The 57385-nt window shown below is 63.7% G+C and carries 50 protein-coding genes, 2 tRNA genes and 1 pseudogene; 30 read left to right on the top strand and 23 right to left on the bottom strand.

Features of this window, described 5'->3' with window-relative positions; translation table 11 throughout:
- The first annotated feature begins 82 nt into the window (after positions 1-82).
- Positions 83-529, top strand: a complete 447-nt coding sequence (locus C7451_RS14825; RefSeq protein WP_110299747.1) for a hypothetical protein — start codon at positions 83-85, stop codon at positions 527-529.
- A gap of 56 nt (positions 530-585) precedes the next feature.
- Here C7451_RS14825 and C7451_RS14820 read toward each other — a convergent pair whose 3' ends face one another.
- The gene (locus C7451_RS14820; protein ID WP_146215384.1) at positions 586-1821 is read right to left on the bottom strand and encodes a hypothetical protein; all 1236 of its coding nucleotides are present in this window, start codon (positions 1819-1821) and stop codon (positions 586-588) included.
- Between the two features lie 520 nt (positions 1822-2341).
- Here C7451_RS14820 and C7451_RS14815 point away from each other — a divergent pair.
- On the top strand, positions 2342-3988 hold the full coding sequence (locus C7451_RS14815) for a PAS domain-containing protein (protein WP_167398568.1): 1647 nt from the start codon (positions 2342-2344) through the stop codon (positions 3986-3988).
- Positions 3989-4055: 67 nt separating this feature from the next.
- Here C7451_RS14815 and C7451_RS14810 read toward each other — a convergent pair whose 3' ends face one another.
- The 5 genes from C7451_RS14810 to C7451_RS14790 form a co-directional block, all read right to left on the bottom strand.
- Entirely contained in the window at positions 4056-6572 is a 2517-nt protein-coding gene (locus tag C7451_RS14810) for a TonB-dependent receptor domain-containing protein (protein ID WP_110299744.1), read from the bottom strand.
- 539 nt (positions 6573-7111) lie between these two features.
- Positions 7112-9124: an RNA polymerase sigma factor RpoD gene (rpoD, locus tag C7451_RS14805; protein ID WP_208625226.1), complete on the bottom strand. Its 2013-nt coding sequence runs from the start codon at positions 9122-9124 to the stop codon at positions 7112-7114.
- Between the two features lie 166 nt (positions 9125-9290).
- Positions 9291-11159, bottom strand: a complete 1869-nt coding sequence (gene dnaG, locus C7451_RS14800; protein WP_110299743.1) for a DNA primase — start codon at positions 11157-11159, stop codon at positions 9291-9293.
- 163 nt (positions 11160-11322) lie between these two features.
- Positions 11323-11679: a GIY-YIG nuclease family protein gene (locus C7451_RS14795; protein WP_110299742.1), complete on the bottom strand. Its 357-nt coding sequence runs from the start codon at positions 11677-11679 to the stop codon at positions 11323-11325.
- 103 nt (positions 11680-11782) lie between these two features.
- Positions 11783-12241, bottom strand: coding sequence for a GatB/YqeY domain-containing protein (locus C7451_RS14790; RefSeq protein ID WP_110299741.1), 459 nt, complete (start codon positions 12239-12241; stop codon positions 11783-11785).
- A gap of 224 nt (positions 12242-12465) precedes the next feature.
- Between C7451_RS14790 and carA the strand changes: the two genes are divergently transcribed.
- Entirely contained in the window at positions 12466-13656 is a 1191-nt protein-coding gene (gene carA / locus C7451_RS14785; RefSeq protein ID WP_110299740.1) for a glutamine-hydrolyzing carbamoyl-phosphate synthase small subunit, read from the top strand.
- Positions 13653-14024, top strand: a complete 372-nt coding sequence (locus C7451_RS14780) for a ribonuclease E inhibitor RraB (RefSeq protein ID WP_110299739.1) — start codon at positions 13653-13655, stop codon at positions 14022-14024. The genes carA and C7451_RS14780 overlap by 4 nt, the downstream gene beginning before the upstream one ends.
- A gap of 8 nt (positions 14025-14032) precedes the next feature.
- Here the strand turns inward: C7451_RS14780 and C7451_RS14775 are convergent, their stop codons facing one another.
- Positions 14033-14437 (bottom strand): PIN domain-containing protein, encoded by a 405-nt coding sequence (locus C7451_RS14775; protein ID WP_110299738.1) that lies wholly within the window; start codon positions 14435-14437, stop codon positions 14033-14035.
- Positions 14434-14760 (bottom strand): FitA-like ribbon-helix-helix domain-containing protein, encoded by a 327-nt coding sequence (locus C7451_RS14770; protein ID WP_110299737.1) that lies wholly within the window; start codon positions 14758-14760, stop codon positions 14434-14436. The genes C7451_RS14775 and C7451_RS14770 overlap by 4 nt, the downstream gene beginning before the upstream one ends.
- Before the next feature lie 60 nt (positions 14761-14820).
- On the opposite strand from C7451_RS14770, the gene carB reads away from it, so the two are divergent.
- The 3 genes from carB (at position 14821) to C7451_RS14755 (ending at position 19438) form a co-directional block, all read left to right on the top strand.
- Positions 14821-18174, top strand: coding sequence for a carbamoyl-phosphate synthase large subunit (gene carB / locus C7451_RS14765; RefSeq protein ID WP_110299736.1), 3354 nt, complete (start codon positions 14821-14823; stop codon positions 18172-18174).
- Positions 18175-18280: 106 nt separating this feature from the next.
- Positions 18281-18757, top strand: coding sequence for a transcription elongation factor GreA (gene greA / locus C7451_RS14760; RefSeq protein ID WP_023836660.1), 477 nt, complete (start codon positions 18281-18283; stop codon positions 18755-18757).
- Between the two features lie 3 nt (positions 18758-18760).
- The gene (locus tag C7451_RS14755) at positions 18761-19438 is read left to right on the top strand and encodes a rhomboid family intramembrane serine protease (RefSeq protein WP_110299735.1); all 678 of its coding nucleotides are present in this window, start codon (positions 18761-18763) and stop codon (positions 19436-19438) included.
- A 12-nt stretch (positions 19439-19450) separates the two neighbouring features.
- Here C7451_RS14755 and C7451_RS14750 read toward each other — a convergent pair whose 3' ends face one another.
- The 4 genes from C7451_RS14750 to C7451_RS20015 all read right to left on the bottom strand — a co-directional run bounded on the left by C7451_RS14750 (position 19451) and on the right by C7451_RS20015 (position 21296).
- Complete coding sequence (locus tag C7451_RS14750) at positions 19451-19675, bottom strand: DUF4170 domain-containing protein (RefSeq protein WP_060979067.1); 225 nt, start codon at positions 19673-19675, stop codon at positions 19451-19453.
- 147 nt (positions 19676-19822) lie between these two features.
- Positions 19823-20194: a hypothetical protein gene (locus C7451_RS14745; RefSeq protein ID WP_110299734.1), complete on the bottom strand. Its 372-nt coding sequence runs from the start codon at positions 20192-20194 to the stop codon at positions 19823-19825.
- Positions 20191-20628 (bottom strand): phage holin family protein, encoded by a 438-nt coding sequence (locus C7451_RS14740; protein ID WP_208625225.1) that lies wholly within the window; start codon positions 20626-20628, stop codon positions 20191-20193. Before C7451_RS14740 ends, C7451_RS14745 begins: the two co-directional genes overlap by 4 nt.
- Positions 20629-20654: 26 nt before the next feature.
- Entirely contained in the window at positions 20655-21296 is a 642-nt protein-coding gene (locus C7451_RS20015) for a hypothetical protein (RefSeq protein WP_167398567.1), read from the bottom strand.
- Positions 21297-21523: 227 nt separating this feature from the next.
- Between C7451_RS20015 and eno the strand changes: the two genes are divergently transcribed.
- The 4 genes from eno to C7451_RS14715 all read left to right on the top strand — a co-directional run bounded on the left by eno (position 21524) and on the right by C7451_RS14715 (position 26091).
- A complete protein-coding gene (gene eno / locus C7451_RS14730) occupies positions 21524-22798 on the top strand; it encodes a phosphopyruvate hydratase (RefSeq protein WP_110299733.1) in 1275 nt (424 codons plus the stop codon).
- Positions 22799-23168: 370 nt separating this feature from the next.
- Complete coding sequence (locus C7451_RS14725; RefSeq protein WP_110299732.1) at positions 23169-23480, top strand: FtsB family cell division protein; 312 nt, start codon at positions 23169-23171, stop codon at positions 23478-23480.
- 215 nt (positions 23481-23695) lie between these two features.
- Complete coding sequence (gene pdhA, locus C7451_RS14720) at positions 23696-24718, top strand: pyruvate dehydrogenase (acetyl-transferring) E1 component subunit alpha (protein ID WP_244181944.1); 1023 nt, start codon at positions 23696-23698, stop codon at positions 24716-24718.
- The gene (locus tag C7451_RS14715; RefSeq protein ID WP_110299730.1) at positions 24718-26091 is read left to right on the top strand and encodes a pyruvate dehydrogenase complex E1 component subunit beta; all 1374 of its coding nucleotides are present in this window, start codon (positions 24718-24720) and stop codon (positions 26089-26091) included. The genes pdhA and C7451_RS14715 overlap by 1 nt, the downstream gene beginning before the upstream one ends.
- 39 nt (positions 26092-26130) lie before the next feature.
- Here the strand turns inward: C7451_RS14715 and C7451_RS14710 are convergent, their stop codons facing one another.
- From C7451_RS14710 to C7451_RS14700, 3 genes are read right to left on the bottom strand one after another with little or no spacing between them, the layout of a single operon-like run.
- Complete coding sequence (locus C7451_RS14710; protein ID WP_146215383.1) at positions 26131-26970, bottom strand: TadE/TadG family type IV pilus assembly protein; 840 nt, start codon at positions 26968-26970, stop codon at positions 26131-26133.
- Positions 26967-27566: a TadE/TadG family type IV pilus assembly protein gene (locus C7451_RS14705; RefSeq protein WP_110299728.1), complete on the bottom strand. Its 600-nt coding sequence runs from the start codon at positions 27564-27566 to the stop codon at positions 26967-26969. Before C7451_RS14705 ends, C7451_RS14710 begins: the two co-directional genes overlap by 4 nt.
- Positions 27563-29374, bottom strand: a complete 1812-nt coding sequence (locus C7451_RS14700; RefSeq protein WP_167398566.1) for a pilus assembly protein TadG-related protein — start codon at positions 29372-29374, stop codon at positions 27563-27565. The genes C7451_RS14705 and C7451_RS14700 overlap by 4 nt, the downstream gene beginning before the upstream one ends.
- Between C7451_RS14700 and C7451_RS14695 the strand changes: the two genes are divergently transcribed.
- Both C7451_RS14695 and C7451_RS14690 read left to right on the top strand, forming a co-directional pair.
- A complete protein-coding gene (locus tag C7451_RS14695) occupies positions 29364-30278 on the top strand; it encodes a hypothetical protein (RefSeq protein ID WP_208625224.1) in 915 nt (304 codons plus the stop codon). The two genes, C7451_RS14700 and C7451_RS14695, sit on opposite strands and share 11 nt — an antisense overlap.
- 25 nt (positions 30279-30303) lie before the next feature.
- Complete coding sequence (locus tag C7451_RS14690) at positions 30304-30756, top strand: EF-hand domain-containing protein (protein ID WP_110299725.1); 453 nt, start codon at positions 30304-30306, stop codon at positions 30754-30756.
- Here the strand turns inward: C7451_RS14690 and trmFO are convergent, their stop codons facing one another.
- A complete protein-coding gene (trmFO, locus tag C7451_RS14685; RefSeq protein ID WP_110299724.1) occupies positions 30757-32127 on the bottom strand; it encodes a methylenetetrahydrofolate--tRNA-(uracil(54)-C(5))-methyltransferase (FADH(2)-oxidizing) TrmFO in 1371 nt (456 codons plus the stop codon).
- Between the two features lie 94 nt (positions 32128-32221).
- Between trmFO and C7451_RS14680 the strand changes: the two genes are divergently transcribed.
- From C7451_RS14680 to C7451_RS14670, 3 genes are read left to right on the top strand one after another with little or no spacing between them, the layout of a single operon-like run.
- Positions 32222-32893 carry a lysoplasmalogenase gene (locus C7451_RS14680; RefSeq protein ID WP_110299807.1) on the top strand — a complete coding sequence of 224 codons (672 nt, stop codon included), beginning with the start codon at positions 32222-32224 and terminating at the stop codon, positions 32891-32893.
- A 31-nt stretch (positions 32894-32924) separates the two neighbouring features.
- Positions 32925-33152 (top strand): AbrB/MazE/SpoVT family DNA-binding domain-containing protein, encoded by a 228-nt coding sequence (locus tag C7451_RS14675; RefSeq protein WP_110299723.1) that lies wholly within the window; start codon positions 32925-32927, stop codon positions 33150-33152.
- A 1-nt stretch (position 33153) separates the two neighbouring features.
- A complete protein-coding gene (locus C7451_RS14670; protein WP_110299722.1) occupies positions 33154-33543 on the top strand; it encodes a type II toxin-antitoxin system death-on-curing family toxin in 390 nt (129 codons plus the stop codon).
- Positions 33544-33546: 3 nt separating this feature from the next.
- On the opposite strand, the gene gyrA is transcribed toward C7451_RS14670, so the two are convergent.
- From gyrA to C7451_RS14655, 3 genes are all read right to left on the bottom strand, one after another.
- Positions 33547-36234, bottom strand: coding sequence for a DNA gyrase subunit A (gyrA, locus tag C7451_RS14665; protein WP_110299721.1), 2688 nt, complete (start codon positions 36232-36234; stop codon positions 33547-33549).
- A gap of 139 nt (positions 36235-36373) precedes the next feature.
- Positions 36374-37069, bottom strand: a complete 696-nt coding sequence (locus tag C7451_RS14660; protein WP_208625223.1) for an SDR family NAD(P)-dependent oxidoreductase — start codon at positions 37067-37069, stop codon at positions 36374-36376.
- Entirely contained in the window at positions 37066-37824 is a 759-nt protein-coding gene (locus C7451_RS14655) for a YaaA family protein (RefSeq protein ID WP_110299806.1), read from the bottom strand. The genes C7451_RS14660 and C7451_RS14655 overlap by 4 nt, the downstream gene beginning before the upstream one ends.
- A 232-nt stretch (positions 37825-38056) precedes the next feature.
- Here C7451_RS14655 and C7451_RS14650 point away from each other — a divergent pair, with 232 nt between their 5' ends.
- Positions 38057-39394 carry a hypothetical protein gene (locus C7451_RS14650; protein WP_110299719.1) on the top strand — a complete coding sequence of 446 codons (1338 nt, stop codon included), beginning with the start codon at positions 38057-38059 and terminating at the stop codon, positions 39392-39394.
- Between the two features lie 75 nt (positions 39395-39469).
- On the opposite strand, the gene C7451_RS14645 is transcribed toward C7451_RS14650, so the two are convergent.
- Positions 39470-39937: an Lrp/AsnC family transcriptional regulator gene (locus C7451_RS14645; protein ID WP_110299718.1), complete on the bottom strand. Its 468-nt coding sequence runs from the start codon at positions 39935-39937 to the stop codon at positions 39470-39472.
- A 292-nt stretch (positions 39938-40229) separates the two neighbouring features.
- Here C7451_RS14645 and C7451_RS14640 point away from each other — a divergent pair, with 292 nt between their 5' ends.
- The 5 genes from C7451_RS14640 (at position 40230) to C7451_RS14620 (ending at position 44443) form a co-directional block, all read left to right on the top strand.
- Positions 40230-42128, top strand: a complete 1899-nt coding sequence (locus C7451_RS14640; RefSeq protein ID WP_110299717.1) for a sensor histidine kinase — start codon at positions 40230-40232, stop codon at positions 42126-42128.
- Between the two features lie 75 nt (positions 42129-42203).
- Entirely contained in the window at positions 42204-43193 is a 990-nt protein-coding gene (locus C7451_RS14635) for a polysaccharide deacetylase family protein (RefSeq protein WP_110299716.1), read from the top strand.
- 96 nt (positions 43194-43289) lie between these two features.
- Positions 43290-43366, top strand: a tRNA-Ile gene (locus C7451_RS14630).
- A 50-nt stretch (positions 43367-43416) separates the two neighbouring features.
- Positions 43417-43493, top strand: a tRNA-Pro gene (locus C7451_RS14625).
- Between the two features lie 239 nt (positions 43494-43732).
- Positions 43733-44443: a hypothetical protein gene (locus C7451_RS14620; RefSeq protein ID WP_110299715.1), complete on the top strand. Its 711-nt coding sequence runs from the start codon at positions 43733-43735 to the stop codon at positions 44441-44443.
- A 77-nt stretch (positions 44444-44520) separates the two neighbouring features.
- Here the strand turns inward: C7451_RS14620 and C7451_RS14615 are convergent.
- Positions 44521-45003, bottom strand: a pseudogene (locus tag C7451_RS14615) (recombinase family protein); the annotation flags it as partial.
- 73 nt (positions 45004-45076) lie between these two features.
- Here C7451_RS14615 and C7451_RS14610 point away from each other — a divergent pair.
- Genes C7451_RS14610 through C7451_RS14580 form a run of 7 tightly spaced genes read left to right on the top strand, consistent with a single transcriptional unit; the run spans position 45077 to position 53782 of the window.
- Positions 45077-45826 carry a cytochrome b/b6 domain-containing protein gene (locus tag C7451_RS14610; RefSeq protein ID WP_110299805.1) on the top strand — a complete coding sequence of 250 codons (750 nt, stop codon included), beginning with the start codon at positions 45077-45079 and terminating at the stop codon, positions 45824-45826.
- A gap of 15 nt (positions 45827-45841) precedes the next feature.
- Entirely contained in the window at positions 45842-46513 is a 672-nt protein-coding gene (locus tag C7451_RS14605; protein WP_110299713.1) for a response regulator transcription factor, read from the top strand.
- A 20-nt stretch (positions 46514-46533) separates the two neighbouring features.
- Positions 46534-47529, top strand: coding sequence for a sensor histidine kinase (locus tag C7451_RS14600; RefSeq protein WP_244181935.1), 996 nt, complete (start codon positions 46534-46536; stop codon positions 47527-47529).
- 47 nt (positions 47530-47576) lie between these two features.
- Positions 47577-48701, top strand: coding sequence for an efflux RND transporter periplasmic adaptor subunit (locus C7451_RS14595; protein ID WP_110299711.1), 1125 nt, complete (start codon positions 47577-47579; stop codon positions 48699-48701).
- 4 nt (positions 48702-48705) lie between these two features.
- Positions 48706-51816 carry an efflux RND transporter permease subunit gene (locus C7451_RS14590; RefSeq protein WP_110299710.1) on the top strand — a complete coding sequence of 1037 codons (3111 nt, stop codon included), beginning with the start codon at positions 48706-48708 and terminating at the stop codon, positions 51814-51816.
- Positions 51813-53045 carry a TolC family protein gene (locus C7451_RS14585; protein WP_244181933.1) on the top strand — a complete coding sequence of 411 codons (1233 nt, stop codon included), beginning with the start codon at positions 51813-51815 and terminating at the stop codon, positions 53043-53045. Before C7451_RS14590 ends, C7451_RS14585 begins: the two co-directional genes overlap by 4 nt.
- A gap of 35 nt (positions 53046-53080) precedes the next feature.
- Entirely contained in the window at positions 53081-53782 is a 702-nt protein-coding gene (locus C7451_RS14580) for a VIT1/CCC1 transporter family protein (protein WP_110299709.1), read from the top strand.
- Positions 53783-54185: 403 nt separating this feature from the next.
- Here C7451_RS14580 and C7451_RS14575 read toward each other — a convergent pair whose 3' ends face one another.
- Positions 54186-55076, bottom strand: coding sequence for a cobalamin B12-binding domain-containing protein (locus C7451_RS14575; protein ID WP_110299708.1), 891 nt, complete (start codon positions 55074-55076; stop codon positions 54186-54188).
- Positions 55077-55326: 250 nt separating this feature from the next.
- On the opposite strand from C7451_RS14575, the gene C7451_RS14570 reads away from it, so the two are divergent.
- Entirely contained in the window at positions 55327-55770 is a 444-nt protein-coding gene (locus tag C7451_RS14570; protein WP_146215381.1) for a hypothetical protein, read from the top strand.
- A gap of 154 nt (positions 55771-55924) precedes the next feature.
- Here C7451_RS14570 and C7451_RS14565 read toward each other — a convergent pair whose 3' ends face one another.
- Complete coding sequence (locus C7451_RS14565; RefSeq protein ID WP_110299706.1) at positions 55925-57079, bottom strand: aminotransferase; 1155 nt, start codon at positions 57077-57079, stop codon at positions 55925-55927.
- Positions 57080-57385: the final 306 nt, after the last annotated feature.

The following is a 57385-nucleotide window of genomic DNA, read 5'->3' as shown; positions in this document are numbered from 1 at the left end:
TGCGCGACTGGGGCCGACAAGCCCCAAATGTTGATAGGTTTGCGGTTACTATTTTTTCACAGACTCGCGCTAATCCGCCGTTATGGGGGCAATCTTCACAGTTCAGGCCGATCCGGTAACCAACCTCGTTCGGCATTATCTGGCCGGCTTTTTCGAGGCGGCCGATGTGGAGCGCTATGTTGCGGCCCGCGATGCGGCCCATGAACAGCTGACCTGCGGCCCGCACGCGCATGTCACCCTGGTGGATGTTCGCGACATGAAGATCCAGCCGCAGGAGATCGTGCAGGCCTTTGGCTCGGTATTGGCCAATCCCCGCTATCGCTCGCGCAAGCTCGCCTTCGTGTTTTCCCTCTCGCTCGCGCGCAAGCAGCTTGTCCGGGCAAGCGAAGGGCGTAGCGCACGGTTCTTCACCGATATAGACGAGGCCGAGGCGTGGCTTCTGGCCATGGACGACGAACTGACGCCGACCCGCATGGCCGCAAAGGCCGCGCATACCCCCGAAAAGACGCTGCGCCGCAGGTTCGGCTAGGCCAACCCGCCGCGCGGCCGCCAGATGCGGCTGACGCGATCGTGACGGGATAGCGCTCAGTTTCCGGCATCGAGATAGGCTCGGGCTTCGCTGTGCGCAGTGGGATTATCGTCTGCATCTTCCGGCAGTTCCAGCGCACGCCGATACAGCCGCCTTGCCTCCTCGCGGTCCGATGCCGCACCGGCCGCCAGGGCCTCGGCGCGCTCAAGATGATTGCTTGCGGCTGAAGCGCACAGTTCGGCGCTGGGTCGAAGCAGTTTGAGGCAGGCCTGATCGAACGTCTCGACCAGCTGGGCCAGCTCGGTTGCATTCAGCCGGGCCGCAGGTTCGTACAGTCGCCAGCAATGCTCCTGCATGCCGCCAAGGCACGCCTTGATGTCCGCAAGGAACAGCAGGCCGGTGTCGATCGTCCGGATCGGGGGATGCTCCCGCATCGCCTCGGCCAACTCGGCGCAGCGGGCAAATCGGGTGCCGCAAGCCTTGTCGAGATAGGCTATCTGACGGTCCCAGCCCTCGGCGCTGGAGTCTTCGCGCCGGACCAGACTTGCCGCAAGCGAGCAGCCCGCGCCCGCACCCGCACTGCAGGCGCTGTCCGCCAGCGCCGCAATGCGCGCGCTGTCCTTCGGTTGCGGACGGCCATCAAGCCATAGTGCCAGTTGCGCGCAGGCGCCCGGGCGCTGCTGCCTGCATTCGGCGTCCAGTGCCGGATCGATGGCAGCGGCAAACCGCATGGCGAGCGCCGGATCATGAACCGGCGATACGGAAGGTTCGGTGAGCGCCGCGCCAGCGACGCAGGATGCGCCATGCCTAAGGTCGAAACAGGCCTTGGCAAGGAGAGTCACCGCCCGAGGCTTGTCGATCATTGTCGCATTGGTCGCCAGCATGTCCGCCAGATTATGGCAGCCGATGGCCAGGTTCTTCTCGCAAGCGGCGGAAAAAAGGGTGTTCGCTCTGGCCCAGCGGTCCGCTGCAAGCTTCAGGTCCCGGCGCGCGCCGCTGCGTGCAGCGGCAATCTCCGCCTCACCAAGGCAGCCCATGCCAAGCCCCGCCCTGCATGCCCGGGCAAAGGCGGCCGCCGCCCTGTCGATATCCATCGGCTGCCACGCTGCATGGCGTGCCGCCATTCCCGCCACAAGACACGCTTGATCCGACCCGGAAGCACAGGCCTGGTCGGCGGTTCGCAGGTCCTCGAGGGCAACCACCGTGCCATCGGGCATCGTCAGCTGGGCCCCAGCCGGACCTGCGAGCAGAACGGCAAGAGCGGCGCCGAAAAACCATCTGAAAATGTTCATCATTCCTCCGTCGGACTGAGTTCCAAAGGCGGCAATCCCAGCGCGGCGTCAAGATGCCCGCGTTGAAGAATGCACATCGTCCGAGAAGCGAGATCAGCCAATCCATCGACCATTTCTGCAAGCCTGCACGGCTGACAGCAAGACAAGGTTTGACGAGGGTGTTTGCAGGTCAGTCCCCGCGCGCTTTGCAACCGGGTACATGCCGAAGGACGGCTGGCGCAGCCGCTAAGGCATGAAGGGACTCGCAGTTCCGCAAGGCTGGTTGCGTCAGTTGATCCGGGCCCTCGCGCGCATGCGCTGAACATCAGACGACCGGTCAATCCCCAAATCGGTGGGGTCAGTTAACATATAGCAATAAATCAGGGCCGGTCTGGCGAGGATTGTCTGCGATTTCTGCAAACGAGACGCATATTTCATTGGACGTCAAGCAAGCTGGACGGATAAACCGGCTGAGGCGTGAGCAGCGCTGCCGTTTTCAAAGTTGCGGCCGTTTGGCGATTGAATGCAGCGGGAGCATCTCATGGGCGATATCCAGCCATTGCGTATCGAGGACGCGACCAGCGCTGCGGAGCTGGATGCGCTGTATGCCCGTGCGCCGCTGGGCCTGGGTCTCGTCGATCGGGAGCTCCGGTTCGTCCGGGTGAACCCGGCGCTGGCCGACATGAACGGCGTTCCGCCCGAAGCGCATGTCGGCAGGAAGGTGTGGGACCTGGTGCCCGATCTGCGCGCGACCGCCGAACCCATCCTGCTCAGGGTGATCGAGAGCGGGGAACCGCTGCGCGATGTTGCGATTACCGGCACGACACTGGCCTATCCCGGCCAGATCCGCGAGTGGCGCGAGCAATTCTATCCCATCTTTGCCGACACTGGCGAGGTTACCGGTATCGGCATCATCTGCGAGGATGTGACCGAGCAACGGAGGCAGGATCGCGAACTGCGCGAAAGCGAGGACCAGCTGCGCCGCGTGCTCGACCAGCTGTTCGCCTTTGTGGGTGTGCTCACGCTTGACGGGCATGTGGATTATGCCAACCGCGCCCCGCTGGAGGCTGCCGGGCTGGCGCTTGCCGACGTGGTTGGCAGGCCGTTCTGGGACGCGCCATGGTGGTCTTATGACACGGCAGTGCAGGATCGGCTCAAAGCGGCGGTCGCGTCGGCGGGGACCGGGCAGGTGGTGCGCTACGACGTGCCCGTGCAACTCGGCGACGCGCTGGTGACGATCGATTTCCAGCTCGCTCCGCTGCGCGATGCCACCGGCCAGATTGCAGGGCTGATCCCTTCGGGCACGGTGATCGAGGAACGGGTTCAGGCAGAACGGGCGCTGCGCGCACTCGCTGATGATCTGGAGATGACGGTGGCCCGGCGCACCGCTGCGCTGCACGAGGCGAACGCCCAGCTGACCGACGAGATCGCCCGCCGCGAGGCGACGCAGGACGCCCTCATACGCAGCCAGAAGATGGAGGCGATGGGGCGGCTGGTCGCTGGCGTTGCTCATGATTTCAACAATATCCTCGCCGCCGTGCTGAGCGGCTTGGCACTGATCGGACGCCGGATCGACGATCCCGATGCGCTCAAGCTGGTCGACATGAGCACCAATGCGGCCATGCGCGGCACCGGGCTGGTCAAGCAGCTTCTGGCCTTTGCCAGGCAGCAGCGGCTCGATCCGGAACGGATCGATGTTGCGACCTTTCTCGCCGAACTGGAGCCGCTGCTGCACGTTTCCGCAGGCTCGGGCATCAGCGTGACGATCGAAAATGACGGTCAGTGCGGGGCAATCATGGCCGATGCCGCGCAGCTCCAGTCTGCCCTGCTCAATCTTGTCATCAATGCGCGCGATGCCATGCCCGATGGCGGGTCGATCTGCATCGTCGCGCGCATGATCCGTGTGCCTGGGGATGTGGTGGGATGCGAACTGGCCGATGGCGATTATGCCGCGATCAGCGTGATCGACAATGGCAGCGGGATGACGCCCGAAGTGCTTGCACGCGTTGCCGAACCCTTTTTCACCACCAAGCAGCCCGGCAAGGGCACTGGCCTTGGCGTGTCGATGGTGCATGGCTTCACCCACCAGTCGGGCGGCGGCCTTGCGATCGAGAGCGAGCCGGGCAAGGGCACCGCGATGACCCTGTTTCTGCCGCGATTGGCAGAAGGGCAGGGCATCGTCCAGTAATGCAATCAGGCGCCGCCGGCGATGCCGACAGCGCCTGAGCGCACCAGGCTAGCCCCCCAGCCGGGCGTCAGAAGTCGAAGCGCAGCGAGGCGGAGACCGTCCGTCCGTTGATTGCCCGGGCAAAGCCGATGCCATTGGCCGGAACGCTGGCCTGGTTCACCTCGAAAATGCCCAGCGTGTTGAACACGTTATTCGCATTGATCTGCAGGCTGCCGCCATTGAACAGCTTGACATGGCCGAACAGGTCGACCGTGGTGAAGCCGGGCATGACCAGCAGGTTCGAATCCTGCGAGAAGCTCTTGGTCACACCGACGATGCTGGCACCGATGACGGCCCGGCCAAGATCGACCGAAGGTGTGGCAAAGAAGGTCCAGTCGGGCTGGTGGCGCGGTTCCTTGCCGGTCAGTGTCGGATCGAGCAGGTCGCGGGTAATCTTTGCCTTGGTATAGGTTGCGCCGATCATCAGGCTGAACGGACCCTTGTGGACGCCGCCCTCCATCTCGACACCAGTCGCACGATAGCGGCGGTCGGTGCGGTTGGCCGCGCCGTTGATCACATTATGGTCGGCCGCCGTGACACGGAACGCCGTGGCGTTGAACGTCAGGCCGTCCTTGCGGAACTTGAAGCCGCCTTCGAGCTGCTTCACATTGTCCTGCTCGTCCGTCCGGCTGCGGATCGAGCCATCGGCATTGTTGATCAGCGGGGTGAACAGCACCTTGTCGGCATTGGCGCGGGCGCCCTTGCTATAGCGTGCGAACAGCGAGAACGGTTCTGCCGCGCGATAGTTGATCCCTGCCGAATAGCTGAGATAGCCGTAATTGTAGTTGACGGGTGCAGACCGGTCGAACGGAAGGAAGGCGACCCGCCGCTCTGCCGGGTTGATCACGCCATCGCTGTTGATGTCCTGCGTGATCAGGCCGACACTGCCATTGTTGAGATCTGCGCCGACCAGCGAACCGCGCACCTGGCCGGTATCGTAGCGCAGGCTTCCGCCGATCGCGATCTTGCCGAACTGGTAGTTGACCGATCCGTAAGGCGCGAAGACCTTGTAGTTCACGTCGAACGCGCGGCGGAACAGGCTGGTCGCGCGGGCAAAGGCGAAATAGCCATTGAGCGTCTGCGGCTGACCTGCCGCGTTGAAGATGTCGACCTGGGCAGTGCCATTGTTGCCATTGGCATCGATGTTCATCGCGGTGTGAAGCCAGGTGGTGTTGAGGTCCTGGGTTGCCAGATAGGCACCGACCGTGGTGGTCAGCTTGCCGTCGGGCAGTTCCCACACCTTCGAGGCGCGGATGTCGTTGGTGAAATTGTCGAGTGAGCGCGCACGCACGAACGAGAAGAAGTAGAGCGACAGCAGGCCGTTGCCGTTGATCATGGCATTGGGATCAATCAGCTGGCCTGCCAGCGGTCCATTGGCATAGCGCGCAAACGCGCCGACCCCGCCTTGGCCAGCCGCAAACGCCGACACGGTATTGGCGGTGTTGGGAAAGCCGCGGCTGAAATCGCCGCCATTGGCGGCATAGCGCATGCGTTCGGTGATCGTCCAGCCGGCCACTTCGAACTGGGCCTCAATCCCGATCGACTTGGATTCGGCGCTCTGGCCGGTGGCGACCGGGAAGGCGGCAGGCTGGTTGTTCTGGTCCAGCGTGATCACCGGGCCAAGGAAGGAGGACAGGATGGTGTCGTCGCGCAGGTCGAAGCCCGGGAAGCTACGGATGCGCGGATTGGCGTTGGTACCGGTAATGTTGGCGAAATAGGGTGCGAAGGTCGGCGAGCGGTCATCGAGATACTTGAGATACAGGCGGACATAGCCGTTCTCGAACTCGCGGGTGATGTTGAACTTGACCTGGCCGCCCTTCCAGCCGTCGAACCCGTTGTTGCGCGGGCCTTCGCCCTGGCGATAGAAGCCGCCGATATGGAAGCGGGTGTTCTCGCCCAGTCGGCCGCCATAGGTGAAATCGACGCGCTTTGTGTCGAAGTCGATCCCGGTGGTCAATTGAACGGAGCCGCCTTCGACATCGCCGGTGCGCGACAGGATGTTGATCAGCCCGCCCGGCGAATTCGACGCGAAGGTCGAGGCCGAGCCGCCGCGGATCGTCTCGATGGCGTTTACGGTCAGGTCGTTGCGCAGATAGACATCGGCGCCCACGTTGAACAGGTCGGCGAACTCCAGCAGCGGCAGGCCGTCTTCCTGGATCTGCATGTACTTGGAGCCACCGGCGGCAAGCGGAAGGCCGCGCACGGTATAGTTGTTGTTGCCTTCGCCGATGCTGGTGGCGACGCGCAGGCCCGCCATGGTGCGCAATACCTCGCCGATCGGACGCGGGCCGAGCAGCGTGATATCGTCTCCGCGCAGCGCACTCGTCGAGGTGGCACTGTCAAGCCGGTCGCGACCCTTGGCGACGCCGGTGGAGAACATCTCCTGCGGGGGCTTGGCGGCCGTGCCGGAATCCTGCTGCCCGGCATCGGCCTCGACCGCCTCGGCTGTCGCGCTGTCTGATGCGGCTGCGGATTCCGTGGCGGCCCATGCGGGTGCGGCCAATGCGAAATAGGATGTAACCAGCAGCAATGCTGTCTTGGACATGATGTGTTTCCCCTGCTCGAACCAGCGCCCTCACGCTGGCAACCCATTGCGGGGCTGCTCCCAAGCCCCGATAATCGAACGGCTATGGGGAGTTGGTAAATTTTGTGTTGACTTCAAATTTGAGGAGTTTCCATTCAAGGCTTTGGAATCATTGTAATTTTTGGCAAGGAGATTTACGACATAAATTGAAATTATGACGTCATAGGCGCGCCGGATGGGCCCTCTTGCGCCTCGAGACCCCCGAAAAAAGGGGTAAGCGCCATGCTGATTCGGAAGCGATATCGTGATTCGCATTAGGTTCGCGCGGGAGGCTGGTCGCGGACGCACAGGGCGAATGACAGGGACCATCCCGCCTTGAATGCCGCAGAGGGACCGGAGCGATGCCAGGCCTTACCGTGGGGAGACGTCACGGTTCCGATTTGCGATGGCGGCTTGCCCATGATGAGCAAGCCCCAGGGCAGGTTGGGTTGCTGGCCGACAGCCCGGTACGCGCGCAGCCTGGCCGCGCGCGATCTGGTTCAATCCGGCGGTGACGCCAATTACTGATCGAGGAAAGAGCGCATCTTGCGGCTGCGCGAGGGATGCTTGAGCTTGCGCAACGCCTTGGCCTCGATCTGGCGGATGCGTTCGCGGGTCACCGAGAATTGCTGGCCGACTTCTTCGAGCGTATGGTCGGTGTTCATGCCGATGCCGAAGCGCATGCGCAGCACGCGTTCCTCGCGCGGGGTGAGCGATGCCAGAACCCGCGTCACGGTTTCCTTGAGGTTCGCCTGGATCGCGGCGTCCACCGGGATGATCGCGTTCTTGTCCTCGATGAAATCGCCCAGGTGCGAATCCTCCTCGTCGCCGATCGGCGTTTCGAGGCTGATCGGTTCCTTGGCGATCTTCATCACCTTGCGAACCTTTTCGAGCGGCATCGAAAGACGCTCGGCCATTTCTTCCGGGGTCGGTTCGCGGCCCTGCTCGTGGAGGAACTGGCGGCTGGTGCGCACCAGCTTGTTGATCGTCTCGATCATGTGCACCGGAATGCGGATGGTGCGCGCCTGATCGGCGATCGAACGCGTGATTGCCTGACGAATCCACCAGGTCGCATAGGTCGAGAACTTGTAGCCGCGGCGATACTCGAACTTGTCGACCGCCTTCATCAGGCCGATATTGCCTTCCTGGATCAGGTCAAGGAATTGCAGGCCGCGATTGGTGTACTTCTTGGCGATGGAAATCACGAGGCGCAGGTTCGCCTCGACCATTTCCTTCTTCGCGATGCGCGCCTCGCGTTCGCCCTTCTGCACCATGTTGACGATGCGGCGGAACTCGCCCAGCGACATGCCGGTGGCAGCCGCAATGTCCGAAATCTCGGCGCGGATACGATCGACCGCACTCGCTTCGTTGGCGGCGAAATTGGCCCATTTCTTGTCGATACCGGCCATGGATTCGAGCCAGGCTTCGTCCATCTCGTGCCCGACATAGCGGTCGAGGAAATCCTTGCGCGGCACCTTGTGACGCTCGGCCAGGCGCAGCATCTGGCCGCCCAGGGCGGTCAGGCGGCGGTTGAACGAGTAGAGCTGGTCGACCAGATACTCGATCTTGTTGGCATGGAACTGCACCGACTCGACCTCGGCGGTCAGGTCCTCGCGCAGCTTCTGATAGGTCTTTTCCTTCGTAGCGGGGAAATCGTCGCCGATGCTGAGCGCATTGAGCCGCTCGCCCTGGATCTTCTCGAACTTGCGGAAAAGCGCGGTGATCTGCGCGAACTTCTCGAGCGCGGCAGGCTTGAGCTGCGCCTCCATCTGCGCGAGGCTGAGCGTGTTGTCTTCCTCGTCATCCTCTTCGGGACGGCGCGTGCGACGCTCGGTCAGATCGTCCTCTTCGTCCTCCGAATCGGTGACTTCCTCGACCTCGTCCTCGTCCTTGAAGCTGGGACCAGCGGTCTTTTCGCTGATCTCGCCATCATCGTCGCTGTCTTCGGACAGGCTTTCGGGCGCGGGATCCTTGGACAGCATCGCATCGAGATCGAGGATCTCGCGCAGCTGCATCTCGCCGTCGTTGAGCGCGGTCGACCATTCGATGATCGCGTGGAAGGTGATCGGGCTTTCGCACAGGCCCAGGATCATCGTGTCGCGGCCAGCCTCGATGCGCTTGGCAATGGCAATCTCGCCCTCGCGGCTGAGCAGCTCGACGGCGCCCATTTCGCGCAGGTACATGCGCACCGGGTCATCGGTGCGGTCCATCGTCTCCTTCTTCTTTTCGGGAGAGATGTTGAGCTGTTCCGAACCGTCATCGACCGCGTCGCTGTCGTCGACCGGTTGCTCTTCGGCACCTTCTTCGTCATTCTCGACGATGTTGACACCCATTTCGGAAATCGCGGACATGACGTCCTCGATCTGCTCGGACGACATCTGGTCCTGCGGCAGCGCCTCGTTCAGCTCGTCATAGGTGATGTAACCGCGCTTCTTGGCGCGCGCGAGCAGCTTCTTGACCGAGGCTTCGTTGAGGTCGATCAGCGGCGCATCGGTGCTGTCGGCCTTGCTGTCTTTCGGTGCCTTGCTTGCCAATTCCGTAATTCCTGTCACCTGTCTCACCCGGGCCCACGTCCCGGCACGGGTGAATTATACTGTCTTATCAGGCCCTGAGCGGCCGTTTCAAATATTTCGCGTCAGCCTGCGTGCCGATCTGGCGCGGTGGTGGCGATGGGCGGCAACGCCAGGGGTTCCCGCTGAATCAGCCTCGCTCCGTCAATTCGATCAGGCGCTGGTCAAACGCTTCCTTTCTTGCCCTTAGCTGCTGCTGCTCCAAAAACAAACTGTCTTGCATGTCATTTTCGAATCGGCGCGTAACGTCCTGCAACGCCGCTTCCAGCCTCGGGCGCGTGATCATAACCTCGATGGCCTCTGCAAAGTCTTCCGCAATCCGGGCCTCTCGCAATGGATCGACTGGTTCGAGCGTCGACGTGCAGAAGGAAAATGGCGGATTTCCGCCGGATTTCAGCCTGCCTACAGCGTCTGCCAGTCCCTTGGATTGCAATATGGTCATCAGCGATGACGGATCAAGAGCGTGCGGCGCGTTGTGATGGGCGGCATCAAGCAGCGCATCGAGCAGATCGGCCCAGCGGTCCGCGAGGGTCACGAACTCGCTCAGTGCCTCGCTGTGCTTCAGGATCAATGCGGGGCGCAGGGTCAGCCCGGTGATAACGCCGCGCACGATCAGGTCGCTCATCGGCTGGCGGCTGAAGGCGCGCAATTCCTCGCTCGGCGGCACGGGCTCGTCGCGCCGCTGCCAGGTCTTGCCCGATCCGCGCTGAGGTGCGGCGCGGGCAGGGGAGGTGGCCCGGGCGCCGAAGAACAGGTCGGAAAAGCGCTGGCCGATTTCCCGGCGGTACAGCGCCTTGATGTCGCCATCGGCAATCGTGTCGGCATGCGCATTGAGGCGCGCCTTCAGCCCCGCGCGGTCTTCCGGGCTGGTCAGCGGCTGCGCAGCCAGTTCGTGCGACCAGAGATGATCGAGCAGCCCTGCGGCCTGTTCGAGACAGGTGGCGAAGGCTTGCGGACCCGAGGCACGCACCAGATCGTCCGGATCCTGCCCGCCGGGCAGCGAGACGAAGCCGAGCGACTGGCCAGGCTTGAGCAGGGGGAGGGCGCGCGAGGCAGCGCGCATCGCGGCCTTCTGCCCGGCATTGTCCCCGTCGAAGCAGAGCAGCGGGCGATCGACCATCTTCCACAGCCGCTCGATCTGATGCTCGGTGAGCGCCGTGCCCAGCGGCGCGACGCATTCGCCGAACCCCGCCTGGGCGAGTGCGATCACGTCCATATAGCCTTCGACCACGACCACGCGGCCCGACTGGCGCGATGCGGGGGCGGCGAGGTGCAGGTTGTAGAGCGTGCGCCCCTTGTCGAACAGCGGCGTATCGGGAGAGTTCAGATATTTGGGCTCGCCTTGCCCGAGGATCCGCCCGCCAAATGCGATGACGCGACCGCGCGGATCGCGGATCGGGATCATGATGCGCCCGCGGAAACGGTCGTAAGGTGCCTTGTCGTCGACCTTGATCAGCAGCCCCGCCTCGATCAGCAAATCCTCGTCGAGATGGCCGAGCGCAGACTTGATCCCGGTGCGGCTGTCGGGGGCAAAGCCGATGCCGAAGCGCTGAATCGTCTCGGCCGACAGCCCCCGGTTCCTGAGATAGGCGCGCGCCTCTTCGCCCGCCGCGCTTCCAAGCTGCGCAACGAACCAGTCCTGCGCCGCCTGGCAGACATCGTGCAGCGACGCCTTCGCTTCCGCCTGACGCGCTGCGCGCGGATCGGGCGCGGGCACGCTCATCCCCGCCTCGGCGGCCAGCTCCTTCACCGCGTCCATGAAGCCCAGGCCCTGATGATCGGTCATGAACCGAATCGCATCGCCATGCGCCCCGCAACCGAAACAATGGTAGAAGCCCTTGTCGTCGTTGATCGTGAAGCTGGGCGTCTTCTCGTTATGGAAGGGGCAGCACGCCTTGTATTCTCGGCCTGCGCGCTGCACCTTCACATGCCGCCCGATCAGCGTGGACAGCGTGATCCGCGATCGCAGTTCGTCCAGCCATTGCGGGGAGAGGGTCATGCGGCTTCGTACCCTGAAGATATGGCGGGACCATGTCTGCCTGATCTGAGAGCTACCACGGGATGTTTTCGTCTCGGATACGTCCCTCGACTTCGCTCGGGACAAACGGGGAGGGGTGCCTGGTTCTTGGGTGGGGCTGGTTCAAGATTGCTGCGGGCTAGCGTCATAAAGGTTCGGCCCCCCCGGCTTCGATTGAATTCTCCCCACCTCCGTTTGTCCCGAGCGAAGTCGAGGGACGTTCGTGGGGCGGTCGAGCGAAGTGACTGACCATTTGCCAATCCCCATTGATTAGCCCAATTTTTTTTGCCCTTGACCAAGACTTGACCTGCTTCTCCACCTCGATCGCGTCTCCCCGCGTCTGGTAGTATTCGCTCCACACCAGTTCCACTGGTCGCCTGCGAGAGGTGAAATCGCAAAATCCGCCGTACTGGTGCTCGCCTAGCCGCCGCTCCAGATCATCTATCTGGCCAGTGTAACACTTTCCGTCGGCGCATTTGAGGATATAGACCCAGAAAGCCATGTTCTGCCTCGTGAACGGTTGCGCTTACGTCCCTCGACTTCGCTCGGGACAAACGGATGTGGGGTACCTGGGGTGGGCTTGGGTTACCCAAGGTACGGGTAATTCAACCGCCCGCCAAAGCCTCCTTTACCCAGGCGCTGGCCTTGCTCATGTCGAGTTCGCTGCCGTGGCGCGCCTTCACCTCGGCCATGACGCGCCCCATGTCCTTGAGGCTGGCAGCGCCCGTATCGGCGACCACCTTGGCGATGGCGGCCTTGGCAGCGGCCTCGTCCATCTGCGCGGGCAGGAACTCCTCGATCACCGCAACTTCCGCCGCTTCCTGCGCGGCGAGCTCGGCGCGGCCGCCCTGTTCGTACATGGCGATCGATTCGCGGCGCTGCTTGATCATCTTCTGCAGCACTTCGGTGACCATCGCATCGTCATCGGCAGGCGCGGCCTGGGTGCGCAGCTCGATATCGCGGTCCTTGATCTTGGCCAGGATCAGGCGGACCGCGGCGGTGCGCTCCTTGTCGCCCGCCTTCATGGCAGAAACCTGCGCAGCTTTCAGCGAATCGCGAATCATGCGCGCGAACCTTTCTTTCCCGTGGATTTTGGAACAAGCTTCCAGCCTAGCCGGATAAAAATGTTTTTCATAGATTGACCGTGCAAGCCCCGCGCGCCTAGTGACCCGCCAATTTGGCCGCTGACCGGCAGGGCGCGTCTCAGGGCTTTGGCCCCGCATCATCCTGCCATATCCTGCGGCCCGGCACATTCGCGACTCATACCGCAACGCAAGGAACACGATCCATGGCGCACGCCACCACCTCCGCTCAACCCCAAGGCGCGACCGGCCTGCTGCTGCTGGCCGATGGCACCGCGATCTGGGGCAGGGGCTTTGGTGCCGCAGGGGCCAAGGCGGGCGAGGTGTGCTTCAACACCTCGATCACCGGCTATCAGGAAATCCTGACCGACCCGAGCTATGCCGGGCAGATCATCACCTTCACCTTCCCGCATATCGGCAATGTCGGCGCGAATCCCGAGGATGTCGAGGCCGATGTCCCCCAGGCGCTGGGCTGTATCGTGCGCGAGGATGTGACCAACCCCAGCAGCTTCCGCTCCGCCCAGCATTTCAGCGAGTGGCTGGGCGCGAACGGCCAGATCGGCCTGTCGGGCATCGATACCCGCGCGCTGACCCGCCGCATCCGTGAAGCCGGCGCCCCCAATGCGGTGATCGCCCACGCGCCCGATGGCGTGTTCGACATGCCCGCGCTGCTCGCACTGGCACAGGGCTGGCCGGGGCTCGAGGGCATGGACCTGGCGATCGAGGTCACCGGTGCCGATACGCGCGGCTGGCAGGGCGGCAAATGGACACTTGGGGCTGGCTATGCCCAAATGGGCGAAGGTGAGCGCCCGCATGTCGTCGCGATCGATTATGGCGCGAAGCACAATATCTTCCGCTCGCTGGTCGAGGCCGGTGCGAAGGTGACCGTGGTCCCCGCCAAGACCTCGCTCGAAGAGATTCTGGCGCTGGAGCCGGCGGGCGTCTTCCTGTCGAACGGCCCGGGCGATCCCGCCGCGACCGGCGCCTATGCCGTTCCGGTCATCCGGGGCCTGCTCGAGCGTGACGTGCCGATCTTCGGCATCTGCCTCGGCCATCAGCTGCTCGGCCTGGCTGCCGGCGCACGCACGACCAAGATGCACCAGGGCCATCGCGGCGCGAACCATCCGGTGAAAAGGCTGGAAACGGGCCCAGGATTTGGGAGGGTCGAGATCACCAGCATGAACCATGGCTTTGCGGTCGACGCCGCGACGCTGCCCGCCAATGTGGTCGAGACGCACGTGTCGCTGTTCGACGGCAGCAATTGCGGCATCGCCTTCACCGACAGGAACGCTTTCGGCGTGCAATACCATCCCGAAGCCTCGCCGGGCCCGCAGGACAGCTTCTACCTGTTCGAGAAGTTCGTGAGCGGCCTCAAGGCTCCGGCGGCCGCCGCGTGACCCTCAAACTCCCCCCCGTCGATCCTGCCCGCATGGAGCAGGAATGGGCTGCCGATCAGGATGTGCTGCGCAATCTGGCCGCCAATGGCGATCAGGCCAGCATCCGCCGTTCGGTGGACGTGAGCTTTCGCGGGTCGGAGGACAATCTGGAGCGTCTGTCCGAAGCGGCGGAAGAGCTGGGGCTGACCGAGCTCGGCCATGAGGACGATGCCGAGGGCGGCGACCCCTGGCTGTTCCTTGAGCGGGTGCAGGCGGTGGACGAGAAATCTATCCGTGCGCTCACCGAGCTTTGCCTGCAGATCGAGCAGCTGTTCGACCTCGAATATGACGGCTGGGGCTGCGAAGCGCAGACCGGCACGGTGCATTGATGGTCCGGTCAATCCTGCCAGGGATTGATCAGGCGGACGCCGGTCCAGGCGAAATCCGCCGTGTTGCGCGTGGCGACGGCTATGTTGCGGACGATGGCCTGCGCGGCGATCTGTGCATCGAGCGTGTTACCGCCCAGGGTGCGCTGGGCAGCAAGCTGGCCGAAGACATGCGCGTCATGGCGATCGAACGCGACGATGCGGTCCGCATAATCGGTTTCCAGCTGCGCCAGCCAGCGTTCCAGACGCGGCCGGAACGATCGGGCGCCGGGCTTTTCGAAGCCCGCCCGGATTTCGGCAATGACGAGCACGGACAGCAACAGGCGTTCATCATTTTCGGCGAGCCAGGCGATGACGCCCGGCTCGCCATTGCGGGATACCATCTCGCTCCAGACGTTGGTATCGACCAGAATCACTCAAAGTCTTTCGGATCGAACTCGAAATTGGTCAGCGGCTCCGGCTTGCGGGGCTCAGGTGCCCATTCGATGCCGCGGCCCAGCTCGATCAGCCGTTCGATCCGCGCGCGGCTTTCGGCCTTGGCTTCGGGCGTCTGTTCGGGCGGGAAGCCTTTGAACGGCACAGATGCATCGGCGACCGTCGGAGCGGCAGGCGCCATGCCCGCCGCCTCGATCACCAGCTGGCGCAGATGTTCTTCCATCGATCGGCCATGCGCGGCAGCGACCTGGCGGAAGCGCAGCTTGGCCTCATCGGGCAGGTTACGGACAGTCAGGCTGGCCATGACGGCCTCCTCGCAATGATTTCAATGCAATCAATGTATACAAAGAGAGCACGATAAACAATGCCCAAGCGCAGCGACATAGACAGCATCCTGATCATCGGCGCAGGTCCGATCATCATCGGCCAGGCGTGCGAGTTCGATTATTCGGGCACGCAGGCGTGCAAGGCGCTCAAGGAGGAGGGCTATCGCATCGTCCTTGTCAACTCCAACCCCGCCACGATCATGACCGATCCCGACATGGCCGACGCAACCTATGTCGAGCCGATCACCCCCGAGATCGTCGCCAAGATCATCGCCAAGGAGCGCGCCGAGCGTCCGAACGAGAAGCTGGTGGTGCTGCCGACCATGGGCGGGCAGACCGCGCTCAACACCGCGCTGGCGCTCGATGCCAATGGCACGCTTGAAAAATATGATGTCGAGCTGATCGGTGCGAAGGCCGAGGCCATCGACAAGGCCGAGGACCGGCAGAAGTTCCGCGAGGCGATGGACAAGATCGGGCTGGAATCCGCACGCTCCGGGATTGCGCATACCGTCGAGGAAGCGCTTGCCGTGCTCGAACGCACGGGTCTGCCCTCGATCATCCGGCCCAGCTTCACCATGGGCGGCACCGGCGGCGGCATCGCGTATAACCGCGACGAGTTCGTCCAGATCGTCACCGGCGGGCTCGATGCCTCGCCGACCACCGAGGTGCTGATCGAGGAATCACTGCTCGGCTGGAAAGAGTATGAGATGGAGGTCGTTCGCGACCGCAACGACAATGCCATCATCATCTGCTCGATCGAGAATGTCGATCCGATGGGCGTGCACACCGGCGATTCGATCACCGTCGCGCCCGCACTGACGCTGACCGACAAGGAATATCAGATCATGCGCTCGGCCAGCATCGCGGTGCTGCGCGAGATCGGGGTCGAGACGGGCGGGTCGAACGTGCAGTTCGCGGTCAATCCCAAGGACGGCCGCCTGATCGTCATCGAGATGAACCCGCGCGTGTCGCGCTCGTCGGCGCTGGCCTCCAAGGCGACGGGCTTCCCGATCGCCAAGGTCGCAGCCAAACTGGCGGTCGGCTATACGCTCGACGAGATCACCAGCGACATTACCGGCGCGACGCCTGCGAGCTTCGAGCCGACGATTGACTATGTCGTCACCAAGATCCCGCGCTTCGCCTTTGAAAAGTTCAAGGGATCGAGCCCGCTGCTCGGCACCGCGATGAAATCGGTGGGCGAAGTCATGGCGATCGGCCGCAACTTCCAGGAATCGGTACAGAAGGCGCTGCGCGGGCTGGAGACCGGCCTGTCGGGCTTCAACTTTGTCGATCACCTCGTCGGCGCGCCGCACGAGGATATTGTCGCCGAACTCAGCCAGGCAACCCCCGACCGGCTGCTGATCGCGGCGCAGGCGCTGCGCGAGGGCATGACGGTCGAGCAGATTCATGCCGTCGCCAAGTTCGATCCCTGGTTCCTCGAGCAGATCAAGCAGATTGTCGACGCCGAAGCCGAGGTGCTCGCCGATGGCCTGCCGCGCGATGCGGCTGGGATGCGGCGCCTCAAGTCCATGGGCTTTTCCGACAAGCGCCTCGCCTATCTCGCGCTCAAGTCTGCGCATCTGCGCCCCGGCATGGGCCAGGCAATTGCGCGCGGCTCGGGCATGGTTCGCGACGCCGTGGTGGCGATGACCGGCGGAGTCACCGAGCAGGAGGTGCGCGCGCTGCGCCACAAGCTGGGCGTGCGTCCGGTGTTCAAGCGCATCGATACCTGCGCCGCCGAATTCGCGGCGAAGACGCCGTACATGTATTCGACCTATGAGGCGCCGACCTTCGGCGAGCCCGAGTGCGAGAGCCAGCCGACGACACGGCGCAAGGTCGTGATCCTGGGTGGCGGCCCCAACCGCATCGGCCAGGGCATCGAGTTCGATTATTGCTGCTGCCATGCGTGCTTCGCGCTCGGTGACGCAGGGTTCGAGACGATCATGGTCAATTGCAATCCCGAAACCGTCTCGACCGACTATGACACCTCGGACCGGCTCTATTTCGAGCCGCTGACCGCCGAGGACGTGCTCGAGCTGCTGGATGTCGAGCGTTCGACCGGCGAGCTGGTCGGCGTGATCGTGCAGTTCGGCGGGCAGACCCCGCTCAAGCTGGCCCAGGCGCTGGAGGATGCGGGCATTCCGATCCTCGGCACCTCGCCCGATGCGATCGACCTGGCCGAAGACCGCGAGCGCTTTGCCCAGCTGGTCGACAAGTTGGGCCTGAAACAGCCCGCCAACGGCATCGCGCGCAGCCGGGAGGAGGCGATCGCGGTCGCCAACCGCATCGGCTATCCGGTGCTGATCCGCCCGTCCTATGTGCTGGGCGGCCGCGCGATGGAGATCGTCGACGGCCAGGCGCAGCTCGAAAGCTATATCGCCACCGCAGTGCAGGTCTCGGGGGACAGCCCCGTTCTGATCGATCAGTATCTGCGCGATGCGATCGAGGTCGATGTCGATGCGATCTGCGATGGCAAGGACGTCGCGATTGCCGGCGTGATGCAGCATATCGAGGAAGCCGGCGTCCATTCGGGCGACAGCGCCTGCACCCTGCCGCCCTACAGCCTCGGCACGGACATCATCGCCGAGATGGAGCGCCAGACCAGGCTGCTCGCCGAGGGGCTGAAGGTCCGGGGCCTGATGAACATCCAGTTCGCGGTCAAGGGCGGGCAGGTCTATCTGATCGAGGTCAACCCGCGCGCCAGCCGCACCGTGCCGTTCGTCGCCAAGGCGATCGGCCAGCCGGTGGCGAAATATGCCGCGCGGGTGATGGCGGGCGAGATGCTGGCCAATCTGCCGGTCATCGACCGCAATATCGACCATATGGCGGTCAAGGAGGCGGTCTTCCCCTGGGCGCGTTTCGCTGGCGTCGATCCGGTGCTGAGCCCGGAAATGAAGTCCACCGGCGAGGTCATGGGCATCGACAGGGATTTTGCCACCGCCTTTGCCAAGGCGCAGATCGGGGCAGGGCTGGTCCTGCCGACCAGTGGCACGGTGTTCATCTCCGTCAAGGACAGCGACAAGCCGGTCATCCTCGAGGCTGCGCGCGGGCTGATCGCACTGGGCATGGATATTGTCGCGACCGGCGGAACGGCGCGCTTCCTGGCGGATAATGGTGTCGCGGTGACCGAGGTTAACAAGGTGGCGCAAGGGCGCCCGCATATCGTCGACAAGATCAAGGACGGCGAGATCGCGCTGATCTTCAACACCACCGAAGGGTGGCAGAGCCTGAAGGATTCGCAATCGATCCGGGCCAGCGCGCTGACAGGCAAGATTCCGTATTTCACCACTGCGGCGGCAAGTGCCGCTGCGGTCAAGGCTATGGCCTCGCTTGCCAGCACAAGCCTTGAAGTAAAGCCGCTGCAGGCCTATAATATACGACCTGACGCTTGAGCCCCCCGACAAGTGGTTAACCTCATGCGGCCCCGTTTCGGGCCGCATAGGGCTCTGTTGTCGGATGATTGGCCGGGCGTCGGCCATGGATGAAGGGATATGCCGAATGGCAACCGTCGATAAGCTGCCGATGCTGGCAGAAGGTTATGAAAAGCTCTCGCGCGAGCTGAAGGCCCTCAAGGAAGAGCGTCCGCTGATCGTCGAGGCGATCGAGGAAGCGCGCGCGCATGGCGATCTTTCCGAAAATGCCGAATATCACGCCGCCAAGGAGCGCCAGGGCCAGGTCGAGGCGACCATCGCCGATCTGGAAGGCAAGCTGAGCCGGGCGCAGATCATCGACCCGACGACGCTCTCGGGTGACAAGATCGTGTTCGGCGCGACCGTGACACTGCTCGACGAGGACGACAAGCCGGTCAAGTACCAGATCGTGGGCGAGGCCGAGGCCGATGCGCGCAAGGGCCGGATCAGCTATTCCAGCCCGCTGGGCCGCGCGCTGATCGGCCGTCAGCTCGACGACGAGGTCGAGGTGAGCGTGCCATCGGGCGACAAGTTCTATCTCGTGTCCAAGATCGAGTTCATCTGAACCATGCCAGCCGTGCCGCAGCGGTCGGCAACCAATTTCCTCGTGATCGCCAATGTGCTGGTCTGGCTGGTCGGTTTCACCACCGGCTGGACCGAGCCAATGCAGATCGAGGGCGGTTTCTGGGCAGCGCGGCTGCATGACACAATATACGGACATTCGAGCGCTTTGCCGGTCGATTACCCTTGGGTCGTGCCGGTCTGGCTGACGCCGGTCACCTCTGCCTTCCTGCACGCGGGGCTGTTGCACCTCGCCATGAACATGCTGGTGCTGGTCGTGATCGGCCGGCTGGTGGAAATGGCGCTGGGCTGGGAACGCTATCTGCTGCTCTATGGGGCGGGGATCATAGCAGCCGCCGCGATGCACTATGCCATCGACCCGGTATCACTTGTGCCGGTGGTCGGCGCGAGCGGCGCCATCTCGGCGCTGATGGCCGCCTATTTCCTGTTGTTCTCACGCCGCAAGCCGCCGCCAATCGGCCCTATTCCGCAGCTCGCGGTGCATATGGCCTGGCTCATGCTGGCCTGGATCGGCATCAATTTGCTCAGCCAGTTTGCCTTTGCAGGCAGCGCGCTCGGCATCGCCATCTGGGCGCATATCGGCGGCTTTGCGGCAGGGCTGCTGCTGGCAGTGCCCCTCGTGCGCAGCCACCAGGTCCGGCGGCCGCGTCACGACATTCCCTGAAAGACGAAACCCTTAGCTTGCCGGAGTTTCTTCCGGGTCGAGCAGGCGGTGCAGGTGCACGATCACATAGCGCATTTCGGCATCGTCGACCGTGGCCTGCGCCTTGCTGCGCCAGGCTTCCTCGGCACTGGCATAATCGGGATAGACGCCGACAAGATCCATCTTGTCGAGTTCGCAATAGTCGAGGGTTTGGGGGTCGCTGACGCGTCCGCCCATGACGAGATGAAGTTTGCTCATGTGAATTGCGTCCCTGACAGATGAACCGGATGCCGGGCGGCATCCTCTCCTCCACGGGCGGTGTTGCGTTTGCCGCCGCCTCGCGTTGCTGCAGCGGCCCATAATCGGCTTTTTCGGGATTTTCCAGCCCCGTTGAGGGATCGGTGTTCAGGGTTGCCTGTCGCGCAGCCGCGCGGTGGTCTTTTCGATGCCCTGCTTCGCCTTTTCGGCCAGCGGCGCGACATTGCGGGCAATCGGTTTGCGGGCGAGGAACAGGCCGCCCAGCAGGCCTGCAAGGGCAATCTTGCCGCGATGCGCCCAGGCGAAACCTGCGGCGCTGTCGGCCGCCGTTCCTATTCGCTCTGCCGCCGCATCCAGCGCTTCGTCGCGCAGATTTGCAGGCGCAAATCGGTCCCGGGCGCGCGCGAGAGCCTTTTGCCATTGGGTGCGCGCTGCGAGGCGGCGGGCAGAAACTTCCGCCAGGCTTTCAGCACCGTCGTCTGCATTGTCATTCTGTGCGCTGTCCGTCGGCTCGGTCATGACGCGGCTTTCGTTCCGGCACCATGGTCGTCGTCGCTTGCGAAAAGGTCGCCGAGCTTGCCGATCCGGCGCGCAGCAAGCCAGAAGCTCAATACCGCCAGCACGAGCGCGCCCAGCACCGTTGCAACCATTGCGCCCCAGGGTCCGATCAGCGGGATCAGGGCTATCATCGTCCCGACCACCAGGGCAATCAGGGCGCAACTGACGAGCACCAGCCCCACAAAGGCCAGCAACGCCATGGCGCGTACCTGTCGGCCCGCGGCGGAAACCCGGGCCTTCTGGAAGCTGAGCTCCGCATCGATCAGTTCGCGGCCATCGCTGTAAAGGCCGCGAAGCTGCTCCACCAGACCGGGCTTGTCCGGCTCCGCCCCGGGCGCAAGGGGGATGTCGCCTGCGTCCGGCACGGCGGTGGTGTCGGGGTTCGATCGAGTCACGCTGGGTCAGGTCCGCAAGGGCGCGTTCAGCGCCGCTTGCCGAACACCGAAGACAGGATGCGGGCGATCAGCAGGCTGGCCACAGCGGCAATGCCTGCCGCTGCCACCGGCTTGTTGCGGACGAACTCGCGCGTGTCTTCGGCGATCTCGTCAACCGGCTTGGCGCGCAGGCGTTCGGCCGCATCGGTCACGCTCTGCGCGGCGCTGCGGGCATAATCGCCATATTTGGGGCCGATATTGTCGTCGATGGCATCGGCGCTATCCTTCAGGATCTGCGCGACGCTGTTGACCGCATCGCAGGCCATGTCCTTCACGTCGCTGGCCACATCCTTGGCCTTGCCGCCCATGTCTTCGGGAATCATTGCACTTACCTTTTCAGAAACCGAGTTGAAGGCGCTCGTCGATTGCGCAGCCACCGTTGCGCCAGCAGCGGCGATGCCGCCGGATACCAGCACTGCGCTGTTCGGCGTCGGCGTCTGCTCGGCGGGCTTTGGCGCAGGCTTGGGCGCAGCCTTGGTCTTCGGAGCAGCCGTGCCCGACTTGGCACTTGCCGTGCGCTTTGTGGTGGCCGCCTTTGCCGTGCCATCGGCACTGGCGGTCTTCCGCGCGCGCGGCTTTTTCGGCGCAGCCTTGGTGGAAGCGTCGGCCTTGGTCTCTTCTTCGGACATGATTTCCTCCTCAAGCTCGAAGGCAGACGCATGAAGCGTCTCCCAGGTTCCGCTTGCCCGTCACCTATTCTGGCCAGTCCGCGCACATTTTCAAGCGCTTTCGCAGGCGCAGCAGGGCGCGGGGCGATGATCGACGCGTTGCCGCCTGCGACGGTTGCAAAGCTGTGGTCCACCGCCTAGAGGAGCGGCAGTTTTTCCACCCCGCCAGACCTGAAAGAGTGCCGCTTATGACCGCGATCATGGACATTCACGCCCGCCAGATTCTCGACAGCCGCGGCAACCCGACAGTCGAGGTGGACGTGCTGCTCGAAGACGGCAGCTTTGGCCGCGCAGGCGTTCCTTCCGGTGCGTCCACCGGCGCCTATGAGGCCGTCGAAAAGCGCGATGGCGACATGTCGATGTACACGGGCAAGGGCGTGACCCAGGCCGTCGACATGGTGAACAGCGAAATATTCGAGGCCGTGGTCGGCCTCGACGCCGAAGACCAGCGCGATATCGACATGACCATGATCGCTCTGGATGGCACCGAGAACAAGTCGCGCCTGGGCGCCAACGCGATCCTCGGCGTAAGCCTTGCCGTCGCCAAGGCCGCCGCCGATGCGCGCGGCCTGCCGCTCTACAGCTATGTCGGTGGCGTCTCGGCGCACGTACTGCCCGTTCCGATGATGAACATCATCAATGGCGGCGAACATGCTGACAACCCTATCGATTTCCAGGAATTCATGATCATGCCCGTTGGCGCGGACAGCTTGGCCGAGGCGGTGCGCTGGGGTTCGGAAATCTTCCACACGCTGAAAAAGGGCCTGCATGAAAAGGGCCTGGCGACGGCAGTGGGAGACGAGGGCGGTTTCGCCCCCAATCTCGCTTCGACGCGCGCCGCGCTCGATTTCATCATGGCTTCGGTCGAAAAGGCAGGCTTCAAGCCCGGCGAGAACGTGATGCTCGCGCTGGACTGCGCCGCGACAGAATTCTTCCGCAACGGCAAGTACGAGATCAGCGGCGAGGGCCTGTCGCTCAGCCCGACCGAAATGGCCGATTATCTCGGCAAGCTGTGCGCCGACTATCCGATCCGCTCGATCGAGGACGGCATGAGCGAGGACGATTTCGAAGGTTGGCTCGCGGTGACCGAACTGCTCGGCAACAAGGTGCAACTGGTCGGCGACGATCTGTTCGTGACCAATCCCGAGCGTCTCGCCATGGGCATCGAAAAGGGCCTGGCCAACAGCCTGCTGGTCAAGGTCAACCAGATCGGCACGCTCACCGAAACGCTCGAAGCCGTGAACATGGCGCACCGCGCGGGCTATACCGCCGTGATGTCGCACCGTTCGGGCGAAACCGAGGATGCGACGATCGCCGATCTGGCGGTGGCAACCAATTGCGGTCAGATCAAGACCGGCTCGCTCGCGCGCTCGGACCGGCTTGCCAAGTATAACCAGCTGATCCGCATCGAGGAAGAACTGGGCGGCAGCGCGCATTATGCCGGAGCCGCCATCTTCGGTTGAACAAAACTCCTTTTGTTCCGCGACTTTTATACCAAGCTGCACTGATCCGCACCCACGAGGACAGCCTTGCGGTGGTTCCCGGCAAGGAGTGGCTAAAGGGGCGATGTGGTTCATCGTCTCGAAGCCGCGACGCCGTCCGGGGGCCACCACAAGGCTGCCCGAAGGGTTGTCATTCCCGCTCGCTGGACGGCGTCGGACCGGCTCGGCGATGAACCACATCGCCTGCGCCGATCCTTCTTGCCAGCAAGCGGGAATGACAATCCTCATGGGTGCGGATCAGTGCAGCTTGGTATAAGCCATTGATCGCATATTTGATTCGGGATGGCCGTTTCGGCTTGCCACCCCGAATCATTTGTGATTCAAGGAGTCGATGTCGTCCCGCAAACCCGTCATAAAACCCGCAAAACAGGCGATCGCGCCGGGCATCTCGCTCGTCGCGCTGCTCGCGATTGCGGCTTATGCCCTGCTGGGGCCGACGGGTGTGCTCGCCTGGGGCGATTATCGCCAGCGGCTGGAGGTGCAGAAGGTCGAGCTCGCACGGCTGCAAAAGCACCGCGATGCGCTGCGCAACCGGGTCGAGCTGCTCGATCCCAAGGCAGTCGATCCCGATCTGGTGAGCGAGCTGGTGCGGCGCGAGCTCAATGTCGCGCATCCTGACGAGGTCATCGTCCCGCTGAAATAAGCGGTGTCGCGCGCTGGCGGATGTTGCGGGAATATTGCGCAAAAACCGCCTTGGCCGTTGCGTAAACCGTTGCGGTGCTTCTATAGACAGGCGGTCAATCCTCCCCCTGCCTCACGGCACTGATCCTTCAGCTGGAAAGGTCCTCCGTCTTGGTCAAGACACCCGCTGCAAAGCCCGTTCGCAAACCGCCCGCAAAGGCCTCATCGAAAGCACCGGTGCTGCCCGAGGAGGGCAGCAACCATCCTCGTCCGCGCAACCCCGAACGCTATCAGGCGACCCAGGAAGAACTGCTGCATTTCTACAAGGAAATGCTGCTGATCCGCCGCTTCGAGGAGCGCGCCGGCCAGCTTTACGGCCTTGGCCTGATCGGCGGCTTCTGTCACCTGTATATCGGCCAGGAAGCGGTGGCAGTGGGTCTGCAATCGGCGCTGGAGCCGGGCAAGGACAGCGTGATCACCGGCTATCGCGACCATGGCCATATGCTCGCCTATGGTATCGATCCCAAGGTGATCATGGCCGAACTGACCGGGCGCGGTGCGGGCATTTCGCGCGGCAAGGGCGGGTCGATGCACATGTTCTCGACCGAGCACAAATTCTATGGCGGCCACGGCATTGTCGGCGCGCAGGTGCCGCTGGGCGCTGGCCTCGCTTTCGGCCACAAATATTCGGAAGATGGCGGCGTGTGCATGGCCTATTTCGGCGATGGAGCGGCCAATCAGGGCCAGGTCTATGAAAGTTTCAACATGGCTGCGCTGTGGAAGCTTCCGATCATCTTCGTGATCGAGAACAACGGCTATGCCATGGGCACCAAGGTCGATCGCAGCAGCGCCGAGACCGAATTTTACCGGCGCGGCGATTCCTTCCGCATTCCCGGCATGCAGGTCAACGGCATGGACGTGCTCGAAGTGCGCGGCGCAGCGGAAGCAGCGCTCGAATATGTCCGCGGCGGCAACGGCCCGCTGCTGATGGAACTCAAGACCTATCGCTATCGCGGCCATTCGATGTCCGACCCGGCGAAATATCGCAGCCGCGAGGAAGTGCAGAACGTCAAGGAAAAGTCCGACCCGATCGAGGCGGCCAAGGCTGAACTGGTCAAGCTGGGCGTCAGCGAAGACGCGATGAAGGCGATCGACAAGGAAATCCGTTCGATTGTCAGCGAAGCGGCGGACTTTGCCGAAACCTCGCCCGAGCCGGATCCGTCCGAACTGTATACCGATGTGCTGGTGGAGCAATATTGATGGCCATCGAACTGAAAATGCCTGCCTTGTCCCCGACCATGGAAGAAGGGACGCTGGCCAAATGGCTGGTCAAGGAAGGCGACACCGTCGCTTCCGGTGACATCCTGGCCGAAATCGAGACCGACAAGGCGACGATGGAATTCGAAGCGGTCGATGAAGGCACGATTTCCAAGATCCTGATCGCCGAAGGCACCGACAACGTGAAGGTCGGCGCGGTGATCGCGCTAATCGCGGGCGAGGGCGAGGATGCCTCCGCGCCTGCAGCCGCACCGGCGCCTGCTCCGGCCCCGGCGCCCGAGCCCGAGGCCCCGACCGAGAACGCGCAGATCGTCCCCGAAACGCCCAAGCGCGCGCAGGTGAGCGATCCGGCGATCCCCGAAGGCACCGAAATGGTGCCGACCACGGTGCGCGAGGCGCTGCGCGATGCAATGGCCGAGGAAATGCGCGCCGACGACCGCGTGTTCGTGATGGGCGAGGAAGTCGCCGAATATCAGGGCGCGTACAAGGTGACGCAGGGCCTGCTCGAGGAATTCGGCCCGCGCCGTGTGATCGACACGCCGATCACCGAATATGGCTTTGCCGGCATCGGGGCTGGCGCTGCGATGGGCGGCCTGCGTCCGGTCATCGAGTTCATGACCTTCAACTTTGCAATGCAGGCGATCGACCATATCATCAACTCGGCCGCCAAGACCAACTACATGTCGGGTGGCCAGATGCGCTGCCCGGTGGTGTTCCGCGGTCCCAATGGCGCGGCGAGCCGCGTGGGCGCGCAGCACAGCCAGAATTTCGGCCCCTGGTATGCCAGCGTACCCGGTCTGATCGTGATCGCCCCCTATGACAGCGCCGATGCCAAGGGCCTGCTCAAGGCCGCGATCCGCACCGAAGACCCGGTCGTGTTCCTGGAGAACGAGCTGGTCTATGGCCGCACTTTCGATGTGCCCAAGCTCGACGATCATGTCCTGCCGATCGGCAAGGCGCGGATCATGCGCGAAGGCAGCGATGTCACCATCGTCAGCTATTCGATCGGCGTCGGCGTCGCGCTCGAAGCGGCGGAAAAGCTGGCGGCGGAAGGCATTGATGCCGAGGTGGTCGATCTGCGTACGCTGCGTCCGCTCGATACTGCAACTGTGCTCGAAAGCCTCAAGAAGACCAACCGCATGGTCGTGGTCGAAGAAGGCTGGCCGGTCTGCTCGATCGCATCGGAAATCTGCGCGGTGGCGATGGAGCAGGGCTTTGACGATCTCGACGCACCTGTGCTGCGCGTGACCAACGAGGATGTGCCGCTGCCTTATGCCGCGAACCTCGAAAAGCTGGCACTGGTCGACAGCGCTCGCGTGATCGCGGCGGTGAAGAAGGTCACCTACAAAGGCTGAAGCGGACGGGCCGGGCGATGGCGAACCGCCCGGCCTGCCTTACAGCTTGACGCAGATCAGACCTGCAATGCACAGACCCCGACCCGGATTGTTGGGATTGTTGCCGCTGCTATAGCCAGGCGTCGCAGCCTGTGCTTGCGCAGCGGCGATCTGTGCGTCCGGTGTCTGCGGCAAGATGGCGTCATATTTGTCGCAGGTCGATTGGCGCGCAGCGGCGACATTGTCGATCGGTTCCTCGCCGATATCACGCGCATCGCGAACGGTATAGGCCGCTTCCTGGCGCAGTTCGCGGTCTTCCATGAACATGTTGCCGAACAGCGGGTGATAGATGTACGTCAGCTCGACGAACATGACCGCCGTGCCTGTGCTGGCCTGAATGCGGTCGCCGGCCGGCCCCATCCCCTGGAAGCTGGTGCCGGTTGCACCCGTCCCTTCCGGGCCATAGTCCGAATCCTCGATCAAGAGGCCCTTGCAGCGCTGCCACATGATGGTCTGTCCGCCGCTTTCGTTCACCTCGAGGCTGGAAAGGACGGTCCGCCCGTCCTGATAGATGCCCGTGGCGCCCGCCTGGATCGCGGCGGCCTGAAACACATCGTTGATTTGCTGTTCGTTGATCACCTTCGCGCCCAGCGTGGCGTTGAGCGTTCCGATGCGCGAGGCATTGTCGGCCATGTTGAGCGCGATCTGGCTCATCTTCATTTGCGTGATCGCCAGGTTCGCAATCTCCACCCCGTAAAAGCCGAGGCCGATGAAGATTGGCAGCGAAAAGGCGAATTCGATCAGCGCCAGCCCCGACTGGTCGCGCCGCAGCTTGCGCGCCAGCTTGCGCATGCGGGTCGACAGGCTTGGCCCGGAATGGGAGTTTGCTGGGCGGATCATGTGCAGATATTCTCGGTGTTGCGAGGGGTTTGGGCGTCAAAGGGCTGATTGCGCAGGACTGTGGCGGACTTGATCGTGGTGTATTCGTCAGCCCCGATCAGCCCGTAGAGCGGGAACTTGCGCTTGAACCGCATACTGACGGTGTACAGCACGACGTCGCGTGCCTTGCCTTGACCTTCTTTGCCGAGATCAGTGTCCCAGATGCCGTTGTCGTTTTCATCGGTGAAGCATTCCCCCGCATCGCGCACGCCGTTGTTGTTGTCGTCCTCGAACTCTTCGGGCAGACCCACTTTCGCGAAATCCTGGTAGCTCATGCGGACCGGATCGATATCCGCATCCTTGCCCAATGGGCCAAGATTCTCGCGCACGCGCGCATCGATCGTGGCAAGGGAACTCTCACCACTCTCCAGCGTGGCATCGCGCCCGGCCTTCTGTACCGCGCCATCCAGAATGGCTCGGGCATAGACGGTGAAACCCAGATCGAACACGCCGAGCAGCATGATCAGAAAGGTGGGCGCGATCAGGCCGAATTCGGTGACGGTGACACCGCGCCGATCCTGGCCTGCCCGCCGGATGAACCCCAATCGGCCAATCATTGGGTCAACCTCAATTCCGCGATGTTCTTGGCGATGTTTTCAAAGGCCGAGTTCAGCTCGTCGGCATTGTCGGCGGTGAACGAACTGCCGCTGCTTGCGCAGGTTTGCATGTCCGCGCTCAGCTCGGTCCCGAAGGCGATGACCCATAGGCGTATCCCCTTGGACTTGATCGCCTGGCAGACGGCCAGGTAGCGGTCGCGGTGCCTCGGGTCCTGGTCGGTACTATTGCCGCTTGTTCCAACAATACGCCGGTCGTCCTGCTCGATGCCATAGATTGACGCAGAGCTCCACGAAGGGTCAAGCTGGCCGTCCGTCATGAAGATCATATGACGGCTGACCGACCCTGGATTGTCGGGAACCTCGTTGACCACGGATTGAAACAGACCTTGAGGCGACGCGAGACGCGCGCCCCAGATCAGGCCGATGTCATGATAGGTGCCGCCAACTGCCCGCAGCCCGTACACATAATCATTGACCTGCTGCTGCGTCATCTCTGCCAGCAGCCTGGCCTTGGCGGGGCAGGCCGCATTGCCAAGACTGATCAGGCTGTTCGCGTTGGTGCTCCGATAATAGACCTCCCGCCAGAACGGACGCCATTTGGTCGCCGTGTCGGTCGGTGCATCGTCGATATTCAGGTCATGTGCATCGAGACTGCCGTCAGCAGTGATACCATTGCGCGTACTGGCGAATTCGGTTGCCGCCAGAGTGTCGCGTTCCTCGATGCATCCACCCCAGCGGCTGGTGCTGCCGTTGACTTCGGTCGGCGTAAAGACCGCCGGATTGGCGTCCTTGATCGAGCGGACGTAGTCGTAGGTCGGGTAATTGACCAGACCGCGACCATAAGCAATTCGTGCCACAGAGGTGTCTGTCGGCCGCAAGTGGTTGGGAGTGACCCGCCGCGTTCGGATTCGAAGGCATTGCCCCGTTCCGGAATTATTCCATCTGGTATCTCGTCCCTGCCATGAGAAACGATCATAGGTGGTGACCGTTGTCACGCCGTTGACTGTACTGGTTTCGCTGGCCGCTCTGCCCCATGTCGTACAAGCGGACGCGGTGGTATTCGTTCCACCGGTCAAAGCGTCGTGTGGTCGCGACGAAGGGCAGGAGACCTGGCCGGTCGCGCCGTGAATCTCGCAATCCTGCCAGAAGGTCACACGCGATCTGTAATTCCAGCTGTCACCCACCAGGCCGCCGACAAGCCATTCAGGATTGGCATCATAGAGCAGTTCGCCGACATTGACGTTGCTCGAATAAGGCACGAACGCATAGCGGATGCGCGCGTCGCTGCCCGCTGCCGCATTCGCCATCGTATCGTAGAAGCTCATCACCGCCTCCTGAAGAGACGTGAGCTTGACGGCAGAGGTACCGTCCGCGTTGGTCAGCGTCTCGGCCATCGAGCCTGTCACGTCGAGCACGAACGTGACGTCCGTATTGGTCAGATTGAGCTCGGCCTCGCAGCTTACCGCGATGGTCAGCGTGTCATATCCGAACATGCCCATGATGGCTGTGGGCATTTCTGCCGAAGCCGATCCGGTGATCTTGCTGCTTCCGGTCGGGTTTTCGGAGTCGAAGGACACATCGGTGGTACCGTTATATCCCTCCTGATAATTGACATCGAAAAAGGATTCTGCCTGCGCCTCGGCTGCGGTCGTGTAGGTGCTCTGCGCCATGGCGCGGCGTCCAGCCAGCACCCCGGCATCGCAGGCATGCTGGATGCGCGACTTGACCATATAGGCACGGCTCATGTCGATGGCGCCACCGACCATTGCGGCCATCGGCAGGATGCTCGCGGCCAGAATGGGCAGCACATTGCCGCGCCTTGATTCGATCAAGCGGTTCAGCAGCGGCCGAGCCTTCACACCTTCGGCAGAAGGCCGCGAACCGGAAGTCGGGCACGGGTTGTCGACGTGGCGGATGGTCATGATGTGGTTAATGCCCCTTAGACGCAGCCTGCCTTTTACGAGGGCAATGGTAAGCAGCGCTCAAAGGGAAATGGTTAAGCCCAAGTTTACCTTGATTTGGCCCAGCTTTTCGGGGATCGCGCGCGGCATGGCTCCGCCCGATACTCCTGTTTCGCCGCTGGTCACGCTGGCATCCGGTTATGGCGACCGTCAGGTGCGTGGCTGGTGTCAGGCGCTGTTCGCATTCGACGCCCAGATGGCCGGCATCGTGCTGCAGGCGCGCGAGCCCATGCTGGCGCAGATCCGGCTGCAATGGTGGCATGATGTGCTGGCCAAGCCTGTGTCCGAGCGTCCGTCCGCCAATCCCGTGCTTGCAGCTTTGTTGCCGATAGAGGCGCAGGGCCTCAATCTGCTGGCGGCGCTGGGTCCGGTCATCCGGGGCTGGGAGACGGCACTGGAACTGGAGGACGAGGCAGCAATTTTTCACTTTGCGCAGGGGCGCGGGCAATTGCTCCAGGCGTTCGCGACGCAATGTCCCGGTGCTGGTACTGCAGACCTTCAGGCGATCGGACAGGCTTGGGCGATCTGGGACATGGTGCGCTTTCATCGCAGGACGCCGGCGCTCGACGCCGCATTCCTGCGGTTGGATGTGGTACGTCTTGGCAGCATCCGGCTGCCGCGCAGCTTGCGGCCGCTGTCGATCATCGCGCTGGCGGTGCGGCTTGACATCGCCCGGGCACGGCTGGATCGTCCATGGGCCGGCCCTGGCCTGTTCGCGCGGCTGGTATGGCATGGGGTGACCGGGCGGTGACCGGCTTACGAGAGGGGGAAGGGCAATGCGGATCCTGTTCGGCGGATTGGCGGCCATCGCCTTGCTGGTCGGCGGGTTCTTCCTGATCCGGGCACAGCAGCAGCAGGAGGACGAGCTGGCCGAGATCGCCGCCCCTCCGCCCGAGCCTCAGGACGACGGCCTGCCGTTTGCCGATCCGGGCGCGCTGCGCGGCCCTGCACCGCCCGAGGCCACCGAAATGACGCGCGAGGAGCGGCGCTTTGCGCGGTTCGACCGCAATGGTGACCGCATCATCACGCGCGAGGAACTGCTCGCCAGCCGCACCAAGGCTTTTCGGGCGCTCGACAAGGACGGCAACAACCTGCTGACCTTCGAGGAATGGGCGGTGGCGACATCGGACCGTTTCGCTGGCGCGGATGCCGATCGCAATGGGCGCCTCTCTCCGCAGGAATTCGCCACCACCCGGCCCAAGCGCCCGGTACAGCGCTGCAAGTGCTGACTATTCGGCGGCGATGACCTCGCCTGCACCATTGAGCCAGCCCTGCAGATCGGCACGCGCGCGCGCGGTATAGGCTTCCTTGCGCTGCTTCTTGTGCACCTTGTCCTCGGGCGGCGGGAACAGGCCGAAATTGACGTTCATCGGCTGGAAGTCGCTCGCCTCCGCCCCGCCGGTGATGTGGCCGAGCAGCGCTCCGAGCGCCGTCGTGACCGGCGGCGTTTCCAGCGAACGTCCTTGCAATTCGGCAGCGGCGAAGCGTCCGGCCATCAGCCCGACGCTGGCGCTTTCGACATAGCCCTCGCAGCCGGTGATCTGCCCGGCAAAGCGGATATGCGGCGCCTTGCGCATCCTGAGCTGGGCATCGAGCAGGCGCGGCGAGTTGATGAAGGTGTTGCGGTGCAATCCGCCCAGCCGCGCGAATTCCGCCTTTTCCAGTCCCGGAATGGTGCGGAACAGTTCGACTTGCGCGCCATGCTTGAGCTTGGTCTGGAAGCCGACCATGTTCCACAAGGTGCCCAGCTTGTTGTCCTGGCGCAGCTGCACCACCGCATAAGGCCAGCGCCCGGTGCGCGGATTATCGAGGCCGACCGGCTTCATCGGGCCGAAGCGCAGCGTATCGACACCGCGCGCCGCCATCACCTCGATCGGCATGCAGCCCTCGAAATAGGGCGTGTCCTTCTCCCATTCCTTGAACTCGGTCTTGTCGCCCTCGATCAGACCGCGATGGAAGGCGAGATACTGGTCCTTGTCCATCGGGCAGTTGATATAGTCCTTGCCGTCGCCTTCCGGCCCCACCTTGTCCCAGCGGCTGGCCATCCAGCAGATGTCCATGTCGATGCTGTCGCGGTGCACGATCGGCGCGATGGCATCGAAGAACGCCAGCGCGTCTTCGCCGGTGGCTGCGCCGATCGACTGGGCGAGCGACATGGCGGTGAGCGGGCCGGTGGCGACGATCGTGGGGCCTTCGTTCGGCAGGGTGTCGATCCGCTCGCGCACGATCCGGATGTTCGGGTGCTCGCTCAGAGCCTTGGTGACCATATCGGAGAAGATGTCGCGATCGACTGCCAGGGCCGACCCGGCGGGCACCTTGGCCTTGTCGGCGGCTGCCATGATCAGCGAGTCCAGCGTGCGCATCTCCTGATGGAGCAGGCCGACAGCATTGCGATCGGCGTCGTCCGAGCGGAAGCTGTTGGAACAGACCAGTTCGGCCAGGCCATCGGTCTGATGCGCGGGCGTCATGTCGCCGCTGCCGCGCATTTCGGACAGGCGCACCTTCACGCCGGCTTGGGCGAGCTGCCATGCCGCTTCGGACCCGGCCAGGCCGCCGCCGATGATGTGAATCTGGTGCTGGAAATCGTTGCTGTTGCTCATGCGCGTGCAGATAGCGCGTGCGAGCGCATTTGCCCAGCTTGCGCATGATCGGCTTTCGGTGCCATCAGGGCGGCGGACGCAAATGGGGGAAAAGATGGTCGTCAAACGCGCGCTGGCCGAATCGCGGCCCTGGCTGCTGCTGAGCCTGGTGTCGGCGATCAGCTATTATTTCATCAGCGATGCCCCGATTCCCGGCCTGTATTTGATGCTATGGAAGGGGTTGGGCGTCGGCTTTCTCGCCGTGTTCGCGTTCTCGCGCCACCACTCGTTCGACGCACGATTGATCGGTGCGGTCATGACGCTGGGCGCGATCGGCGACATGGCTATCGAGATCGACATGATCTACGGCGCGATCGCTTTCCTCTTCGGTCATGTCGTCGCGATCTGGCTCTATGGGCGGCACCGCCGGGCGAGTGTCACCTTCAGCCAGCGGCTGTTCGCTCTGCTGCTGGTGCCGGGCGTGGTGCTGATCGCCTGGGCGCTGCCAATGGACCGGGCGGGGGCAGGGGGCATCGCGCTGTACAGCCTGTTTCTGGCGGTGATGGCGGCGATGGCCTGGACCAGCGATTTTCCGCGCTACCGTGTCGGCACCGGGGCGCTGCTTTTCGTGGTGTCCGACCTGCTGATCTTCGCGCGCCTGGGACCGCTGGAGGGCTCCGCCATCCCCGAATGGCTGATCTGGCCGCTCTATTATTTCGGCCAGTTCCTGATCTGCACCGGCGTCATCCAGAGCCTGCGCCACAGGGACCCGCGCGTCGCCGGTTGAAGCACGGGAGTGCGCGTGTTATAACATGTGTATGAACAAGCCCCTCAAGCTCATCAAGATCGGCAATTCGACCGGCATCATCCTGCCCAAGGACGTGCTGGCGCACCTCAACCTTTCGCAAGGCGACGAAGTGTCCGTGGTGAAGCAGGCCGATGGCATTGCGCTCAAATCTGCCGATCCCGAGTTCGATAAGCAGATGTCCGCCGCGCGCGACGTGATGGCGCGCTATCGCAACGCACTGCGCGAACTGGCCAAGTGAGGTGGCCGACTGGATCTGGGTGCGGCACGATGTCGTCCTCGCGCTGCACGACGAACAGATAGCCGAACATGGCGGTCTGAGCGGTATTCGCGACGCTGCTCTGGTCGAGAGTGCACTGGCACGTCCGCTGAACCTTGCGGCCTATGGCGAGCCCGATGCCGCAGATCTCGCAGCCGCTTATGCCTTTGGCCTCGCACGCAACCATCCGTTCGCTGACGGGAACAAGCGCAGCGCGGCGGTGGTCGCGCTGACCTTTCTGTTCCTTAACGACATCGCGTTCGAGATCACTGAAGCCGAACTCGTGGTAATGACGCTCGCGCTCGCCGCAGGCGACCTCACCGAGGATGAAGTCGCCCGCTGGTTTCGCGATCATATCGTGGAGCCGGGCTGAGGCTTACTCGCCCGCAGACTCGGCCGGTTCCTCCGCCACGTCGCCGTTTTCCTCCTCAGCGATGCGCGCGGCGCTGACGACATGCTCATTATCGGCGACGTTGAACAGGCGCACGCCTGCCGAATTGCGGCCGATCACGCGCATGGTCGAGAGGCTGAGGCGAATGAGCTTGGCCTGATCGGTCACCAGCATCAGCTGGTCCGACTGATGCGCCGGGAAACTCGCCAGCACCGGGCCGTTGCGGTCGATATTGTCGATATTGGTGATGCCCTGGCCGCCGCGCCCGGTCTTGCGATATTCGTAAGCCGAAGACAGCTTGCCATAGCCATTGGCGCAGACGGTCAGGATGAACTGCTCGGCCTCTGCAAATTCGGCCACGCGCTCGGGCTTGAGCGTCGAAACGGCATCGTTGCCCTTCCAGGGCGCAGCACGCAGATATTCGTCGCGCTCTTCGGTGGTGGCCTCGAATCCGCCCAGAATCGAGAGCGAGATCACCTCGTCGCCCTCGCGCAAGCTCATGCCGCGCACCCCGGTCGAGGTGCGGCTCTGGAATTCGCGCACATCGGTCGCAGCAAAGCGGATCGCCTTGCCCTGGCGCGTAGCGAGCAGGACATCGTCGCCTTCGGTCAGCAGGGCGACGCCGATAAGCCGGTCGTCCGAGCCTTCGTCGAAGCGCATTGCAATCTTGCCGTTGGAGGGAATGTTGGTGAACGCATCCATCGAATTGCGCCGCACCGTGCCATTGGCGGTGGCGAACATCACGTGCAGATCGGCCCAGGTGTCCTCGTCTTCGGGCAGCGGCAGCACGGTCTGGATCGTTTCGCCCTGCGCCAGCGGCAGCAGGTTGATCATCGGGCGCCCGCGCGTCGCCGGCCCGCCTTCGGGCAGGCGCCAGACCTTCTTGCGATAGACCTTGCCATGGGTCGAGAAGAACAGCACCGGTGTGTGCGTCGAGGTGACGAACATGCTGGTGACGGCATCTTCGTCCTTGGTCGCCATGCCCGATCGGCCCTTGCCGCCGCGTGCCTGCGCGCGGAAGGCATCGAGCGGCGTGCGCTTGATATAGCCCTGCAGGGTGACGGTGACGACCATCTCCTCACGTTCGATCAGGTCCTCGTCGTCAATGCCGTCGGCCGCCGGGGCGATCTCTGACAGCCGCGGCGTGGCAAACTCGTCCTTGACCGCGATCAGCTCCTCGCGCAGCACCTCGTAGAGCTTGGCACGGTCGGCCAGGATCGCGAGATATTCTTCGATGTTCGCGGCAAGTGCCTTCAATTCATTGCCGATTTCATCGCGGCCCAGCGCAGTCAGACGGTGCAGGCGCAGGTCGAGGATGGCGCGGACCTGAAGGTCGCTCAGCGTATAGGTATCGCCTTCGATCTCCGCCTCGATCGCCTCGACCAGGCGGATATAGGGCGCGATCTCTGCAATCGGCCATTGCCGCGCGATCAGGGCGGCGCGCGCTTCGGCAGGCGAGGCGGACGAGCGGATGATCCGCACCACCTCGTCCATGTTGGTGACCGCGACCACGAGGCCCAGCAAGATGTGCGCACGGTCGCGCGCCTTGGCGAGCTCGAACTTCGTGCGGCGGGTGATCACCTGCTCGCGGAAGCGGACGAACGCCTCAATGATCTCCTTGAGCGGCAGCACCTCGGGGCGTCCGCCCCGGATGGCGAGCATGTTCGCCGGGAAGCTCGATTGGGCGGGGCTGTGCCGCCAGATCTGGTTGAGCACGACATCGGGCGTGGCATCGCGCTTGAGATCGATGACCACGCGCACGCCTTCGCGGTTGGATTCGTCGCGAATGTCGCTGACGCCCTCGATCCGCTTGTCCTTGGCGGCTTCGGCCAGTTTCTCGACCAGACTGTTCTTGCCGACCTGGAAGGGCATGGAGGTCAGCACGATCGAGCGGCGGTCGCCCCGGCCTTCCTCGATCTTGTGCCGCGCGCGCATGATGATCGATCCGCGACCGGTCGAATAGGCGCTGCGCACCCCGGACTGGCCGAGAATGAGCGGCGCGGTGGGGAAATCGGGACCGGGCACGATCTTCATCAGATCTTCCAGCTCGATCATCGGATTGTCGATCCACGCGAGGCACGCGTCGATCACCTCGCCCAGATTGTGCGGCGGGATGTTGGTTGCCATGCCGACCGCGATGCCGCCCGCGCCGTTGACCAGCAGGTTGGGGAAGCGTGCGGGCAGCACCTGCGGTTCGTCGCGCGAACCGTCATAGTTGGGCGTGAAGTCGACCGTATCCTTGTCGAGATCGTCGAGCAGGCTGTTGGCGACCTTGGCGAGGCGCGCCTCGGTGTAGCGCATCGAAGCCGGCGGGTCGGGATCCATCGAGCCGAAATTGCCCTGGCCGTCGATCAGCGGCACGCGCATCGACCAGTCCTGGGTCATGCGCGCCAGGGCGTCGTAGATCGCGCTATCGCCATGCGGGTGATAGTTGCCCATCACGTCGCCGACGATCTTGGCGGACTTGCGATAGGGGCGGCCGGCGACGAAGCCGCCTTCCTGGCTGGCGAAGAGAATGCGGCGGTGGACGGGCTTCAGGCCGTCACGGACATCGGGCAGGGCGCGGCTGACGATGACCGACATGGCATAGTCGAGATAGCTCGACCGCATCTCGTCGACGATGTCGATGCGTTCGATTTCACTGGGTTCCGCTGCTGCGGTGGTGTCGTTCATTCCATGCGCCTTTTATGCCTTTATGACGCTTTCGCGTCAGCCTCGGCTCTAGGCCAGAGCCCCAAGAAAAGCCAGCTTTTGCGGGGATTTTACGGGTATTTTTCAACAGGAAAAACAGCCGCTTGGTGGTGCCGCAACGTCAGGGCTGAATGGCGCTGCCGTCAAAGGCGAAAATGCCGCCCGAATCGGCAGGAGAAAGCCCGTCGAGCACGTCCAGCATCATGCCTGCGCTCAGGTCCGCATCGAACAGCCTGCCCTCGGCGACATTGGCCTGGAATGGCTTGCTGAGCGCCGTATCGACCGTACCGGGGTGCAGCGCCACCGCGATCGACTGATCGTTGCGGCGACCCCATTCGATCGCGATATTGCGGATCGTCATGTGGAGCGCCGCCTTGGCCGCGCGATATCCGTACCAGCCGCCCAGCCGGTTGTCGGAAATGCTGCCCACCCGCGCCCCGATTGCCGCGAACAGGGCAGGGGCATTGCGCGGCATCAGGGGAACAAAATGCTTGGCGACCAGGGCAGGGCCGATGGTGTTGACCGCGAAGTTCCGTGCCATCCACACAGCATCAAGATCCTTCATGCTTTTTTCCGGGCCGCGCCCGTCGGCATGCAGCAGGCCGGTGGCTATGATCACCCGGTCGGGTGCAAGGCCCAAATCAGCGACGCGCGCCGCAGCGGCAGCGATGCTCGCCTCGTCCTCCAGGTTGACATGCCGCTCACCCGAGAAGCTCCGCGCCAGCCCGATGACAGCATGGCCGCGCGTTTCGGCCTGGCGGACCAGTGCTGCGCCGATGCCGCCGGACGCGCCGATGATGACGGTGGTGCGTGTCATGATCGCACGAACCGCCAGACGTCATCGTCGCTCGCCTCGGCATCGAAGCGATAGCCGTCGCTATCAAAGCCCTTGAGGGCTTCCGGATCGTCATGGCGATTTTCGCACAGAAAGCGCGCCGCCATGCCGCGTGCGCGCTTGGCATCGAAGCTGACGAAGCGCGGCCCCTTGGGACCCTGCTGACGGAAATCGGCCGTGACGACGCGGATGCCTCGTTTGGTGAGGCCCTTGCCGGCTGCAGCAAAATATTCCTGGCTGGCAAGGTTGATCACGGTGTCGCCGCCGCTGGCGCTCAGGTCTTCGGCAATCGCGCCGGCAATCCTGTCGCCCCAGAATGCTACCAGCGAGTCATGGCGCGGCGCCCAGCGGGTGCCCATCTCAAGGCGATAGGGGCGCATGCTGTCAAACGGTCGAAGCAGGCCGTAGAGACCCGAAAGGATGCGCACATGATCCTGCGCGAAGGTCAGCGCCGGTTCGTCGAGCGTCCGCGCTTCCAGCCCGGTATATACATCACCATTGAAGGCAAATGCGGCCGGCCGCTCGGGCTGATCGTAAAAGCCGCGATAGCGCGCATAGTTGAGGTCGATCAGCGCGTCCGAGACCGGCATGATCTGCTTCATCTTGGCCTTGCTGAGCCGCGCGGCGGACTTCACCAGCCGCTCGGTTTCCGGCTCGAAACGGGGGTGGCTCGGCGAAATGGCAGGGGCAGGCGAATCGTAATCCAGCGATTTGGCGGGGGAAAGCAGGATGATCATGCGATCGCGCATAGACCAGCGCGAAACCGATGCAAAGACCATCGCATTCTGCCGATGCGCCAGGCTCGCGATTGGCAGTCCGCCCACAGATCATCGGCTTTGTGCAACGGAACTGCAAAGGTCGTTGTCCGTTCCTGCCAGAGTCATTAAGGACGGCTTCATCAACCGGTCTCCAAAGGCCATATCATGACGGCACTCCCCATTTTTGCCGCGCTTTAGTTCGGAGGATAACATGCGTCGCATTTCCCGTTTCAACATGGCCCTGATGCTGGCTCTGGCCGGAACCACCGCGGTTTCGCTGGCCTTGCCGACCGATGCTGCCCTTGCCCAGAAGGAGAAGAAGGGGAAGAAGGGGAAGGAAGAAGCGCCGCAGATGGAGCTGAGCGCGGAATTCCGCAACGCCTTCGCTGCCGCCCAGACCGCATTTGGCGCGAACGATTTCGTTACCGCCGAGGCCAAGCTTAACGAAGCTGCTGCGGTCGTAGCGAGCGCCGACGAAAAATATCTGACCGGCAAGATGACGCTGCAGATCGGCCTGAAAAAGCAGGACGACGCGATGCAGATGAAGGGCGTCGAAATGGCGCTGGCCAGCGGCAAGGCAACAGAGGCCGAGCAGCGCACCTTCAACAGTTTTATCGGTGAAAAGGCACTGGTGAAGAATGACTTTGCGCGCGCTCGCCAGTATCTCACGGCCGCCGTCAACGCGGGACAGAACAGCCCGGTAAACCTGTTCCAGCTGGCCGAGGCCCATTTTGGCGAGGCGATTGCCAAGTCCGGTGGCCGCAGCATCGATGCAGCCAATGCGCCGCTGGCAGCCGAAGGCCTGCCCTATCTGCAGCGCGCCGTTGAGGCGCAGCTGGCGGGCGACAAGCAATATGCGCCCAGCTGGGCCAAGCGCGGCTTCCAGATCGCCCGCGCCACCAAGAGCGACAGCAGCGTATGGGCCAATCTGTTGCTGCGTGCCGATACGGGCAAGAACGCCTGGCATGAAGTGATCCAGGCCGTGCAGAGCGACAATCGCGGTTTCACCAGCGAGCAGAATCTGGATGCGATGCGGCTGCTGCGGATGACGGGCGGCATGACCAGCGCCAGCGATTATCAGGAATATATCGAGGCAGCTGGTGCCGCGCGCCGTCCGACCGAGGTTCTTGCGCTGATCGAGGAAGGCAAGGCTGCCGGCATCATCACCGAGGGGAATGCCTATTTCAAGGAAGCGATGGCGACGGCCAATGCCAACCGGGGTGAATATGTCGCGACGCTGCCCGATTCGATCCGGGATTCGCGCGGCAAGGCCACGGCCACGGTGACCCTTGCCACGGCCGATGCTCTGCTTGCCAACAAGCAATATGCCGAGGCCGAGGAGCTTGCCGGTATCGCGATCACCAAGGGCGCGACCGACAAGGAGCGTGCGCTGATGGTTCAGGCGATTGCACAGGTCGCCCAGGGCAAGCTGGATCCTGCTCGCCAGACCCTGGCCGGTGTCACCGGACAGCGTGCGCCGCTGGCCAAGCTGTGGACGCTGTATATCGACCAGAAGTCGGGCGCAGGCGCAGCAGCTCCCGCTGCCTGATTTTCAGACGACCGGAGATCAGCAAGGCAGGTCGGGTCTTTGCCCGGCCTGCCTTTTTCTTGCCGTGCAGCCTGGTCAGTCTTCCAGCGGAACGCCGGGCTGCTGCTTGCTGGTGCGGATGGTGAGCGAGGTCTTCACGCTGGCGACATTGGCCGCAGGTGTGAGCTTGGAGGTCAGGAAGGCCTGGAATTCCTGCAGGTCGCGCGCCACGATCTTGAGAATGAAGTCGATCTCGCCATTGAGCATGTGACATTCGCGCACTTCGGGCAGGGTGCTCACATGCTCCTCGAAAGCCTTGAGATCGCTCTCGGCCTGACTTTTCAGGCTCACCATGGCAAAGACGGTGATCGCAAAGCCAAGCTTTTGCGGGTCGATATCTGCATGATAGCCGCGGATGATGCCGGCTTCCTCGAGCGCGCGGACACGGCGCAGACAGGGGGGCGCCGTCAGCCCGACGCGGCTGGCGAGTTCGACATTGGTGATCCGCCCTTCCTCCTGGAGCCGGGTGAGCAGCTGCCGATCGATTTGGTCCAGACTTGACACGATTTTTCCCCTGGCTTTCCCTGAAGGCCTGGCGCCCGTGCGATGCGCAGCATCGCTCTGGCGTCCGACCCGCTATATCTGGGCATGTTGTGGAATTTTCCGCAACATGACGCCACCCATCTATAATATAATTATTCGGTAACGCAATTGTCCCACATTGCGACGCGACAAAAAGCGCCCTTTCGCCGACCGGCTGCACTGGCTATCCCTTGTCTGACAGCGTCCGTCTTGTGTATCGCAGGGCATCGCCCGACCAACTATCCAGAGTCTATCAAGGACCCCTGCCAAGCCGATGCGCTATGATGACCGCCTTTCCACCGTTCTGGCCGGTGCGGTCCCTTCAGGGACGGCGGCAGTCGCGCAATATCGCCAGCTCGTCGACATTCTGGGCCAGGTCTCGGGCGATGATCTTGATGAGGGACATGCGGCCGCGCTGGCCAGAATTCACGAACTGCGTGGGACTATCAGTGACGCGGATCGCCTGCTGACCGTTCAATGTCTGTCCGGCCGACTGGTGTCGCCGGTGCTCGTCCAGTATCTCGCATCGGAAAAGCCCGATATTGCCAGCGCAGCGATCCGCGCGGCGCGGCTCGACGATGCCACCTGGGCCGCACTGGTGCGCGCGCTGCCCACCCGCGCGCGGGGTTTCCTGCGTCACCGGCGCGATCTGGGACCGCAGACTCAGGCGCTGCTCGATCAGCTGGGCCTTTACGACACTGCATTGCCGGTCGCGTCCAGCGCGCTCCGTGCCGAGGCTGCGGCCAGTTTGGTCACCACTCATGAGGCTGATCCGGGCGTAGCGGAGATTGAGGTTCTTTCCGGCGATGGAGCATCGCCGGTCGAACCGGTGGCGGCAAACCTCGAATATGCCCAGGCCGTCGAAACCATCACGCAGGCCAATACCGAACTGTCGCCCGAGATTTCGGTCGAGGTCGAAATTCAGGCCGATGATGTGCCGCAGCCTGCGCCTTCCCCGGCCGGACCGCAGAGCATCGGCGAGATCGTCAGGCGGATCGAGGCGCTGCAGGAAGTCCGCATCCGCCAGGCCATGGAGCAGGAGCCGAGCGGGCGCGAGGGCTGGGACCAGCTGGAAAATGCGCTGGCGAACCCGGACGGCGGTCGCGAAGGCGATGACGAGCCGCGCGGAATCTGGCCCGAGGGACACCAGCATTTCCAGTTCGCGACCGGCATCGATGGCACCATCATCAGCACGCGCGGCATGCTGCTGGGCATGGTGCATGGCCTGTCGCTGGCGCAGCCAGCGCTGAGCGGTTTTCGCGGCGTCGATGCTGCGGTTTCCACCGCGTTCAGTCGGCGCATGCCCATCCGCAGCGGACGCGCCGATCTGGGCAGTGCGGCATCGCTGGCGGGCGAATGGCGGGTCGATGCCGATCCGTGCTTTGACCGGGCGACCGGTCGCTTCACCGGCTATAGCGGCACGCTGCGGCGGCCGCTTCCGTGGGAGAGCGCAGGGCCCGATGCGGCTGTCCCAGGTCTGGCCGGACGCGATGGTCTGCGCCAGATCGTGCATGAACTGCGCACGCCGCTCAACGCGATCATGGGCTTTTCGGAAATCATCGAGCAGCAGCTGTTCGGCCCGGTCTCGTCCGAATACCGCCAGATGGCCGAGCGCATCCGCCATGACGCACGCCAGCTGCTCAGCGGTTTCGATGATCTGGACACGGCACTGCGGCTCGATCGCAATGCGATCGATGATCCGGCAGGCCATGTGCTGCTGAGCGACCTCGCAGAACGGCTCTCCACGCGGGTTGCGCCCTTGCTGGATTATACCGGCGTGGCGCTGGTTCTGGGCCCGGTGCCCCAGGATGCGATGGTTGCCATGTCGGTACAGGCGGTGGACCGCGTCGTGCCGCGCCTGGCAGGCGCGCTGATCGGCAGCTGCGAGCCGGGCGAAAGCCTTTCAGTGACCTTCGAGACGACGGTGCAGGGCATCGAGATTGCGTTCAGCCGGCCCAGGGCACTGGCACAGATGGACGAACGGGCGCTGCTCGATGTCGATCGGGCCGATCCTCGCGCGAGCCAGGGCGGTCCGCTGCTTGGCCTCGGGTTCTGCCTGCGCCTTGTCCGCAACCTGCTGGTCACCCAGGGCGGTCAGCTGGGTATCGAGGCTGAAGCTCTGCGCTTGACCTTGCCCAATGCCCGGCCTAGCGCAGAAGCGGCGCGCTCGTAAGCGGGAGGAGCGCGTGCGGGGCGGCAGCCGGGGGGTGCCAAGCCGATCCATTGCGACGCTGCGAGTTGTTGGCGCATGACTTTTGCAAGATTGCCGGGCAAGGATGATTTCGTCCGTTTCTCACCCGAATTCGGCCAGCGCTATCTGGTGACGGTCGATGTCGAGGAAGAGTTCGACTGGACCAGGCCGATTGAACGCGAAGCCTATTCGCTCGAAGCGATCGAGGCGATCACCGACTTTCAGAAATTATGCGAGGATTACGGCGTAACGCCTTTGTATCTCGTCGACTGGCCGATCATTTCCGACCCGCGCGGGCGTGAGATCTACGGCCAGCTGGTGCGGGAAGGGCGGGCCGAGGTCGGGATCCAGCTTCACCCCTGGGTCAACCCGCCGTTCGACGAAGAAGTGACGCAGCGCAACACCTATGCCGGCAACCTGCCCAAGGAGCTGGAGCGCGCCAAATTCTACATGCTGCGCGATGCGATTGCCGAGGCCACGGGAAAGCAGCCGATCGCCTATCGCGCCGGGCGTTATGGCATCGGCAACGAGACGCTCAACCTGCTGCGCGAGGCCGGGGTGCGATTCGATACCTCGGTGCGTGCGAACTTCGATTACAGAAAGGCGGAAGGGCCGGATTTCTCGCAATATCCGCTGGAGCCCTATTGGCTCGACCGCAAGCTGGGCATCGTCGAGTTGCCGGTCACTTCGGTCTATTGGGGTCTGTTGCGCCGACAGGGTAGCCTGTTTCCGCTGGCGCAGATGGCAAGCGTCACCAAATCGCTGATGGCGCGCGGCCGGTTGCTCGAGCGGATTTCACTGACGCCCGAAGGCATCACGGTCGACGAGGTGATCCGCGGCATCGACATCGCGCTCGACGATGGCCTGCCCATTCTCAACTTCTCGTTCCACTCGCCTTCGCTCAAGCCCGGGTACACGCCCTATGTGCGCAAGGATGAAGACGTCACCGCTTTTTACGACTGGTGGCACCACGTGCTGTCCTATCTGGCCGAACGAGGTGTCAGACCGACCAGCCTTGCCGAGATTGACGCCGGGATCGTGCGCTGAGCGCCGATGCGGAGGATAGGAAAGCGCAGTCTTCGCTTTTCGCGCTTGCCATGCGGGGCATGCCTGCGGTAACCGCGCCTCTGGCACAGCCGGGACGGGCCTGTAGCTCAGTTGGTTAGAGCTGGCCGCTCATAACGGCTAGGTCGGGGGTTCGAGTCCCTCCGGGCCCACCAGTCCGTCCTGAACGAGACCACCAGGGATCGGCCGGCGCAACGCGCAGGATCGGGGAGTAGCGCAGCCTGGTAGCGCATCTGCTTTGGGAGCAGAGGGTCGCAGGTTCGAATCCTGTCTCCCCGACCAACGATTCGGCTTACGGGTTCCGGGGAAATCGACTTGCTTCGTCGGGTCATCCAACGCGGGTGTGTGAGCCCTTAGTGGCTCCCGGACAGCCACTCGTGGGCTGTGACAGCCTCGCATCGTCGGACTCGTCGATCCTTGCTTGCCCAGACTGGCCGGTCAACTTTGGTCCTGTTGTCGCCAGAACCGGAAGTTTTTTTCGACCCCGTTGCGAACATTCGGCTGTGCCGCGATAAGTGCTCATGCCGTCGCCGGATGATCTCGACCAGCTTACGCGGATTGCCAGAGAGGCGGCGGCAGAGGAAAAGTGGCGACCGTTAGCCGCGTATTTTGACAACCGAGGCAAGGGCCTCCGAGCAGGTGCGCTCGCCGTGTTGACTTCATTCCTTGCTGAGGCAGTTGGCTGGCCGTTTGATGAGCGCCTCCGATTGACGCGCTGGCTTGCGGATCGACGCTGGAAGGTGCTCAACGATGCTCGGCTGCTACCGCAGCCGCTTCTGACTAAGTTCGTTAGTCCCACACTGCGAGAGTGGGTTGAGCGCGAGCCCTCGTGTGCAGAGGCTCATTTCCTTACGGCGATGATAGCTGTTCCTCCTCCTGGCAACGTCTTCGCGCTCAAGCGCTTCCACTTGCAGCGAGCAATCGCTTTGGATCCCACGCATGATGAAGCCAGACTGGCTCTTTTCGATTGGCTGACTTCTGACGCTGAATACAATCAACACGAAATCCCTTGGGGCTACCTTGGTGATCCCAAGGCAGACCTTAATGAGTTGCGGGAAGCCGAAGCTGTAGCCGATCAGATCACTGATCCTCTCCGACGGGAGCAACGAGTGGCCGAGGTGGCTCGCCTTCGTGAGATCGCAAGGTCTTGGCTAACGTTCCGTCAAAGCGGGTATTCAGACTTCGGCGAATGGTGCGCTGAACACCGAGTTGACCTCGGCAAAGCCGAATAGCCGAATGTCCGGTTCCCACCCATTATCGGTCGTGCGCTATCGGTCGCTTCGTTCCCGAAACCGGTCGGCGAGGGATTTCATGCGGCGCAATACCGAGCTACCGTCGCTCGACTGATTCCGAGATGCGCCATGGTCGCGGCGATGGTTGCGCCGTGCTCGCGCCTCCATGCTGCGACCTGAGCGGCGTCAGCGGCCTTGGGGCGGCCAAGTCTTGCCTTGCCCTTGTGGGTGCGCCCAGTGGCCTCCACCGATGCTCTCGCTGCGGCTCGACCGCTATCGCATCGCTCCTTGATCCGCATGCGCTCCATGTCGGCGATTTGGGCCAGTACAGCGACAATGTGCTCACTGACGCCGCGACCGATGGGGCCGAGACCGTGGACGTCGAGCGTGACGCCCATGTCCAGCAATCTGCGGACCATGGCCTGGACGTCGAGAGCATCGCGGCCGAGCGGGTCGAGCACGTAGACGAAGATCGTGTCACCTTCACGGACATACGACATCAGCTTGGCGAAGGCTGGACGGGACGCCGCAGGCGTCGCACCACTAATGCCTTCGTCTACGAATTCCTTGTCGAACTGGCCGTCAGGCTGCCGTCAGCCAGACGTGGCAGACCGTCTCGCACAGGAGGCTGCCATGGCACATGCAACACACCCCGTTCACTCTTCGGTTCTCGTTTGGGACCTTCCGGTCAGACTGTTCCATTGGTCGCTGGTCGCGGCGATTGCCCTGGCATTTGTTTCGTCCGAAGAAGGCAGCCCGCTCAGCGCCTGGCACATGGCCGCCGGATGGATCGCTGTGGTGCTGATCATCTTTCGCCTGTGCTGGGGGTTTATCGGCAATGCCCAGGCGCGATTTGCGAATTTCGTGAAGCCTGGCGCCGTGATCCCCCATGTGCGGGAACTCTTGTCTGGCAAGCCACAGCGATCGCTCGGGCACAATCCGCTGGGCGGACTGGCGGTGCTGGCGCTGCTGGGAGCCACAGCGGCGGTAACATGGACCGGCGCTCAGATGACCAGCGGGTTTGGCAGCGAGGATCTGCACGAAGCGCTGGCTTTCGCCTTGCTTGGCCTTGTGGTCGTCCACGTCATCGGCGTGGTGGTGATGTCCGTGCTTACGCGCGACAATCTGGTGGCGGCCATGGTGACGGGTCGCAAGGCCGCCGACGGGACGCCCCCGGTGAGGCAGCCGCGCAAGGGTCGCGTGCTTGCACATCTGTCGGCAGTGGCTGTTGTCGCTCTGTCGGTTTTCGGCATCACCCGCTATGATCGGGACGCCTTCACGCCCAGATCACACGAGGAAGCCGAATATGCCGAACATGCCGGCCAGCACTCAACTGGCGAGGCTGGCCAAGGTCAACGCCGCAGCGACGATCATGACGATTGAGACAGGACACCAGCCGTGCGCCTGTTGATCGTCGAGGACAGCGACCGCCTTGCCAGCCTGATCGCCGAAGGTCTCGGGCGACGTGGTTTCATCTGCGATATAGCCCCCGATCTGGCCACAGCAGAGGACTGCCTCGCAGGTGCGACGTTCGATGCGATCGTTCTCGACCTGGGTCTGCCGGACGGTGACGGCCTTGCCTGGCTTCAGCATCAGCGATCCTTGCGCCAACTGATCCCGACAGTGATGCTCACGGCGCGCGGCGGGCTTGAGGACCGCATTGCCGGGCTCGATGCCGGGGCGGATGACTATCTGGTGAAGCCGGTGGACATCGAGGAACTGGCAGCGCGCGTCCGTGCCTTGCTGAGACGACCCGGTCCGCGCGCGGTTAGCATGCTGGAGAACGGGCCTCTGCGCTTCGATCCGGTGACACGCGAAGCGCGGGTGGGAGATCGCGTCATGGATCTGTCGCGCCGCGAAGCTGATCTTCTGGAGCTGCTGATGCGACGCCTGGGCACCGTCGTGGTGCGTGAAGCGATCGAGAACGGGCTTTACAGTTTCAACGAGCCGGTAACGCCGAATGCCGTCGAAGCCATAGTCTCGCGCTTGCGCCGCAAGCTGGAAGAAGCCGGGATGGCCGGGCAGCTGCATACGGTGCGCGGCGTCGGTTACATGCTGCGGAGCGGATGATGGCGTCGGGCACACCCTCCATGTTTCGTTCGCTCGCACGCGGGCTCGCTGTCGTCGTCAGCGGTGGCACGATCCTTCTGCTCGCTGCGGTGCTGCTCGAATATTGGAGCAGCTTTGCGGCCATGTCGGGTTCGGATGCCTTGCGCGCTGCGCTGCGGGAGATGGCCGAGCATGTCGTGCTGCCCGTGCTGGCTCTGGTCGTCCCGATGATGCTTGCCATCCACTTCGTCATGCGGCGCGCACTGCAACCGCTCGCCGATGCGACCGAGCGGCTCAATGCGGTATCGGGCCAGGACCGCAACATTCGCGTCGATGATGCGCATCTCCCGGCCGAGATCCTCCCGTTCACCAATGCGGTCAACATGATGCTGGGGCGGCTGGAGCAATCGGCAGCGCGGCAGGAAGCCTTTGCTGCCGACGTCGCCCATGAGTGGCGCACGCCGCTCGCCGCCATGATGCTCGAACTCGACGGGATGGATGGCGATCAGGCCGCGCGCCTCAAGGGCGATGTCGCAGCCATGCGGCGGTTGATCGATCAACTCATGCTGCTGGCGCAAATGGATGCGCAGGAGGCAGCGGCCACAGCCACCGATGACGTCGATCTGGCGGAGCTCGCCAGCGACGTCATTGCCCGCGCAGCGCCGGTCGTGATCGCTTCGGGCCGAATGATCGAACTGGTCAGCACTGGCCCATCGCCTGTCGTGCGCGGCCGGCGCGAGGCCATCGGCGCTGCCTTGCGCAACCTGATCGAAAATGCCGTGCGCGTCACGCCTCCTGCTGGCACGGTGCGGGTAGTTGTGGACGATAGCCCTTCGCTGCGTGTTGCAGATGGAGGTTCGGGCCTCTCGGAAGATCAGCTCGACCGGCTGATCCAGCGCACCGCGCGGGCCGACCATGCCAGTCCCGATGGTGCGGGTCTTGGCCTCGCCATCGTGCACCGGATCATGCAGGTTCATGGCGGATCGATCCGCACCGACCCCGCGACCAGCAGCCTGATCCTCGATTTCGGTCATTAGAGGCCATTGTCAGGTAGCCGTCAGCTTCGCCCGGCACGAAGGCCCTCATGGACAGGGCAAAGATCATCTCCGCAAGCCTGGCAGCGCTGGCGATTGTCAGCGTTGCTGCAGGCTATCAGTTTCTCGGTGGATCGGGTCAGCCCGATGCTGCCAGTGAGGAGACTGCCGACACGAAGACCGCCCCCGGTATGCTCAGTTCGCAGCAATTGCGGCGTCTGGGCATTCAAACCGTGTCGGCAGAGGCTGCGGGGGACGTGCCCATGGGCACCGTCCCCGCAGCCATAACGCTTCCGCCGGAAGCGCAGGTGGCGGTCACCGCGCCGTTCGATGGCGCGATCGTCCGACTGCATGTCATTCAAGGCCAGCAGGTATCGGCAGGGCAGCCTCTGGCGACGGTCAAGAGCCGCGAGCCATTGCAATATGGCGCAGAGCTTGCGCGTGCGCAGGCGCGGCTGGGACTTGCCGAAGCGAGCGCGTCACGCACCCGCCAGCTGGTAGACGAAGGCATTATCGCGGGCGCACGCGCCGACGAGATGAATGCAGCCATTCGCGTCGCGCGCACCGATGTTGCAGAGAATGCCCGCATATTGCGGCAGGCAGGGGCAAGCAGCGCTGGCGAGGTTACGCTGCGCGCGCCGATCAGCGGCAGGGTCGCCACTATGACCGCGCAGGTCGGCGGGCCTGTGATGGCGACGTCCGCGCCGTTTGTGATCGAGAACAGCTCTGCCTTCACGCTGGACCTTCAACTGCCCGAAAGGCTGGCAGGCAAGGTGCGCCCCGGCATGCGCATCGTGGTGCCCGCTTCCGGCGCGATGCCCGAAATCGTTGGCAGCATCGTTTCGGTTGGAGCATCGCTCGATCCGGCGACACGGTCGATCATCGCCAAGGCGCGGATCGACGGCGCGCCGCCGTTGGTCGCGGGCAAATCGGTGATGGTGGTGATCCAAGCCGATGGTGCGCAACCTGGCGTCAGCGTGCCCTCCAGCGCCATCACGCAGATCGACGGCAAGCCGCATGCGCTGCTGAAAACCGGCAAGGGCTTTGCGCCGCGCGCAGTCACCGTGGCAGGCCAGTCCGGCGACCGGACGATCCTGTCCGATGGCTTGAAGCCGGGCGACAAGGTGGCAGTATCGGGCCTGAGCGAACTCAAGATGCTGCTGGCAGGGAACTGAGCGCATGCTGCGCAAGCTCGTCGAAACCTCGCTCAATTTTCGCCTCGTGGTCGCAGGGCTCTCGCTCGCCATCGCGGCGCTGGGTGCCTGGTCGTTCGTCAACCTGCCGATCGATGCCTTTCCCGACATCAGCTCGACCCAGGTCAAGATCATCCTGAAGGCCCCCGGCATGACGCCCGAAGAGGTGGAAAGCAGGGTCATCACGCCGATCGAGATGGAGATGCTGGGTATCCCGAAGCAGACCGTGCTGCGATCGGTCGCCAAATATGCAATCGCCGACATCACCATCGATTTTGCCGACGGCACCGACATCTACTGGGCGCGCAGCCAGGTCGCCGAGCGGCTGGCCAATGCGACCGCAGATCTGCCCGCCACGGTCGAAGGCGGCATGGCACCGATTTCGACGCCGTTGTCCGACATGTTCATGTTCACCATCGAAGGGCCGTTGTCGCTGACCGAGAAGCGGCGGCTGCTCGACTGGACTGTGCGCCCGGCATTACGCACGGTGCCCGGTGTCGCCGATGTCAATGCGCTGGGCGGACTGGTCGAGACCTATGAAGTGCGGCCCGACAACGCAGCCTTGGCCGCCGTCGGCCTCACCATCGAAGATCTGAAAGCCGCGATCGAGGCAAGCAACCGCAATGACGGCGCTGGTCGCCTCGGCGTGGCAGAGGAATCGCTGATCGTGCGCTCGGTCGGGGCCATTGCCTCGCTCGACGACCTTGCCTCGGTCGTCGTGCGGAGCACCAACGGCAATGTCGTGCGCGTGGGCGATGTCGCCATCGTGCGCATGGGCAGTCTCACCCGCTATGGCGCAGTGACCAAGAACGGCAGCGGCGAGGCCGTGCAGGGGCTGGTGATCGGCCTGCGCGGCGCGGATGCAAGCAAGATCGTCGCCGGAATCAAGCAGCGGCTCGAGGAATTGCAGCCGACGCTGCCGCCGGGCGTGACCATCGCGACCTTTTATGATCGTTCGGACCTGATCGGTCGTGCTGTCGGCACGGTGGAAAAGGCACTGCTCGAGGCGACCGTGCTCGTCATCATCCTGCTGCTGCTTTTCCTGGGCGATGTCCGTGCCTCGGTGATCGTCGCGCTCGCGCTGCCCATGGCCGCTTTGATGACCTTCACCTGGATGCGCTCGATCGGGCTGACCGCGAACCTCATGAGCCTTGGCGGCCTCGCCATCGCGGTCGGCATGCTGGTCGATGGCGCGGTGGTGGTGGTCGAGAATGTCGTCGAGCGCTTGTCCGATGCCAGGCACCGAGGCACGAGCAAGCTCAACGCGGTGTTCGTCGCGACGGCTGAGGTTGCGACTCCGGTCGCTTCGGGCATGGCCATCATCGCCCTGGTCTTCCTGCCGTTGCTGACGCTGGAAGGGCTGGAGGGGAAGCTGTTCGCGCCGGTCGCCATGACCATCGTGCTCGCGCTTCTTTCCGCGCTGATCCTTTCGCTGACGCTGGTGCCGGTGCTCGCATTCTATGGCCTCAAGCGCATCGAGGGGCACCACGAGCCTGTCCTGATGCGCTGGATGACGCCGCGCTATGCGCGGTTGCTTGATGCCAGCTTCGCGCATCCGCGCCGGGTCTTCATCGGTGCGGGCGCTGCGCTGGTGCTGGCAGGCGGAGCTTATGCGGTTACCGGCAAGACGTTCCTACCGACCATGGATGAAGGCTCGATCATCGTGCAACTGACCAAGCTGCCCAGCATTGGCCTTGATCACAGCACTGCGGGCGACATGAAGGTTCAGAAAGCGCTGCTCGCCGATGTGCCGGAGATCGAGGCGGTCATCGCGCGTGTCGGCAGCGACGAACTCGGCCTCGACCCGATGAGCCCGAACGAGACCGACAGCTTTCTCCAGCTCAAGCCTCGCGAAGAATGGCGCCGGGCGGACAAGGCGTGGCTGACCGATCAGATCCGCAAAGTGATGCACGACTTTCCAGGCATCGAACCGACATTCACCCAGCCGATCGAGATGCGCATCTCGGAAATGCTGACCGGTGCGCGCGGCGATCTGGTCATCAAGCTGTTCGGCCCGGACCTGAAGGAGCTTTCGCGGCTTGCAGGCGAGATCCAGGGGCGGCTGGAGAAGATCGACGGCACGACAGAAGCGACGACTGTTGCCAATGACACCGTGGACTATCTTCAGCTCGATATGGACCGGGTGGCAGCGGGCCGCGCAGGCATGCCGATCGACCTGCTTCAGGACATGATGCGCGCCAATGTGGAAGGCGTGCGCGCCGGGACCGTTACCGAGGCGGGCCGGCGGGTGCCGGTGATGATCAAGGGCTCGGGCAGCGAAGGCATAGACCCGGCGCTGTTCGCCGACCAGCTTTATCAATCGCCATCGGGCCAGCTCGTCCGTGCCAGCGATGTTGCGCAGATCCGCCAGGTCGCAGGGCCGGTGAAGCTCGAGCACGAGAACGGCTCGCGCTACGCCATGGTGCAGGCATTTGTCGGGGGCCGCGATCTGGTCGGCTATGTTGATGACGCCAAGCGCGACATCGAGGCGAATGTGAAACTGCCGCAGGGCTATCGCCTCGTCTGGGGCGGGCAGTTCGAGAACCAGCAGCGGGCCTCGGCAAGGCTGATGGTGGTGCTGCCGATCTCGCTCGTGCTGATCTTCCTGGTGCTTTACGCGACGCTCGGCTCGGTGCGCGCCTCGTTGCTGATCCTCGTCAACATCCCCTTTGCGATGGTCGGCGGCATCATATCGCTGGCATTGTCGGGTGAGTATCTTTCGGTCCCCGCCTCGGTCGGGTTCATCGCCTTGCTTGGCATTGCGGTGCTCAACGGGCTCGTCATGGTCACATGCTTCCGCCAGCTGCGCGAGGACGGGCTGACGCTGGAGCAGGCAGTGCGGCAGGGCGCGGCACGCCGACTGCGACCCGTCATGATGACCGCGACGATCGCCGCTTTCGGGCTGGTGCCGCTGCTGTTTGCCACCGGGCCCGGATCGGAAATCCAGCGGCCACTGGCGATCGTCGTCATCGGCGGGCTGGTAAGCGCGACCATGCTGACGCTGATCCTGCTGCCGATCCTCTATCAGCGCTTCGGCGAGAGCCGCGCCGAACGCCAGGCGGACGCGATGGACGATGCCGCAGGGGAGCTTGCATGATGCGCGGGTTCGCTTTGATAGCCGCGCTGCTGGCCAGCGCCGGCCCAGCCATGGCGCAGCCTGGTCTGCCTCCCGAGCCGCAGGTGCGCGAAGCGCTTGATCAGCACCCTTCGGTGCTTGCGGCCATGGCGCGGATCGAGGCGGCGCGTGCGGATGGCGAAGCCTTGCGGGCTGGTCCGCACGAGTTCCAGCTCACGACCAGCGCGATCCAGCGCACCGTCGATCGCGAGGGACGCTATGCGGAGTTCGACGCATCGCTGAGCCGCCCGATCCGGCTGCCCGGTAAGGCGCGGCTCGACCGACAGGCAGGCGCTTCGGGAATCGAGGCGGCCGAAAACCGGATGGAGGACGCGCGGCATCAGGCGGCTCTGCTGCTCGCCGACTATTGGTGGGACTGGCTGGGGGCAGCAGCGGAGCAGCAGATCGACGCGCAGGCGGTGCAGAATCTGGAGCGCTCGCTCGCCAGCATCCGCCGGCGGGCGGAACTGCGCGATGCGGCGCCGATGGAGGTCGATCAGGCCGAAGCGGCACTCGGTGCGACGCGTTTGCAGGTCCAGCAATCGGCGGGGCGTGCCGACTTGGCCAAGGTCAGGATTCAGGCGCAGTTTCCGGGCCTTGCGCTGCCTGCCACGCCCGGCGAGCTGCCGCTGCCGGAAATGCCGCAGGCGAGCCTTGCCGAACTGCGCAGCCTCGTCATCGAGCGCAGCCATGAAATCGGCGCGGCCAAAGCCGAGGCCGAGCGGTTGCAGGCGCTGGCCGATCGCGCGCGGCGCGACCGGTTTGCCGATCCCAGCATCGGCGTGCGCGCCTTCAGCGAACGCAGCGGGCAGGAAACCGGCCTCGGCCTGATCGCGACCATCCCGCTTGGCGGGCGGCACCGCAGCGCGCTCGCCGATCGCGCCAGCAACGAGGCGGCCGCCGCTTCCGCTGAAGCAGCCGCTGTCGGGTTTGACGTGCAGGAAATGGCCGATACCGATGTCGTCAATGCCGACGCTGCATGGGCCGCGTGGCAGCGCAGCCGGGAGGGGGCAAAGGCGCAGGTTGCCGCAGTGCTCAAGATGCGCAAGGGCTATGACCTCGGCGCGATTGACCTTGCTGATCTGCTGCTCGCCGAGCGGCAGACACAGGACATGTTTCGTGCAGAGGTGCAGGCGCGCACTGCGGCGCTGCGCGCCATCACCCGCATCCTGATCGACAGCCACAGCATCTGGATCAGTGACGAACTTTAGGACAGGTTCGCTGCTGAGCTTCAAGGGGACGAACCATGCCAAGAGCACCGATGCACGCCGAGAGCCACCAAATCGCCAGGATCGGGTGGCTGCGCGCCGCCGTGCTGGGTGCAAATGACGGCATCGTTTCGACGGCCAGCCTCATTCTGGGTGTCGCAGCCTCGGGCGCCGATCGGCAGGCTTTGCTGGTGGCCGGTTCTGCGGCCCTGGTCGCAGGGGCGATGTCGATGGCGGCGGGCGAATATGTGTCGGTCAGCAGCCAGTCCGACACCGAAGCCGCCGATCTGGCGCGCGAGCGTGCTGAGCTGGCGAATGACCCGGAAATGGAACGCGCCGAACTGGCCGGAATTTATGTCGGGCGCGGGCTCGACCACGCCACGGCCGAAATCGTCGCCGCGCAGATGATGGCGCACGATGCCCTGGGCAGCCATGCGCGCGATGAGCTGCACATCAACGATCTGACGGCTGCCAGGCCGTTGCAAGCCGCGTTTACGTCCGCCCTGACCTTCACGGTGGGCGCATTGCTTCCGCTGGTGCTCGCGGCAATTCTGCCAATGGCCTGGATGGTCGTCGGCGAAGCGGGTGGTTCGATCCTGTTTCTTGCGCTGCTTGGCGGGGTCAGCGCGCGTGCAGGCGGCGCCGCCATGATGCGCCCGATCGCTCGCGTGGTCTTCTGGGGCGCGCTCGCCATGGCGCTCACGGCTGGCATCGGGAAACTGGTTGGCACGGCTGTCTGATTTCCGCGCGCAAACGCAAATACTGGGCGAGGGCCGGTCGATGGCATTAGCTGCCGGGCTGCGCCTGATTGCCTGCATCCGGGTGCGGGTGCTCGGGTAAGCCTTGGACATCTCGATCCGGCGAGCCATCGGCAGCTAGATATACGCGATCACCTCCGGCTATGCAGGGTACGGCGCGGTTGTCGTGCTGCGGATCGAGCACACCGATTGACAGAATCGTTCCATCTTTGTTCGAATGAGGTGGTGAGACTCTGCTCATCTCAGGCCAAATCAGGATTCCATCACCGACAACGCCATGCGCACGCTGGAGGACGTCATCGCGCAGGCGCAATGGTGTCCTGCATCGCACATGGGGCCACAGGCTGGCCGTGAACTGGCTGGTGCGTGGCGATATGGTCGCGGCTCAGTTCAGATGCGCGGAGGCTGCGTCCGAGAGTTTCTGAGCCACCAGCACGGCCGCAGGCGCACTGGGAGCGGTTGCATCAGCACCGACGACTGCCACCAGCGAAGGGTCCTCTGAAAAAAGCGGTCCGCCCACCATGATGCCGATATGGGGGTTCTGCGACCGCTTGCGGATCAGGTCGATAGTCTCGGCCAGGCTGTCGATCATCTGGGTGGAGCCGGCGGTGAGGCCCGCCACCGCAAACCAGCGCGTCCTGGCCGCGTCGGCAATCTGGTCGGCCGTGGCTGCGGTTTCGGTCTGGACCTTCCAGCCGGCCGCCTCGAGAAACCGCTCCACCATCGTCACCCCGAAGAAATGCTGGTCTCCGGGCGTCATGGCCATCAGGACGGTGCGTCGCATGTCGAGTGCATCGGAACTATGCGTGTCGTTGAAGGCCGCCAGCAGCTTTTGGAGCCTTGCCACGCCCAGGGTCACATCAATGAAGTCGCAGGCATCATTGTCCCACATCTCGCCCAGGTGTCGGGCCGTCGGTTCGAGCAGCTCGATGAACAGCGTTTCCATCGAAAGCCCGCGCTCGCGCAGCGCGATGACATAGCGCACCGCAGCTTCAAGATCGTCACCCAGCACGATGTTCGCGAGGCCCGCAATATCGGTGCGATCAGGCGCCAGCGCTGCGATCATTGCATCTACCGACGGCGCCTCGGGGACGATCTCTTCATGCAGGCGCAGCAGTTGCGGTATCACCTTGTCCGACACCATGTGCGCAAGCTGGCTCTGGCGCAGCGCAAGATCGCCGCGCCGGTAGATGTCCGGCGCCACGAAATGTGTTTCCAGCTTTTGCAGGATGCGTTGATCGATCTGCGGAATCGATGCCTGCGAGCCTCGCCCCATGGTCCTCTCCCGTGCGTGCGTCCCACCGCAGCAGTCTGGAGACAGAACATCACAGCCGACGGCACTTGTCGAGAAGTTCGTGATAATCGCTCAACAAAGCATGAGATGGCCGCTGCCGGCAACCCGAAATCGGCCGTTTATAACATCAAGTGTCCAAAACATTGGACAAGCGACTATCCACAATGTTATACACAGATTGCTGCATGTCACGGCCAGAGGGCAATCCGCTCTCGCAAGGAGGGACATGGCGATGACCTTGACAATTTCTGCTGCTTTCTTTGCCGCTGTGCTGGCGTTCGCAGGTTTCGTGACCTGGCAGGCGATCTCGGTCAATATCGGGCTGATACGCGACAAGTTTGCGAAACATCGTGCGCTGGAGCGTGCGCATATCGTGACAGTAACAATTCTGTCAGGGCCCGGATTTGTTCCAGCCCCGCCGCCCTCGCTTGGAGCCGCTGTCCGCGTCCAGCCGGTTTTCGGTCCCTATATTGCAAGCGGGTCGGCAAGCGATCGTCGGCTCCAGCGCATGACCGAAGCGGTGCCTGCCTGGAAGCCCGCAAGCAAGGTCACCATGAAGGCCGGCACCCATTGGCACCGCCCCTATCTGCCGCGACCCATCGCGATACCGTCGGATTATCGTTTCGAGCCTTGCCTGGCCCGCAACCTCCCGATGGCTGTCGGCGCCTCGAACTGACGGCTCGTCCGGGTGTGTCAGTGTATGGCTGCAAATCTGCCCAGCCGCTCTGATGTGCAATGCCTTCCGGCGTGACGCTTGACGCGCAAGCCCGATCGATCGGCTATCCCGGCCGCAAGCCCGCGTGTATCCCGGATTTCGTGCACGGGCGAGATCATCGAAGAACGGGCAATGCCCTTGCGAGGCCGTCCAGCGCTGTCTGCAAGGTCGATCGGTGCTTGGCGAAGCAGAAACGCACCAGATGCGTCGGGGCGGACTCCGCGTAAAAGGCCGAGATCGGGATGGCAGCGACACCGGCCCGGGCGAGGATCTGTTCGCAGAATGCGATATCGTCCAGCACGAGGCCCGAAGCTGCGAGATCGACCGTGACGAAATAGGTTGCCGCCGACGGCAGTGTGGCGAGGCCGAGGGCCTGAAGCCCTGCGCAGAAGAAGTCGCGGCTGGCCTGATGCTCGTCGCGCGCCGCCGCAATCCAGGCATCCTGGGTGTCCAGCCCCTCGGCCACGGCCCATTGCAGGTGCGGCGGGCTGGTGAAGGTGAGGAACTGATGGGCCTTGGCGAGCACGCGGGCGATCGGCGGAGCGGCGCACATCCAGCCCAGTTTCCAACCGGTCAGGCCGAAAATCTTGCCCGCAGAGCCGATCTTTACCGTGCGCTCTCGCATGCCCGGCTGCTGCATCAGCGACCGGTGCGGCGCCCCGTCATAGACAAGCGCTTCCCACACTTCGTCGCAGACCGCGATCAGATCATGGTCCAGGCATGTCCGGGCGAGCAGCGCAAGGTCGTCCGGGTGCGCGCAGGTGCTCATCGGGTTCATCGGATCGTTGAACACCAGCAGACGGGTGCGCGGGCCGATGGCGCTGGCAAGGCTGTCCCTGTCGATGCGCCAGCGCGTCCGGTCCATGTCGACGATCCGCGCGGTGCCGCCTGCGCGCTGGACCAGCGGCAGATAGGCGTCATAGAGCGGCTGGAACAGCAGCACCTCGTCGCCCGGTGAAATGAGTGCAAGCAGCGCGGCGGCGATCGCCTCGGTCGCGCCGGATGTCACCACGACCTCGGCAGGATTCAGATCGAGCGCTTGATGCCGCGCGTACCAGCCTGCCACCGCTTCGCGCAGTTCGGGCAGGCCGACCATCGGCGGATACTGGTTCGAGCGGTGGTGCATCGCATCGCAGGCCATCACGATGACTTGCTGGTTGATCGGGCCATCGGGAAAGCCCTGGCCAAGATTGATCGCGCCGGTTTCGCGCGCGCGCATCGACATGGCTTCGAAGATCGTGGTCGGCATGTCGCGATAGATCGGGTTCATCCTGTCTCCGGGCGCTGCTGGGCGGAGCGGGCAGCAGAATCGCGGTGCTTCGCTCGGTCCGGCTTGGCATCCGAAGGGCGGCGATGTCCATAGCCATGGCCATGCAGGGTGCAGCGCGCTGCCTGCCCGATGCGGCGGCGCGGCGGGCCGGACGCTGCTGTGGGATGAAGGATCGAGGCTGGGGGTGTGCGGTGACTGGCTGGTCGGACGGCGGATCGAGAGCGCCTGGGTCTCGGGCCGGACGCTTGCGGCAGCGATGCTGCGCTAGTCGGTTCGCCCGAAGATCAGACGATCGCGCCGGGGCCG

This window comes from Blastomonas natatoria (genome assembly GCF_003201955.1).
Lineage (GTDB): Bacteria > Pseudomonadota > Alphaproteobacteria > Sphingomonadales > Sphingomonadaceae > Blastomonas > Blastomonas natatoria.
This window is presented reverse-complemented; position numbering and strand designations above follow the sequence as displayed.

Coding starts and splice junctions, on each gene's coding strand:
- C7451_RS14695 (WP_208625224.1), top strand. CDS start 29,364: ATGGGCAGCACATTGCCGCGCCTTGATTCGATCAAGCGGTTCAGCAGC.
- C7451_RS14725 (WP_110299732.1), top strand. CDS start 23,169: ATGTCGTCCCGCAAACCCGTCATAAAACCCGCAAAACAGGCGATCGCG.
- C7451_RS14620 (WP_110299715.1), top strand. CDS start 43,733: ATGCCGTCGCCGGATGATCTCGACCAGCTTACGCGGATTGCCAGAGAG.
- C7451_RS14680 (WP_110299807.1), top strand. CDS start 32,222: ATGGTCGTCAAACGCGCGCTGGCCGAATCGCGGCCCTGGCTGCTGCTG.
- C7451_RS14635 (WP_110299716.1), top strand. CDS start 42,204: ATGACTTTTGCAAGATTGCCGGGCAAGGATGATTTCGTCCGTTTCTCA.
- trmFO (WP_110299724.1), bottom strand. CDS start 32,127: ATGAGCAACAGCAACGATTTCCAGCACCAGATTCACATCATCGGCGGC.
- C7451_RS14650 (WP_110299719.1), top strand. CDS start 38,057: ATGCGTCGCATTTCCCGTTTCAACATGGCCCTGATGCTGGCTCTGGCC.
- C7451_RS14610 (WP_110299805.1), top strand. CDS start 45,077: ATGGCACATGCAACACACCCCGTTCACTCTTCGGTTCTCGTTTGGGAC.
- C7451_RS14825 (WP_110299747.1), top strand. CDS start 83: ATGGGGGCAATCTTCACAGTTCAGGCCGATCCGGTAACCAACCTCGTT.
- carA (WP_110299740.1), top strand. CDS start 12,466: ATGGCGCACGCCACCACCTCCGCTCAACCCCAAGGCGCGACCGGCCTG.
- C7451_RS14640 (WP_110299717.1), top strand. CDS start 40,230: ATGCGCTATGATGACCGCCTTTCCACCGTTCTGGCCGGTGCGGTCCCT.
- C7451_RS14565 (WP_110299706.1), bottom strand. CDS start 57,079: ATGAACCCGATCTATCGCGACATGCCGACCACGATCTTCGAAGCCATG.
- C7451_RS14715 (WP_110299730.1), top strand. CDS start 24,718: ATGGCCATCGAACTGAAAATGCCTGCCTTGTCCCCGACCATGGAAGAA.
- C7451_RS14690 (WP_110299725.1), top strand. CDS start 30,304: ATGCGGATCCTGTTCGGCGGATTGGCGGCCATCGCCTTGCTGGTCGGC.
- C7451_RS14595 (WP_110299711.1), top strand. CDS start 47,577: ATGGACAGGGCAAAGATCATCTCCGCAAGCCTGGCAGCGCTGGCGATT.
- eno (WP_110299733.1), top strand. CDS start 21,524: ATGACCGCGATCATGGACATTCACGCCCGCCAGATTCTCGACAGCCGC.
- C7451_RS14570 (WP_146215381.1), top strand. CDS start 55,327: ATGACCTTGACAATTTCTGCTGCTTTCTTTGCCGCTGTGCTGGCGTTC.
- greA (WP_023836660.1), top strand. CDS start 18,281: ATGGCAACCGTCGATAAGCTGCCGATGCTGGCAGAAGGTTATGAAAAG.
- carB (WP_110299736.1), top strand. CDS start 14,821: ATGCCCAAGCGCAGCGACATAGACAGCATCCTGATCATCGGCGCAGGT.
- C7451_RS14790 (WP_110299741.1), bottom strand. CDS start 12,241: ATGATTCGCGATTCGCTGAAAGCTGCGCAGGTTTCTGCCATGAAGGCG.
- gyrA (WP_110299721.1), bottom strand. CDS start 36,234: ATGAACGACACCACCGCAGCAGCGGAACCCAGTGAAATCGAACGCATC.
- C7451_RS14750 (WP_060979067.1), bottom strand. CDS start 19,675: ATGAGCAAACTTCATCTCGTCATGGGCGGACGCGTCAGCGACCCCCAA.
- C7451_RS14820 (WP_146215384.1), bottom strand. CDS start 1,821: ATGAACATTTTCAGATGGTTTTTCGGCGCCGCTCTTGCCGTTCTGCTC.
- C7451_RS14815 (WP_167398568.1), top strand. CDS start 2,342: ATGGGCGATATCCAGCCATTGCGTATCGAGGACGCGACCAGCGCTGCG.
- C7451_RS14795 (WP_110299742.1), bottom strand. CDS start 11,679: ATGGCTTTCTGGGTCTATATCCTCAAATGCGCCGACGGAAAGTGTTAC.
- C7451_RS14600 (WP_244181935.1), top strand. CDS start 46,534: ATGTTTCGTTCGCTCGCACGCGGGCTCGCTGTCGTCGTCAGCGGTGGC.
- C7451_RS14660 (WP_208625223.1), bottom strand. CDS start 37,069: ATGACACGCACCACCGTCATCATCGGCGCGTCCGGCGGCATCGGCGCA.
- C7451_RS20015 (WP_167398567.1), bottom strand. CDS start 21,296: ATGTCCGAAGAAGAGACCAAGGCCGACGCTTCCACCAAGGCTGCGCCG.
- C7451_RS14675 (WP_110299723.1), top strand. CDS start 32,925: ATGAACAAGCCCCTCAAGCTCATCAAGATCGGCAATTCGACCGGCATC.
- C7451_RS14655 (WP_110299806.1), bottom strand. CDS start 37,824: ATGATCATCCTGCTTTCCCCCGCCAAATCGCTGGATTACGATTCGCCT.
- C7451_RS14755 (WP_110299735.1), top strand. CDS start 18,761: ATGCCAGCCGTGCCGCAGCGGTCGGCAACCAATTTCCTCGTGATCGCC.
- dnaG (WP_110299743.1), bottom strand. CDS start 11,159: ATGACCCTCTCCCCGCAATGGCTGGACGAACTGCGATCGCGGATCACG.
- C7451_RS14580 (WP_110299709.1), top strand. CDS start 53,081: ATGCCAAGAGCACCGATGCACGCCGAGAGCCACCAAATCGCCAGGATC.
- C7451_RS14705 (WP_110299728.1), bottom strand. CDS start 27,566: ATGATTGGCCGATTGGGGTTCATCCGGCGGGCAGGCCAGGATCGGCGC.
- C7451_RS14770 (WP_110299737.1), bottom strand. CDS start 14,760: ATGGCCAGCCTGACTGTCCGTAACCTGCCCGATGAGGCCAAGCTGCGC.
- C7451_RS14590 (WP_110299710.1), top strand. CDS start 48,706: ATGCTGCGCAAGCTCGTCGAAACCTCGCTCAATTTTCGCCTCGTGGTC.
- C7451_RS14710 (WP_146215383.1), bottom strand. CDS start 26,970: ATGATCCGCCCAGCAAACTCCCATTCCGGGCCAAGCCTGTCGACCCGC.
- C7451_RS14575 (WP_110299708.1), bottom strand. CDS start 55,076: ATGGGGCGAGGCTCGCAGGCATCGATTCCGCAGATCGATCAACGCATC.
- C7451_RS14745 (WP_110299734.1), bottom strand. CDS start 20,194: ATGACCGAGCCGACGGACAGCGCACAGAATGACAATGCAGACGACGGT.
- C7451_RS14585 (WP_244181933.1), top strand. CDS start 51,813: ATGATGCGCGGGTTCGCTTTGATAGCCGCGCTGCTGGCCAGCGCCGGC.
- C7451_RS14810 (WP_110299744.1), bottom strand. CDS start 6,572: ATGTCCAAGACAGCATTGCTGCTGGTTACATCCTATTTCGCATTGGCC.